This is a genomic window from Methanosarcina baltica (assembly GCF_055394095.1).
Genome location: NZ_AP042463.1, coordinates 346028 through 403698 on the forward strand (window position 1 = coordinate 346028; position 57671 = coordinate 403698).

At 44.2% G+C, this 57671-nt stretch carries 45 protein-coding genes (2 of these 45 running past the window's edge); 19 read left to right on the top strand and 26 right to left on the bottom strand.

What is annotated here, in order from left to right:
- A protein-coding gene (locus ACZ5QV_RS01670; RefSeq protein WP_464600935.1) for a DNA methyltransferase crosses the window boundary here: on the top strand, nt 1-2297 show its 3' portion. Its footprint begins 517 nt before the window's first position; 2297 of the gene's 2814 nt are visible here — the last part of the coding sequence; its start codon lies beyond the left edge, outside the window; its stop codon occupies nt 2295-2297.
- A gap of 1 nt (nt 2298) precedes the next feature.
- Complete coding sequence (locus ACZ5QV_RS01675) at nt 2299-3606, top strand: ATP-binding protein (RefSeq protein WP_464600936.1); 1308 nt, start codon at nt 2299-2301, stop codon at nt 3604-3606.
- Here ACZ5QV_RS01675 and tnpC (ACZ5QV_RS01680) read toward each other — a convergent pair.
- Complete coding sequence (gene tnpC, locus ACZ5QV_RS01680; protein ID WP_464599444.1) at nt 3557-5119, bottom strand: IS66 family transposase; 1563 nt, start codon at nt 5117-5119, stop codon at nt 3557-3559. The two genes, ACZ5QV_RS01675 and tnpC (ACZ5QV_RS01680), sit on opposite strands and share 50 nt — an antisense overlap.
- 137 nt (nt 5120-5256) lie before the next feature.
- Between tnpC (ACZ5QV_RS01680) and ACZ5QV_RS01685 the strand changes: the two genes are divergently transcribed.
- From ACZ5QV_RS01685 to ACZ5QV_RS01700, 4 genes are read left to right on the top strand one after another with little or no spacing between them, the layout of a single operon-like run.
- The gene (locus tag ACZ5QV_RS01685) at nt 5257-5817 is read left to right on the top strand and encodes a hypothetical protein (RefSeq protein WP_464600937.1); all 561 of its coding nucleotides are present in this window, start codon (nt 5257-5259) and stop codon (nt 5815-5817) included.
- A 2-nt stretch (nt 5818-5819) separates the two neighbouring features.
- On the top strand, nt 5820-8702 hold the full coding sequence (locus tag ACZ5QV_RS01690; protein ID WP_464600938.1) for a DEAD/DEAH box helicase: 2883 nt from the start codon (nt 5820-5822) through the stop codon (nt 8700-8702).
- A complete protein-coding gene (pglZ, locus tag ACZ5QV_RS01695) occupies nt 8689-10695 on the top strand; it encodes a BREX-3 system phosphatase PglZ (protein WP_464600939.1) in 2007 nt (668 codons plus the stop codon). Before ACZ5QV_RS01690 ends, pglZ begins: the two co-directional genes overlap by 14 nt.
- Nucleotides 10695-11453, top strand: a complete 759-nt coding sequence (locus ACZ5QV_RS01700) for a hypothetical protein (protein WP_464600940.1) — start codon at nt 10695-10697, stop codon at nt 11451-11453. Before pglZ ends, ACZ5QV_RS01700 begins: the two co-directional genes overlap by 1 nt.
- 179 nt (nt 11454-11632) lie before the next feature.
- On the opposite strand, the gene ACZ5QV_RS01705 is transcribed toward ACZ5QV_RS01700, so the two are convergent.
- The 7 genes from ACZ5QV_RS01705 to ACZ5QV_RS01735 form a co-directional block, all read right to left on the bottom strand.
- Nucleotides 11633-11965 (bottom strand): hypothetical protein, encoded by a 333-nt coding sequence (locus ACZ5QV_RS01705; protein WP_464600941.1) that lies wholly within the window; start codon nt 11963-11965, stop codon nt 11633-11635.
- Nucleotides 11966-12037: 72 nt separating this feature from the next.
- Complete coding sequence (locus tag ACZ5QV_RS01710; protein ID WP_464600942.1) at nt 12038-12814, bottom strand: hypothetical protein; 777 nt, start codon at nt 12812-12814, stop codon at nt 12038-12040.
- A 416-nt stretch (nt 12815-13230) separates the two neighbouring features.
- Nucleotides 13231-13653, bottom strand: coding sequence for a hypothetical protein (locus tag ACZ5QV_RS01715; RefSeq protein WP_464600943.1), 423 nt, complete (start codon nt 13651-13653; stop codon nt 13231-13233).
- Nucleotides 13654-13936: 283 nt separating this feature from the next.
- Nucleotides 13937-16657: a DEAD/DEAH box helicase gene (locus tag ACZ5QV_RS01720; RefSeq protein ID WP_464600944.1), complete on the bottom strand. Its 2721-nt coding sequence runs from the start codon at nt 16655-16657 to the stop codon at nt 13937-13939.
- 128 nt (nt 16658-16785) lie between these two features.
- Nucleotides 16786-17055 (bottom strand): nucleoside triphosphate pyrophosphohydrolase family protein, encoded by a 270-nt coding sequence (locus ACZ5QV_RS01725; RefSeq protein WP_464600945.1) that lies wholly within the window; start codon nt 17053-17055, stop codon nt 16786-16788.
- Nucleotides 17056-17205: 150 nt separating this feature from the next.
- Nucleotides 17206-17529: a MarR family transcriptional regulator gene (locus tag ACZ5QV_RS01730; RefSeq protein ID WP_464602143.1), complete on the bottom strand. Its 324-nt coding sequence runs from the start codon at nt 17527-17529 to the stop codon at nt 17206-17208.
- Nucleotides 17530-17538: 9 nt separating this feature from the next.
- A complete protein-coding gene (locus ACZ5QV_RS01735) occupies nt 17539-17883 on the bottom strand; it encodes a hypothetical protein (RefSeq protein WP_464600946.1) in 345 nt (114 codons plus the stop codon).
- 198 nt (nt 17884-18081) lie between these two features.
- Between ACZ5QV_RS01735 and ACZ5QV_RS01740 the strand changes: the two genes are divergently transcribed.
- Together ACZ5QV_RS01740 and ACZ5QV_RS01745 are read left to right on the top strand one after the other, a co-directional pair.
- Nucleotides 18082-18402 carry a DUF4258 domain-containing protein gene (locus tag ACZ5QV_RS01740; RefSeq protein WP_464600947.1) on the top strand — a complete coding sequence of 107 codons (321 nt, stop codon included), beginning with the start codon at nt 18082-18084 and terminating at the stop codon, nt 18400-18402.
- Complete coding sequence (locus ACZ5QV_RS01745; RefSeq protein WP_464600948.1) at nt 18392-18646, top strand: type II toxin-antitoxin system MqsA family antitoxin; 255 nt, start codon at nt 18392-18394, stop codon at nt 18644-18646. The genes ACZ5QV_RS01740 and ACZ5QV_RS01745 overlap by 11 nt, the downstream gene beginning before the upstream one ends.
- Nucleotides 18647-18905: 259 nt before the next feature.
- Here the strand turns inward: ACZ5QV_RS01745 and ACZ5QV_RS01750 are convergent, their stop codons facing one another.
- Entirely contained in the window at nt 18906-21404 is a 2499-nt protein-coding gene (locus ACZ5QV_RS01750) for a tetratricopeptide repeat protein (RefSeq protein ID WP_464600949.1), read from the bottom strand.
- 314 nt (nt 21405-21718) lie between these two features.
- Here ACZ5QV_RS01750 and ACZ5QV_RS01755 point away from each other — a divergent pair, with 314 nt between their 5' ends.
- Nucleotides 21719-22756: a class I SAM-dependent methyltransferase gene (locus tag ACZ5QV_RS01755; RefSeq protein ID WP_464600950.1), complete on the top strand. Its 1038-nt coding sequence runs from the start codon at nt 21719-21721 to the stop codon at nt 22754-22756.
- 19 nt (nt 22757-22775) lie between these two features.
- On the opposite strand, the gene ACZ5QV_RS01760 is transcribed toward ACZ5QV_RS01755, so the two are convergent.
- Nucleotides 22776-23360 carry a DUF6141 family protein gene (locus ACZ5QV_RS01760; protein ID WP_464602144.1) on the bottom strand — a complete coding sequence of 195 codons (585 nt, stop codon included), beginning with the start codon at nt 23358-23360 and terminating at the stop codon, nt 22776-22778.
- Nucleotides 23361-24231: 871 nt separating this feature from the next.
- The gene (locus tag ACZ5QV_RS01765; RefSeq protein ID WP_464600951.1) at nt 24232-24591 is read right to left on the bottom strand and encodes a carboxymuconolactone decarboxylase family protein; all 360 of its coding nucleotides are present in this window, start codon (nt 24589-24591) and stop codon (nt 24232-24234) included.
- Between the two features lie 195 nt (nt 24592-24786).
- Between ACZ5QV_RS01765 and ACZ5QV_RS01770 the strand changes: the two genes are divergently transcribed.
- Nucleotides 24787-25344, top strand: a complete 558-nt coding sequence (locus tag ACZ5QV_RS01770; RefSeq protein WP_464600952.1) for a DUF4013 domain-containing protein — start codon at nt 24787-24789, stop codon at nt 25342-25344.
- 117 nt (nt 25345-25461) lie between these two features.
- Here the strand turns inward: ACZ5QV_RS01770 and ACZ5QV_RS01775 are convergent, their stop codons facing one another.
- The 4 genes from ACZ5QV_RS01775 to ACZ5QV_RS01790 form a co-directional block, all read right to left on the bottom strand.
- Nucleotides 25462-25929: a DUF2124 family protein gene (locus ACZ5QV_RS01775; protein WP_464600953.1), complete on the bottom strand. Its 468-nt coding sequence runs from the start codon at nt 25927-25929 to the stop codon at nt 25462-25464.
- Between the two features lie 538 nt (nt 25930-26467).
- Nucleotides 26468-27433, bottom strand: coding sequence for a methenyltetrahydromethanopterin cyclohydrolase (gene mch / locus ACZ5QV_RS01780; RefSeq protein ID WP_464600954.1), 966 nt, complete (start codon nt 27431-27433; stop codon nt 26468-26470).
- 188 nt (nt 27434-27621) lie between these two features.
- Nucleotides 27622-28818: a peptidase U32 family protein gene (locus tag ACZ5QV_RS01785; RefSeq protein WP_464600955.1), complete on the bottom strand. Its 1197-nt coding sequence runs from the start codon at nt 28816-28818 to the stop codon at nt 27622-27624.
- Nucleotides 28819-29276: 458 nt separating this feature from the next.
- A complete protein-coding gene (locus ACZ5QV_RS01790; protein WP_464600956.1) occupies nt 29277-29567 on the bottom strand; it encodes a hypothetical protein in 291 nt (96 codons plus the stop codon).
- Nucleotides 29568-29822: 255 nt separating this feature from the next.
- Between ACZ5QV_RS01790 and ACZ5QV_RS01795 the strand changes: the two genes are divergently transcribed.
- Nucleotides 29823-30008 (top strand): hypothetical protein, encoded by a 186-nt coding sequence (locus ACZ5QV_RS01795; RefSeq protein WP_464600957.1) that lies wholly within the window; start codon nt 29823-29825, stop codon nt 30006-30008.
- A gap of 101 nt (nt 30009-30109) precedes the next feature.
- On the opposite strand, the gene ACZ5QV_RS01800 is transcribed toward ACZ5QV_RS01795, so the two are convergent.
- The 3 genes from ACZ5QV_RS01800 to ACZ5QV_RS01810 form a co-directional block, all read right to left on the bottom strand.
- On the bottom strand, nt 30110-31729 hold the full coding sequence (locus ACZ5QV_RS01800) for a LamG-like jellyroll fold domain-containing protein (RefSeq protein ID WP_464600958.1): 1620 nt from the start codon (nt 31727-31729) through the stop codon (nt 30110-30112).
- Nucleotides 31730-31895: 166 nt separating this feature from the next.
- A complete protein-coding gene (locus ACZ5QV_RS01805) occupies nt 31896-33500 on the bottom strand; it encodes a LamG-like jellyroll fold domain-containing protein (RefSeq protein WP_464600959.1) in 1605 nt (534 codons plus the stop codon).
- 280 nt (nt 33501-33780) lie between these two features.
- Complete coding sequence (locus ACZ5QV_RS01810; RefSeq protein WP_464600960.1) at nt 33781-34467, bottom strand: PGF-CTERM sorting domain-containing protein; 687 nt, start codon at nt 34465-34467, stop codon at nt 33781-33783.
- 249 nt (nt 34468-34716) lie between these two features.
- Here ACZ5QV_RS01810 and ACZ5QV_RS01815 point away from each other — a divergent pair, with 249 nt between their 5' ends.
- On the top strand, nt 34717-34902 hold the full coding sequence (locus ACZ5QV_RS01815) for a hypothetical protein (RefSeq protein WP_464600961.1): 186 nt from the start codon (nt 34717-34719) through the stop codon (nt 34900-34902).
- 567 nt (nt 34903-35469) lie between these two features.
- Here ACZ5QV_RS01815 and ACZ5QV_RS01820 read toward each other — a convergent pair.
- The 5 genes from ACZ5QV_RS01820 to ACZ5QV_RS01840 all read right to left on the bottom strand — a co-directional run bounded on the left by ACZ5QV_RS01820 (nt 35470) and on the right by ACZ5QV_RS01840 (nt 41155).
- Nucleotides 35470-36573, bottom strand: a complete 1104-nt coding sequence (locus ACZ5QV_RS01820; protein WP_464600962.1) for an HRDC domain-containing protein — start codon at nt 36571-36573, stop codon at nt 35470-35472.
- Nucleotides 36574-36698: 125 nt separating this feature from the next.
- Nucleotides 36699-38078 (bottom strand): hypothetical protein, encoded by a 1380-nt coding sequence (locus ACZ5QV_RS01825; protein ID WP_464600963.1) that lies wholly within the window; start codon nt 38076-38078, stop codon nt 36699-36701.
- Nucleotides 38075-38971 carry an McrB family protein gene (locus tag ACZ5QV_RS01830; protein ID WP_464600964.1) on the bottom strand — a complete coding sequence of 299 codons (897 nt, stop codon included), beginning with the start codon at nt 38969-38971 and terminating at the stop codon, nt 38075-38077. The genes ACZ5QV_RS01825 and ACZ5QV_RS01830 overlap by 4 nt, the downstream gene beginning before the upstream one ends.
- A gap of 44 nt (nt 38972-39015) precedes the next feature.
- Nucleotides 39016-40578 carry an IS66 family transposase gene (gene tnpC / locus ACZ5QV_RS01835; RefSeq protein ID WP_464599444.1) on the bottom strand — a complete coding sequence of 521 codons (1563 nt, stop codon included), beginning with the start codon at nt 40576-40578 and terminating at the stop codon, nt 39016-39018.
- 79 nt (nt 40579-40657) lie between these two features.
- The gene (locus tag ACZ5QV_RS01840; protein WP_464600965.1) at nt 40658-41155 is read right to left on the bottom strand and encodes a hypothetical protein; all 498 of its coding nucleotides are present in this window, start codon (nt 41153-41155) and stop codon (nt 40658-40660) included.
- Between the two features lie 228 nt (nt 41156-41383).
- Between ACZ5QV_RS01840 and ACZ5QV_RS01845 the strand changes: the two genes are divergently transcribed.
- The 6 genes from ACZ5QV_RS01845 to leuS all read left to right on the top strand — a co-directional run bounded on the left by ACZ5QV_RS01845 (nt 41384) and on the right by leuS (nt 53046).
- Nucleotides 41384-44332, top strand: coding sequence for a DUF3458 domain-containing protein (locus ACZ5QV_RS01845; protein WP_464600966.1), 2949 nt, complete (start codon nt 41384-41386; stop codon nt 44330-44332).
- Between the two features lie 744 nt (nt 44333-45076).
- Nucleotides 45077-45409, top strand: a complete 333-nt coding sequence (locus ACZ5QV_RS01850) for a DUF1622 domain-containing protein (RefSeq protein ID WP_464600967.1) — start codon at nt 45077-45079, stop codon at nt 45407-45409.
- Nucleotides 45410-45468: 59 nt separating this feature from the next.
- Complete coding sequence (locus ACZ5QV_RS01855) at nt 45469-46488, top strand: inorganic phosphate transporter (protein WP_464600968.1); 1020 nt, start codon at nt 45469-45471, stop codon at nt 46486-46488.
- Nucleotides 46489-46597: 109 nt separating this feature from the next.
- Entirely contained in the window at nt 46598-47320 is a 723-nt protein-coding gene (locus tag ACZ5QV_RS01860; protein WP_464600969.1) for a DUF47 family protein, read from the top strand.
- Nucleotides 47321-48672: 1352 nt separating this feature from the next.
- Entirely contained in the window at nt 48673-49884 is a 1212-nt protein-coding gene (thrC, locus tag ACZ5QV_RS01865) for a threonine synthase (RefSeq protein ID WP_464600970.1), read from the top strand.
- A gap of 261 nt (nt 49885-50145) precedes the next feature.
- Nucleotides 50146-53046 (top strand): leucine--tRNA ligase, encoded by a 2901-nt coding sequence (leuS, locus tag ACZ5QV_RS01870; protein WP_464600971.1) that lies wholly within the window; start codon nt 50146-50148, stop codon nt 53044-53046.
- 181 nt (nt 53047-53227) lie between these two features.
- On the opposite strand, the gene ACZ5QV_RS01875 is transcribed toward leuS, so the two are convergent.
- Nucleotides 53228-54604, bottom strand: a complete 1377-nt coding sequence (locus ACZ5QV_RS01875; RefSeq protein WP_464600972.1) for a PGF-pre-PGF domain-containing protein — start codon at nt 54602-54604, stop codon at nt 53228-53230.
- Entirely contained in the window at nt 54537-55889 is a 1353-nt protein-coding gene (locus ACZ5QV_RS01880; protein WP_464602145.1) for an S-layer protein domain-containing protein, read from the bottom strand. Before ACZ5QV_RS01880 ends, ACZ5QV_RS01875 begins: the two co-directional genes overlap by 68 nt.
- A 95-nt stretch (nt 55890-55984) precedes the next feature.
- On the opposite strand from ACZ5QV_RS01880, the gene tnpC (ACZ5QV_RS01885) reads away from it, so the two are divergent.
- Nucleotides 55985-57547 carry an IS66 family transposase gene (gene tnpC, locus ACZ5QV_RS01885; protein ID WP_464599444.1) on the top strand — a complete coding sequence of 521 codons (1563 nt, stop codon included), beginning with the start codon at nt 55985-55987 and terminating at the stop codon, nt 57545-57547.
- Here tnpC (ACZ5QV_RS01885) and ACZ5QV_RS01890 read toward each other — a convergent pair.
- Nucleotides 57498-57671: the end of an S-layer protein domain-containing protein gene (locus ACZ5QV_RS01890; protein ID WP_464600973.1), read on the bottom strand. The gene runs 909 nt beyond the window's last position; 174 of the gene's 1083 nt are visible here — the last part of the coding sequence; its start codon lies beyond the right edge, outside the window; it ends in the stop codon at nt 57498-57500. The two genes, tnpC (ACZ5QV_RS01885) and ACZ5QV_RS01890, sit on opposite strands and share 50 nt — an antisense overlap.

Below are 57671 nucleotides of genomic sequence, written 5' to 3' on the forward strand. Positions count from 1 at the left end.
AATCCCTCGGCTATCAGGTCCAGCCCGATGGCAGCATCCTCCAGCAAGAAACCGACGACGACGGAAAAACCCGCTGGATGCCTTTCTCAAAACTCGGCGTGCGCCGGGCCGTTTTAAATGATCTCTCTCCGGCAGCGACCTTCATAGCCTACAATTATAACACCCCCGTGGACGTGAAGGCCTTTGAGAAGGAAGCAAAACGCATCCTGAAAGAAGTCGAGGAAGAATGCGGCTGGATGTACGAGACCAGACATACCGACGGCCAGATTGGAAAGATCAATTATACCGTCTGGTCGGACGTGTTTGTCTGTCCTGAATGTGCGAGAGAAGTAGTGTTCTGGGAAGCAGCTGTCGATAAGGAAGCCGGAAAAGTACTTGATGAATTTCCCTGTCCACACTGCTCGGCAAAACTTACTAAAAGGAATATAGACCGAGCCTGGGTAACGAAGTATGATTCAGCTATCAAGGAAACAATTAGACAGGCCAAGCAGATTCCTGTGCTGATTAATTATTCTATAGGTGGGAAGCGGTTTGAAAAAAGGCCTGATGAATTTGATTTTGCTCTGATTGAGAAGATTGAAAATAGCGAGATTCCTTACTGGTTTCCAACTGATCGTCTGATGGAAGGTAAAGAGACACGCCGAAACGATCCAATTGGCATTACCCATATACATCACTTCTATACTAAGCGAAATTTATGGGTACTCAGTAAGACATTTCAATCATCAAAAAATAATTCAAAGTTAAAATATTTATTCACGGGATTTTTAAATCGTGCCACGAAGTTAAATCAACTTCATTTAAAGAATTATTTCTTTGGTGGTGGAGGTTGTAATGCAGGGCATCGAAAAGGTACTCTTTATGCACCATCTATCAGCATGGAAACTCCAATAACTGAGTTGCTGGAAAATAGGCTGAAAACCCAGTCTCGTAGTTTCAGTTCCTATCCATCATTTTCAATTAACCTACTATCAACAGTTTCAGTGGACAGCTTTAGCGCAACAACTCTTAAAGATTGTATAGACTACGTTTTTATTGATCCACCATTTGGATCCAATCTCAATTATTCTGAATTGAGTTTTCCATGGGAAAGTTGGCTGGAAGTAGCTACGAATAATATTCCTGAAGCGATTGAAAATTCAGTTCAAGGGAAAGGGCCTGAAGAATACCGAAAATTGATGGAAAGGGGATTCAGAGTTATTTATGCAGCCTTAAAGCCTGGAAAATGGATAACGATTGAGTTTTCGAATACCAATGCTTATGTTTGGAATATTATTCAAACTTCTATTGAAAACTCAGGTTTTATTATCGGCAATGTTTCATCTTTGGATAAAAAACAAGGTGGAATGGCAACAATAAGGAGTCGAATCGCCGTTAAACAGGACCTCGTTATTTCAGCCTACAAACCCAACGGCGGATTCGAAAAGCGTTTTCAAGAAGAGGCCACCACCGAAGAAGGGGTCTGGGATTTTGTCAGGACGCACCTTGATTATTTGCCGGTCACAAAAAGTAAGGGGGCTCTTTTGCAGATGGTGCCTGAGCGTGATCCGCGTATTCTTTTTGACCAGATGGTTGCCTACTATATCAGGAAAGGCTATCCGGTGCCTATATCAAGCCCGGAATTCCAGATCGGGCTTTCTCAGCGTTTTATTGAACGGGACGGGATGTACTTTTTACCGGAACAGGCTGCTGAGTATGACCGCAAAAAGATGACGAAACAGTTCTTCCAGGTAAAGTTTTTTGTCTCGGACGAGGCTTCGGCTATCCAGTGGATGCGCCAGCTTATCAAGGAAAAGCCGCAGACATTTCAGGATATAAATCCCCTGTTCATGCAGGAACTCAGTGGCTGGAACAAAAACGAGCAGCAGCTGGATTTACGGGAACTTTTGAATCAGAACTTCCTCTCTTACGACGGAAAAGGTGAGGTGCCGGGCCAGATTCACAGTTACCTTTCGAGCAACTGGCCTGAAATGCGGAACCTTTCCAAGGATGATCCGAAGCTGGTTACCAAAGCAAAAGACCGCTGGTATGTGCCAGATCCGAATAAGGCGGGGGATCTGGAAAAACTGAGGGAAAAGGCTCTGCTTAAGGAATTTGGGGAGTACAGGCAGGCCCAGAAGAAGTTAAAGGTTTTCAGGCTTGAGGCTGTTCGGGCCGGATTTAAAAAGGCCTGGCAGGAGAGGGACTATTCCACTATAATTGGTGTTGCGGAGAAGATTCCTAATAAAGTGCTTGAGGAAGACCCGAAACTGCTCATGTGGTATGATCAGGCAGTGACAAGGATGGGAAGTGTGTAAAATGCTTTTAAAAGAAGTTGTGTTAAAAAACTTTAGAGGTTACCAGAATGAACACCGAATACCAATTGATCAACTAACAGCTTTTATTGGCAGAAATGATGCTGGTAAATCAACTATTTTCGATGCATTGGCGGTTTTCTTTGATAATCCATTAGTAAAGATTGATGTAAGCGATGTATGCGTACATGCGGGCTGTTCATGCGAGGTTCAGATTGGTTGTGTATTTACGGACTTACCAGAAAAAATCACGATTGATACAAATTCATCAACTTCGCTATCTGAAGAATACCTTCTGAATCAGAATGGATATCTCGAAATTCACAAGATATTTGAGTATTCAGACGGAAAACTAAAGAAGCAAAAGATAATTGCAATTGCTAACCATCCGACTTCTGACAATGTTAATAATTTAATTTGTCAAAAAAATGCCGAACTAAAAAAAATTGGTGACTCAACCGGTATTGATTCATCAGTTGATAGGCGGTCAAACGTAGCTTTGAGAAGAGCAATTTGGGAAAAGTGTGATGATTTACAGCTTAAACCCTCTAAGATACAATTGGATAAAGAGGATTCAAAAAAGATATGGGATCAATTGTATAAATATCTCCCTGAATATGCTTTGTTTAGAGCAGATCGGCCTTCTACCGATGAAGATGCCGAGGTACAAGACCCTCTTAAAGTAGCTGTGATGCAGGCTATTAAAGAAGTTCAACCAGAGCTCGATAAAGTCAAAGAAAAAGTCAGAGAACATACAATTGAAGTGGCTGAAAGAACAATTGTCAAACTTGCGGACTTTGATAAAACACTTGCTTCCGAGCTCACTCCAATTTTTAAATCTGACCCAAAATGGGATAGTCTATTCAAGCTTTCGTTAACAGGAGATTATGAGATTCCCATTAATAAACGTGGAAGTGGTGTTCGAAGGCTTGTTCTTTTTAGTTTTTTCCGGGCTGAAGCGGAGCGTTTAAAAGAACAATCTTGTAAAAGTAATTTGATTTATGCAATTGAAGAACCTGAAACAGCTCAGCACCCAAACTACCAACGAAAAATCATTGAATCATTGCAAGCCATTGCAGAGACCGACGGTTGTCAAGTCATGCTAACAACACATGTTCCTGCTTTGGCTTCTTTGCTTCCTGTTGATTCTATTCGTTACATTTCACTTGATGATAATAACGTAAGATCCATAAAAACAGGATCAGAAGATATTTTTGAACAGGTGGCATCTGATTTAGGAGTACTTCCAGATAGGTATCTATTCAGGGTAAGGGTGGCACATTTTCAATCGCCGCATGAAGTGAACTTATAGTAGGTATATTATTCTTTATTAGTGTAGATATGTATCCCCTAATTCTAAAGAAAACATCTGCTCCATGGGGTTTCCTAAAATCTCCCGATATTTTTTGCTGAACTGTTATCATTCTGAGATCTCTTTCTGCTTGGTTGTTACTGAAAGGAACTCTTAGATCCGTAGCAAACCTCAAGATTTCTTTTTCATACTTTGAAAGTCTATCAAGGAGATTTTTTGCATCGCTCTGCGCTTTTCTTCCTCTTTTAACCCCATTGTCTTTCGAGATTTCAGGTGGAGGATTGTCCTCAAATCCTTTCATTAGTATTGACTGATACTTTTCTTTAAAGGTCTTGAGCGTATCTTCATCTATTTGTATGCCCTGTTTTCTGGCAAAGTCTGCGCATTTTTTAATTTCATATAGGAGATCAGACATCTCCTCAGCCCACACTTGCTTGAATATGTTATAAATGTCTTTAAGTTCTCTTTGAATGTGGACATTACATGCCGCATGTTCACATTTGTATTTAAAATAGGGTTTCCAGAAATCGTGGACTATAATTCCTCTATATTTAGGCAACACTCCCATTTTATTCATTGCTTTTGATCCTCGACTCCTATTATGGAAATAGTATGTATATTTTTTTGTAGAGATTAAATGGCAGTATTCCCCTTGACCACCAACGTCGATTCCAGTTTCATCACCATGGATGACATTTTCTTTTATCAGTTGCTTCTTGATGTGGTTTGTAGCACCTTTCAACTTGTGAAATAACTTATTTTCTGCCCTAATTATTGTACCAACGCTTATATCAAATCCAAAGGCATCTTTAAATAATTTCTTGATTCGGTCATAGGGAATCAATTGGTAGTTTCGGAGGTAAATTGCAATTGTTAAAACCATATTGCCATATTGGACAGGTTTTGTAATTGATTTCGGAAAAGCAGCTTTGTTTTTGCGGTTACAATAAGGACATTTTTTGATCTCAGCACGATGTTCGGTCACTTTACGCCTTACAATTATTTCAAATTCTTGTCTCTTCTCGTAATTTATAACTTCAATCTTCTCAATGTTACAACCACAATGTTCACATTTATGTAGCTTATAAATGATTGTTTTATCAGGATTTTTAATCATCCTTAATGTAGAACCAGGATGCCCTTTTTGGCCGCCAGGACGTCTAAAACTTCCTTTTTGTGAACCTTTTGATTGAGGTATTTTATCAGTAGAATTGTTAGTAGAGGGAAGTCGATTTCTTTTTTGGTTTTGGTTATTCTTTTTTAGGCGAGATTCTAACTCATTAAGTCTTTCTCGAAGTTCGGTGTTTTCGGATTCAAGATTTTCATATCGAGATTCAAGCTCTTCGTGTCGAGATCCAAGATCTTCATACCGAGATTCAAGCTCTTCGTGTCGAGATCCAAGATCTTCATACCGAGATCCAAGATCTTCATACCGAGACTCAAGATCCTCAATATATGAAACAATGGATTCAGGGTCTGAACGGCATTGAGTAAGAATCTCTTCACATTTCATAAACCTCATTCCAAAATCCGATGATTTTTATATTAATCTATATGAAAAAAGTAATTGTTGAGTTTATACGAAATATAAGTTAGAAACAGAGGTAGCTGAATAGATACCCAGATAGGAGAGTTAAAGTAATTTTTTGTGTGGAAGGTCCCCATGATTTACGATTCTTCAGACACATTAATCCACTCCTCAAGTCCGAAGATCCATCTATCATAGATATATTTAATGATCCTCGTATTGCTTTGGTCGTTCTTGGGGGAAGCAACCTTCAGGAATGGGTAAATCAACATTACTTGAAGGAATTTAGATTACCAGAAGTGCATATATATGACCGTGATCTGCTGAATAAAGGGAAATACAAATATCAAGATGCAAGAGATGCTGTTAATAGTAGAAATGATGGGTCAATCGCATTTCTTACTGAAAAAAGAGAACTAGAAAATTATCTTCATTTTGATGCAATAAATGAAGCATTCCAGAAAGTTATCCCCACTCCTTTTACTTTCAATTTGACAGACGATTGTGATGTAGAGGGTGAGATAAAAAAAGCTCTTAATCAAAAGAGGATTAATGGACGATCTCTCAAGCACTGGCTAAATGATGATGCTGCAAATAAAATGTCTTTAGAGCATTTAAAAGATAGAGAGGGGTATGAGGAAATTCGAAATTGGTTCCTCGAAATAGGTAAGAGAGTAAATTAAAAATGATAGATACATGGCAATACTCCACCCTCCACAACACCCCCTGCAAAATAATCGAAGAACAAACCCTCTGGGGCCAGCCCGTCTGCCGGATCTGGTTGCCTGATAAGGATGCGGTTGTTCGAATCCCCAGGTCTACCCTGCGACCCTTAAGCTCCGAAATTCAGCCGGAAATTGAGGCCAGCCGAATCGCTTATATCTCGGCGGCCGCAAAAGTTGCAGAGGTGCTGGAAGGAGGCACAAACGGGGCCGAAGGCCATGTACTTCTGGCTCCCATGGAGTCAAACGTCATCCCGCTTCCGCATCAGATTCAGGCTCTGTCCCGGGCCATTTCGGGAGAAAGGGTCCGTTATCTGCTGGCCGACGAGGTGGGGCTGGGAAAGACTATCGAGGCCGGGCTTGTGATACGGGAGCTGAAGCTTCGGGGGCTCGTCCGGCGCACGCTTGTTGTGGCTCCGAAGGGGATTGCTACTCAATGGGTGGCGGAAATGCAGACCCACTTTTCTGAGGAGTTCAGGCTCATTCTGGGGGAGGACATCGGGACATTGCAGCGTCTTGCTCCGGGAGCGGGGGCTGAGCGGTCTCCCTGGGGGCTTTTTGATCAGGTGGTCGTATCTCTCGATTCCGTAAAGCCATTGGATAAGCGGAAAGGCTGGTCTGCGGAAAGGGTTTCGGAATACAACCGCAGCCGGTTTGAAGGGCTTATCACGGCCGGGTGGGACCTGGTAATCGTGGACGAGGCCCACAGGCTGGGAGGAAGTACCGATCAGGTGGCCCGCTACAAACTCGGGCGGGGGCTTGCAGAGGCTGCTCCTTACATGCTGCTGCTCTCGGCAACCCCGCACCAGGGCAAGACCGACGCCTTTCACAGGCTCATAAACCTGCTTGACAGGAAGGCTTTCCCGGATCTGGAGAGTGTCTCGCGGGACCGGGTGGCTCCTTACGTTATCCGGACCGAAAAACGAAAGGCCGTTGATTCCGAAGGCAGGGCCCTATTCAAGCCCCGGCAGACCCGGACGATTCCCGTTAAATGGGAAAGCCGACACCGCTTGCAGGAGTCGCTTTACGGAGCCGTTACCGACTACGTGCGCGAGGGGTATAACCAGGCCCTTCGGGAAAAGAAGCAGCACATCGGCTTTTTGATGATCCTCATGCAGAGACTGGTCGTCTCCAGCACCCGGGCTATTCGGACCACTTTGGAACGGCGGCTGGAGGCTTTGAAGACCGGGGAAGGCCTGGCATCCCGGCGGCTGGAGGAGAAGGAAAACAGCTCAGAAAATCCGGATGAACTTTATGAAATGGACGGGCAGGAACTGCTTGACGAGCTTCTGAGGTCCCGGGTCTCAGCCCTTAAAAATGAAAGCAGCCAAGTCGAGAGCCTGCTTGATGCTGCTCGCAGGTGTGAACAGGCCGGGCCTGACGCAAAGGCAGAAGCCCTGATCGACCGGATTTATCAGCTCCAGGCCGAGGAAAACGAGCCTGACCTGAAGGTCCTTATTTTTACCGAATTCATCCCGACCCAGGCAATGCTTAAGGAATTTTTAGAGGGCCGCGGGATTTCAGTGACCACACTCAACGGTTCCATGGGCATGGACGAGCGCAAACAGGCCCAAGACACTTTCCGGGACAGGGTCCGGGTCCTGGTCTCCACCGATGCAGGAGGGGAGGGCCTGAACCTTCAGTTCTGCCACATCATCATCAATTACGATATTCCCTGGAACCCCATGCGACTGGAGCAGCGGATTGGCCGCGTGGACCGTATAGGGCAGGAAAAGCCGGTCCGGGCCCTCAACTTTGTATTTGAGGAGTCAGTCGAGTTTCGGGTCAGAGAGGTCCTGGAGCAAAAGCTTGCGGTCATCTTCAAGGAGTTTGGAATCGACAAAACCGGAGACGTCCTTGACTCAGCTCAGGCAGGCGAACTCTTTGAGGATGTCTTTACCTCCGCCTTCCTGGACCCTGAGAAGCTTGAAACCTCGGTGGACCAGACAGTCTCCCGGCTTCGCGAGGAGCTGCTTGAACTCAGGGAGTCCTCGGTCATCTACGGGATCTCGGATGAGCCGGACGTCCGGGCCGCAGAACGCCTGCGTTCACATCCCCTGCCTCACTGGGTCGAAAGGATGACCGTCGGATACCTGAACTCTCACGGGGGAGAGGCAGACCGTAAACGTTCCTGGTGGGAACTTACCTGGCCCGACGGGCAGGTCTTCAAAAAGTGTGTTTTCAGTTCGAAAGAGGCCGAGCACTACACTAACGCAACGCTGCTCAACCTTGAAAATTCCCGGGTCCGGGGGCTGGCGCTCAATCTTCCCAGGATAGCCGCCGGGCAGCCCCTGCCCTGTGTTTTCATAGAAGGGCTACCTCCGAACCTCTCCGGCCTCTGGGGACTCTTTGAAGTGCGCCTCCAGGCAGGACTGCAAAAACACAGCCAGATACGGATTCCCCTCCTGAGAAAACGGTATCTCAGCGTCTTTGTAAGTGACGAAGGCAGGGTCTTCCTGCCCACAGCCCGGCACATCTGGGACGCCATGCAGACGGCAGAGCCGGAACTTTTGCACTCTCTCGGGCCCGAAGAGTCTCTTACAGCTTACGGCCAGCTCCTTGAAGCCGCCGAGCAAACAGGCCAGGAGCTCTTCGAGGCCCTGCAACAGGAGCACCGTTTATCCATAGCTTGCGAAGAAGACCGGGGCCAGTATGCCTTCAAAGCCAGACGAAAAGCCATAGAGCATGTCGGGCTTCCCGAAGTTCGCCAGTACAGAGAAGCCCACTGTGCCGCCGAAGAAAAGGAATGGTGGGAAGAACTGGAAATGGCAAAACAGGTTGTGCCGGAGCTCAAACCGCTTCTCCTTATGCGGATAGTAAAAGGAGGCACTCATGGTCAAGACTAACTGGCGGGATGCCATACTGAATGAATTTATACCCCAGGTCAGCAGGCTCATCCTCGTAGCCGACCCGGATGCTTTGCTGACCGAAGAAAAACTGGCTCTTGAGCTCAAGAACCATGGGTATGACCTGATTGAATTCAATGACCCGATTGAGTTCCGATACGCATACGAATCAAAGTACAGGACCAGACAGGCCCGAAAAAAACATAGTGAGGGGGCAGTCGTCCTCCGCCTGGAAGCCTCCGAACCTGACAGCCTGCCCTATGACCTTCTGAAAGCCGGAAGAAAACTGGCCTTCAGCCTCGGAGAACTTTTCCCCAATCTCAGTTATCCTGTTATCGAGAAACTGGACCGAAGCCTGCTGGACGCCTTATTTGAGGCCCAGCAGAAATTCGCCCCGGAGCGTCTGGGAGACAACGCCACACGGGACTTCATTCTCCGCCATGTGTTCGGCATTGAGGCGGAACTCGTCACCGAGGAGGTTGGGCTGCTCCGGGCCCTGCTCCGGCTTCACTACAACAAAACCAAAATTCCAAAACTGCTCTCTGCCCGCCTGACCGATGTCCTGAAAACTCGTGACTCTTTCCGGAACTGGCCCCTGGAAGAGATTGTTCCGGACGAAGAGGCATTCTTTTCATTCCTGCAAGAACGCTGGCCCATTTTCCTTGAGAGGCAGTTCTCCGAAACCGAAACCGAAGTTTACGGGAAATCTTCAGGAAAAGGGTTCAAATATCCGGGTCCGGATCTCCTGCCCTTCGGCCATGAGGACATCCGCGTCTATATTGACAATCTCTTTGTTGAAGGAAAACTCACCCCGGTCAAGCAGGCCGGGCTCAATGTCGAGGCAAATTCCTGGATTCGGAGCGGAATCGCGGAAACAGGAGTTGAATTTAATGACATCCGCATAACCCGCCTTCTCGAACTCGTAGAGAAAGAAGTTCCGGGGGCTAAAGCACGGTATTCAGACTGGCTGACATTCGCCGGGAAATGGGCTGAACTCGGGGCTCTTATTCATACAGGCTGTCAGGACCGTGAAAGGGAACGTTTCCGAGAGTTTGGCACTGGCCTCAACCAGACCTTCAGCAGCTGGCTGAGTGAGCACTATGCAGGCTTGATAAACCTTCCTTCCACAAACCCGCCCATGCTTCACCATGTCTCACGGAAACTGGCACGGGAACTGGAAGATGCGAAAAATGCCCGGATAGCTCTGGTGGTGGTGGACGGCCTCTCCCTTGACCAGTGGGTCACAATCCGCCAGGTCCTTCAGGAACAGGACAACAGCCTTCTAATCAGGGATGGCGCAACCTTTGCGTGGATTCCCACCCTCACCTCAGTCTCAAGACAGTCTATTTTCGCCGGGAAGCCTCCCCTCTACTTCCCCTCCTCGATCAACACAACAAACAGGGAAAGCGCCCTCTGGACTCAGTTCTGGAAAGACACAGGTCTGTTAAATTCGGATATCGCTTACCTGAGAGGGTTGAAAAGCGGCAACCCTGCTGAGATCCTTGAAGCCAGCCTGAACCCGGACCAGACAAAAGTAGTCGGCCTGGTCGTGGATATGGTGGACAAAATTATGCACGGGATGCAGCAGGGTGCGGCCGGGATGCACACCCAGCTCAAACAGTGGGTCCAGAGTGGATTCCTCAGCACCCTTCTCAGCTACCTGCTGGACCATGATTATCAGGTCTGGCTGACATCAGACCACGGCAATATCGAGTGCTATGGAAAAGGTCGCCCTTCGGAAGGCGCTATTGCAGAAACTCGTGGAGAAAGGGTCCGGACCTATCCGACCCCTGAACTCCGGGCCTCGGTCGCCAGTTCATTTTTATTTGCCCGTGAATGGGAGCCGGTTGGCCTGCCACCTGACTACTTCCCCCTTGTGATCGAGGGAAGCGAAGCCTTCATCAGGGAAGGCGAGATGATTGTTGGCCATGGTGGGATCTCCATCGAAGAGGTCATCGTGCCACTGGTGAAAATTGAGAGGAGAACTCGGTGATGGGTAAAAGGCATGAAAAAATCGGGATAAAGCAGGTAATCCGACCTGAATGGATGGACCACGTACTCAGTATGCTTCTTGCTGGCATGGATCCTGAATCCATCAGAGCCGAGTTAAAAAGCTACCTTGCCGATAAAAAACAGAGTGGTGGCACAGGTGAGCGAGGCGAAAAAACCTATCGCATGGCAATAGCTCCCTTATCAGCCTGGTTTGACCCTGAAGAGGAGCTTCTTGATTTTCGCGACCGTGCACTTACAATGGCATCCAAAATCCCGCCGAAGCAGTGGCTGCCCCTACACTGGGCCATTCTATCTGCTGCATATCCCTTCTGGTTTAATGCTGCCACTCAGACCGGCCGCTTGCTGAACCTGCAAGAACAGATTACCCAGCGTCAGATATTCAACCGACTTAAAGAGCAGTACGGAGATCGTGAAACAGTTTCCCGAAATGCACGTTATACAATTCGCTCATTTGTTGCCTGGAGAGTACTGAAAGACTCGGATTCCAGGGGTTGTTATGAAAAATCCGATACTCTGATGGTTCAGGACAGGGACCTGGCCATTTTGCTCCTGGAAGCAGCATTACATGCTAATCCTGAAGGAAAAGGAAGTTTGGAACTACTGGTAAACGCTCCGGGCTTCTTCCCTTTCAAGCTCCCCACATTGACAGGGGACATCGTTGCTAGGAGAGTACCAATTATTGATGTTGTTCGTCATGGGTTAGATGATGAGCTTCTGAAATTAGGCAAAAGAAAATAATTCACTTCGACGATTTGTCCACATTTCAACCCTCTGCCAATATGGGAATAATAATTCCCGTATATAGGGCATTTTGTTAATGTGAACTCAACAAAATGATACTTCCGTACTGTGAACTGATAGAAACATACTTTGTTTGGAATGTGAGGGTAACTTCATATAAAAATGTAATTCCTTAATTATTCCACTTCAAAAACCCCAGTAAGCAAAACTCTCGCCTCAAATCCCCCTCTTTCCTCCCTCTTTTTAATCTGTATACTCTCAACATTTTCAAACGCCCGGATTGAGGAAAGGGTCTCAACAACTTCCCGGACGTCGGCCAGTTCTTCAACAGAGGGGTCTTCCAGAAATTCCAGGACTTCCTCCTGAAGCTTTTTTATTAAATATTCCACGTATTCCCGGTCCTCATCGAGAGTTCTGTATTCCGGCGTCCTGTTTGAGTTTTTTATGATTTCGGGAATCCTGTCGCGGACAAGTTTATCGTAGGGGATGTGCCTGGGGGTTTCTGTCATATTGAAGTCCTTCGGTTTTGGGGGTTTTTATTTGGATTTTGGGGAGATCGATTATTTAAAGTTCCGGTGTACTCACGTTTCCATTTCTGTAGAATTGTCTACTATTTCAAGCACTGTATCAATGAGGTTTGCAGGAAAATCCGGATTATCGATGATGTCCGAAACAATGTGCAGGTTTTCAAAAACAGTTATGCCCTTTGAACGGTGGAAGTTATTGGTTACAAGAATGCCCCTCTCAATATTCAACAAGCGCGTCACACCGTGGAGTTTCAAAACGTCATACATATTTGCTACGGTGTTTTTGCACTCAATGATACAGACGGGCCTGTTGTTTTTTGTTATGAGGACGTCAAGTTCGGTGATTTCCGAGATTGTGGACCTTAAGAGGTTGCTTTCGATCAAGGCTTCCAGGGCTTCGGGCTGTTTTCTTGCACCCCTGTTATATACCTGAACACTGTGAAAAACTTCAACATCATCACGGCCCCTGAAATGCTCATTCAGGACGTGGTAGACCCATACTTCCAGGAAAAGGCCCGTGTTTTCAGGTTTAATCCAGATTTCATAAAGGGCCTCGGAGATTTTATAGAAACAAAATTTTTCCGGGACCGAGAGAGGAAAATCATCATTAACAGGCCCTTTCCCTGCCGGAGTAATCTTATCGAATTCCCTTCCATTGTGGCGCACGGAATCAATGAAGATATCAGGGCTTATAATTCCAATTTCTTCGGCTTTCTCACAGACGTGGGCCAGCGATCTGTTTATTGATTTTAGAAAGACCTGGTCCGCTATGCTGGAGAGGTTTAAAAGGTATGTATAATATTTTGAATTTGACTTTCCCGGCATAGCCATTGGAAGCAGGCGGGATTCCCGAATGAAATCAAAAAAGTACTGATAGGTGCGGCTTTCTTTAGCCCCGGCTCCATCTCCTGAAGAAAGGCCGGAAAAAGTCTGTTTTATGAAAAAGTTTCGTAAAGTCAGGTCGTCTTCAAAAGCGAAGATTAACTGTAACTATTCAGCGTAAGAAAAACAATATCAATAGGCATCTTCTTAAATATGAAACGACCAAAATCATCATATCTCATATTATGAAATTGTTGGCTATTGATTGCGTTTTTCGGTTTTACGTAAGTTGGTAATTCGATACCTTTGAAACATGATAATCAGTATCAATCGGCTGCTTTTTGGTACGCTGAATAGATACGATTAACTTTTTAATCTCTTCGGACTCCACATAATCAAGGGGTTTTATGACCAGGGGGAAACCATTATGCAGTAAGTCTTTCGGGGGGATATTTCCGGTAGACGTATTCAATTATTGCACTCCTGGGAAGCTCAGATATTTTTTTAAGTGTCTCAATTTTCTTTTCGGAAATATACCGGGCCGAAAGATCCACATCTGTTAATGCAAAATCTGCCGGACTATATACATAGGATACATAATCTCCACGTTTTTCATTATCTTCTATGATATAGCCGGTAGCAATAAGGTCTTCAAGAATTTCGGTAAGACCCCAGGAATAGGGGCCATAATGATATTTATCGAATTTGAATAACTCAGGGAGCCCCAGCTCCATTTGCCCGAGAAACACAATTTTTTGAAATTTGGTCCTGCCTTCTATTTTACCCAGTCCTGAAAGCAATTCGAGAATAAACTCCTTTTGAGAACCGGAATGATCCTTTTCTGGCATGTGATCTCCTTCACAATTAAATAATTCATAAAAAGCTCTGAATTAATACTTTCGAATGTGTGAACTCTGTCCTTCAGGCATGTTCCCATAATATTGCGGAACTATTAGTATTTGTTGTCTGGGCCCTGCTGTCAACTACCCTGAGCTAAAAAGATAAACCTACAACTGCCGAAAGTAATATAGATATTTATTGGTGATTTTAGTATTAATATCTCTGCCCCACAAAAACCGCATTATTCTGGGCCCTGCCTAAATCATCGGGTCATAACACAATGAATATATATCACAGGTATTTTTCCTTTATATATTCCATGTTCGGAATCCCGCCAAGATTTTCGTAATAGGTTTCGAGGTCTTTTATCATTTTATTCCGGATTTTTCGATGGCCTTCTTCATTGTTTATTTTTTGCCAGAGAATCGATGAGAAAGCTATGCGGTTCAGGTCCTTGCAGTGGTACATGAAACGTTTTCTCTCGAACTTTTCGAAGGGGTTTGCGAGTATGCTTTTTTTAACAATGTTTTCGTCTCTGACTGTTTCGGGGGAGTTGAGGGGGCATTTCGGCCTGTCAACGGGCAGGCTTTTTTCAAGCCTGTCCAGATAAAAAGCCGAATACAGCTTTACAAGCTCGTCAAGGTTACACTCTCCGGTGTGGTCCGCACACTTCAGGAAGGAGAGCATGAAGATGATCTTATAGGAAAAGGAATAGTCTCCTTTCTCAAGGAACTCGAAAAAGTCCTCATAAAGGGTTTCTTCATCGTGTTTTTTCAGGCCCTTTTTCTCCCGGAGCTCGGCCACGCATTCCGGCCTGAAATACTGGAGGGGTTTTCTGCCGAAGGGGATTTCTACATCCGGTTTTACATCTCCTTTCCTGATCCAGTTCTTGAGAGTGCTGGTCGATATGAAAAGTTCTCTTGCGAGCTGTTCGAGGTTCAGGTAGTCCGGGTATTCCTTTTCGAAGGTGAAGATATCGATTTTTTCGATCCTTCTTTCTTCCTCGTAGAGGCCGGCCAGTATCAGTTCTTCAGGACCTGCTTCGTATTTTTCCGAGGGGTCTTTCAGGACACTGGCCCAGGGGATGTATCTGTCAAGGTTGAAAATCCCGTGGCAGCTCCAGGGCCTGTTTAAGGGGCCGTAGTTGTCAACCACGTCTAGCACATAAAGGGCCTCTTTTCCGGGAAACTTTCTCGTGCCCCTGCCTATCTGCTGGAGGTAAAGGGCTTTTGACATCGTGGGCCTTGCCATTACTATAATAGAAGTCCGGGGGGAATCCCAGCCTTCCGAGATCAAAGAGCAGGTACAAAGGAACTGTATTTGCTCCTTTTCGTATTCCCGGATATACTCCATTGATCTACGGTCTTTTCCACTCACTGCTTTTGCGCTGATCCCGTGCTCTCTCAGCCTCCTGGCCAGGGACTCGGCGTGAGACACCGAGACGCAGAAGACCAGGCCTGATTTGAAGGGAAGTTTCTCCCGGGAAACTTCAGGATCCGAATTTATGAAATATTTCTTCAGCACGTCAACGATCAGTTGATCTCTTGAAGGTAGAATGAGCCTGTTCTGGATGTCCGAGGCGACATAGTCCTTTCCGTTATAGCGGATCTCGCTGAGGTCAAGATTACTTTTTACCCTGAAAGCTTTTATGGGAGCAAGAACCCCTTTTTCAATAGCTTCCCTCAGGGTCAGCCTGGTCTCATACTTTCCGAAAATCTCCTCAAGTTTTTGCCGGTCAAGCCTTTCAGGGGTTGCCGTCATTCCAAGCAGGGTGTCAGGGTCAAAATATTGTATTACTTTTTTAAGGGTAGGTGCAGCAGAATGGTGGGCCTCGTCAATTGCAATATAGTTGAACTGATCCGGCCTGAACTTTTGATATTTCCTGATCATCCACAAATAAGTCTGAACCATAACCTTTGATGTTTCTTCCTCTCCGATGCTAATCGAGTAGATTTCCTTTTCCTCAGCTGATATCATTCCACTGGCTGGATTTTTCCCGATAAATATCGGAATGCTTGACTCCTGTTTTATGAGGTCCTGCTTTTTCCACCTGATATACCCTTCTGAAAAATCCTCTATTGTCTGCTCTTTTAAATTCCTTGTAGGGACAAGTACAAGAGCCTTTATGGAGGGGTTCTTTTCATATTCCCTGAAAAAGTCCGAAATAAGAATATGCGTTTTTCCGGCCCCTGTAGGCAGGTGTACAAGAAAAGCTTTTTTTCCTTCCTGCCTCCCCCTCTCGATTGCTTCGAGCATATCTTCCTGGTGCTCAAAAAGCTCAAACCCCCTTTTGGCAAGCACAGGGTGGCCGTCCAGTATCTTTTCAGGGGGTGGAAAGTACTTTTTAATCTCCTCGCAGAAAACGTCTTTGAACTGCATTGACCCGAGAGACCATCTGTAAATTTTTCCACCCTGAGATACAAGGGAGTTCTGCTTCAAAAGCTGGTCTTTGTATCGTTCTTTCCCGATAAGAACCGGGTGGTGGAACCTTTCCCCATTTTTTTCAATCCCTATAGACCCTTCTTCTGTGTGGATTACGTAATCTATCCACCTTGTGCTGCCTTTTATGTCGAGCAGGGGATATTCCCTGCTGACCCTGTTGAGGACCTCCCGGCCGAAAACCTCACAGAATGCGTCCTCAAAATAGGCCTCCGGAACAGTCGGGTCTATACAGTGAAGCTCCCGATCCTGGCCTTTCAAGGCCGGGACTATGTCATCAAATTCCCCTGTAAGTAAGCGGGGGAGAAGCTCCTGCATTTCTAAAAAATCAGGTTCATTATCAACGGCAAACCTGAAAACCCGGCCGCAGGAAAAAACAATATCGTTCTGCTCTTTTGTGTATTCGCTGTAGTTGAAGGGGTTTTCTTTATCACATATATTCCGGTCAACTATCACGGCAAGGTCTCGTTCAGAATTTGAGTAGAGAAATCCCCTGAGAAGAGCTTTTCTTTTTGTAAGCCTGAAGTTTGAAAGGAAGCTTTGTATTTCTTTTTCACAGGGGAACTGGTTCATATATATCTTATTTAGATTTTTTATAGATTAAAAGGTCTTCGAATGAAAGAGAATCATAAAGAATAAGAAGAGCTGGGGGCAGTTCACACTTCATAAATATGTGCCACCATTACAAAAAATAATAATGATTATATAAAATCAAACTCCCTCTTTTTCTTCTGGACGCTTTCAACATGCGCAAACGCCCGGATTAAGGAGAGGACCTCAACAACTTCCCGGACGTCGGCCAGTTCTTCAAGAGAGGGGTCTTCAAGAAATTCCAGGACGGTTACTCTGACGTTTTTAGTCCGCTTGAGCTCGCGCAGCGAGCGAAACGGACCTCGTGCTCCCGAAGCGAAACTCGGGAAGCGGAACTCGGGAAGCGGAACTCGGGAAGCGGAACTCGGGTGCCGAAACATGTTTTTAAGATTGATCTGGGGAGAGGATGATGTCCGGTTTTTTGGGAGAAGTAAGTTTTGAAAGGGGTTGCGGGGAAGTGAGGGAATAACCCGCCGCGAAATATAATAATGAAGTTATATTGGGCAGCTCCACAGACAGTTACCATAACTTTATTTTTCAATAATTTCCCAGTGTCCACCTCTGGCAGGCCCGACTCTTTTGAGGAAACCTTTTTTCTTTAAGGTGTTAAGATTCTTCTGGACAGCAGATGGATTTATGCCAAGTTTGTAGGCAAATTCTGTTTTTGAAATTGCCGGATTGTTTTGTACTAAAAACAGGATCTTGCTCTGGCTTTCGTTGATTTCAGACCACCTTTCAGACCACCTTTCAGACCACCTTTCTACCTCCCTTTCTACCTCCTTTTTTACCTCCTTTTCTACCTCCTTTTCTTCACTTTCTTCAAAGTACTTTCTCTTGAAAGTAATAATAAATATATAATTTTTTTAATTGCGTTTTTCATCCCCCTCAAAAACCCCGGTAAGCAAAACTTTCCCCTCAAATCCCCCTCTTTCCTCCCTCTTTTTTTTCTGTACACTCTCAACATCCGCAAACGCCTGGATTGAGGAAAGAGCCTCAACAACTTCCCGGACGTCGGCCAGTTCTTCAAGGGAGGGATCTTCCATGAATTCCAGGACTTCCTCCTGAAGCTTTTTTATGAGGTACTTCATGTATTCCTCGTCTTTGTCGAGAGTTCTGTATTCCGGCGTCCTGTTTGAGTTTTTTATGATCTCGGGAATCTTGTCACGGACAAGTTTGTCGTAGGGGGTGTGCCTGGGGGTTTCTGTCATATTGAAGGCCTTCGGTTGTGGGGTTTTTTATTTGGATTGGAGGATTGATTATATTCATTTCGAGCTGGCAGACTTCTCAAAAAGGTGGATTCATAACTCAAAAAAAAGATATTACCAGCTTTCAGTCTGAGCATACCTTAATTAATTGTTGATTCAATACCACATTAAGTTCACTTTCGTAATCAAGGTCGAGTAACAATGAGTGTTGACCAGAATCATTTGAAGCATTTTCTCACTGAAGACGCTTTCATAATCTCAAATCATGCCAGAGTCCGCATGTTTCAGAGGGATATCTCAACTGAGGACATAATCGAGGTTATATTTCATGGGCAAATTATCGAAAATTACCCTGAGGATGAACCATGCCCCTCAGCTTTGTTTTTTGCATATTCTGAGAGCAGGCCCTGTCATGTGGTGGCCGCCGAATGTGAAGACCATGTGAGGATAATTACAGTTTATATCCCGGAAAGGGATAAATGGATAGACTACATAATTAGGAAGGAGCAAAATGAAACCTGACAGGTGCAGTTTCTGTAAAGGCAAACTCGTGGAAGGCAAGACTGAGTTTGTGGTAAAAGTAGAAGAGCAAATCATCGCCATTAAAGATGTTTCGGCTTATATCTGTGAAAACTGCGGAGAGGCATACTATACTCCGGAAGTTTCCAGAAAAATAGATATAGTTATGAAAAAGTTTCACGAATCAAAACTGCTTTTACACCCTCTGGCTGCCGGAGAACTGAGTTTTGACGAAATCGTTGCCTGAGTCAAGTTCTCACACTAAAAACAGAAGCAGTTAATTTTCACTTTTTTCGATCCAAAAAAACGTTGCTCTGGCACCCGCCTGAAGCGACGAGAAAATAACACAAAAAAGATATTTAACCAGCCCCAGCCTCACGGGAAATATCAAAAAAGACCGGCTGCCGGAAGTTTGAATTTTACTTTTTTCAGCAGGATGCCCCCTCCTCAAAAACCTGAGCCGTCAGGCGAAGGTTTTAGGAAGGGGGAGTTAACAGATCCGAAGATCAGAACTTTTCTTCCGGAATTTCGGCTCCTCCAAACTCTTCAGCTTCTTCAAACTCTCCGGATTCTTCAAACTCTTCGGCTTCTTCAAACTCTTCAGCTTCTTCAAACTCTTCAGCTTCTTCAAACTCTCCGGCTTCTTCAGGCTCTCCAAAAATCCTGGATTTTTGATATTCAATTTTTTGGTCCAGTTTCCGGGCCTCTGCATAACATGCATCAGCTTCTTCTTCCCGACCTGTTTCCCGGAGGAAGACTGCATATTCTTCAAGGGCTATGACCCTGTCTTCGAGCTGAAGGATATGCTCCGGATTCTTTTCTAGGAATTTTGCGTTTAGAGCCAGGGCCTTTTCAAAGGCCTGTTCGGATTCTTCGTACTCTTTAAGAGCAGCATGGGCCATGCCAAGTCCTGTATAGAGGCGCACGGACTTTGCCCTGATATAGGATGTTTCAGAATAAAGCTCGATAAACCTGTCCTGGACCAAAGCTGCGGCGTTGTAGCGTTCCAGAGCTGCTTCGAAGTTTTCAGTTCCGTAATTCCAGCTTCCAAACTGGTAAAGGGCATTATAAAGGCCCAGGAGATTATCAGAGTTGTTTGCGTCCTCTTCGCATGCATATTCATAAAAATTCAGGAGAAAATCCAGATAGGGTTTTGCACTTATATACCATTTATCGCGCAGGTAGGTAGAGCTTCGCATGTTTAAACCGGTAAGTACCGGGCGTTTTATTTCAGGGTTTTCTTCAGGACCCAGAAATTCAGAAAAGGTTTCTATAGCTTTAGAGTGAAGAAGCTCTGCCTGCTCTGTGTTCCCTACCATTTCGAAAAGAAGGCCCAGTTCACTAAAGACGTTGGCGAGGTCCCGGCTGTGAATCCAGCTCCGGGGCAGGTCCTTTGAGTTCATGTCCTTTAAGAGTTCGGACTGGAGTTCAACTGCACGCTGCTGAAAAGAAATTGCGGCCTCATAATGTCCCAGGGCTTTGTAGACATATTCAAAGTTTGTCAGGGTCTTGACAAAGACCTCACGCGGCAAAAAAGCTTTAGGGGCCTGGTTCATTGCCTTTCGGGCAATTTCAAGGGCTTTTTCGTAGTACTGCAAAGAAAGCTGGGCTTCGGCTTCGGATTCGACCTCTGCATAGAGGTCCCCAAGAATGTTGAGGGTTTCTACGATGTAGCATTTATATTCTACTTCCTCGGGGGCTCCTGAGGATAACTTTTCATATATCGCCATTTCTTTTTCGTAGTACTCTCTTGCACCTTCTATGTCATCAGAATCAAGATTGATTTCCGCAATCATTCCGAAAAGCTCTGCGATGATCAGCTGGTTTCCAATATCTTCAGGCTCGGATTTGAGCAGACCTTCGTACAGTTCAATTTCATGAAAGTGACATTCTTTTGCCGTTTCCGAGCTTAAAACCTCCAGGAAAAGCTCTGCAAGGTCCCTGAATCTCCTGATAAGCCCATACTGAAACTCCGGCTCATCCAGACGTTCTCCGAGCACTCCCTCATAAGTCTCAAGAGCTTTTTCATAGCAGTGCTCTGCTTCATCGTCCTCACCCACATCAATGAAATGCTCTCCGAGATTCCGGTAAATTTGACCCTTGATCAGGTTGAAGGAAAGCTCTTTCGGGGCTTTACTGAGCTGTTTGTCCAGAATTCCAAGAGCCTCCAGATAAGCCCCTTCGACCCTGTCCATTTCAAGCATTTCAGCATAGAGGTCCCCGAAGAAATCATAGGAAAAGATCATTAAACGGAGAACAAAATCATTTTCCGGATTTTTTTCAAGGACCGCTCTGTAAACGGCCTGCAACATTTCGTAAACCTGCTCTGCCTCTTCAAACCTCTGGGAATCCAGACAGGCTTTCCCGTAATTTTTTACAATATTTTCCAGTCTCAGGAAAAGCTCGGGTTCGTTAGCCCTGGATTCAAGGATTTTTCCGTAATTTTGCACAATTTCCGGAACTAACGGAATTTGCTTATCAAGCTCTTCCGCCACATTATAACAGGACCAGATGTTTTCCATTGCTTTTATGTAATTGAAGAAATACTCGTCATTATCCGGCTCCTCGGAAATTACTTCTCTGAAGACAGTGAGTATTTTATCAAAATGTATTCCCGCCCTCTCACAGGCCTGTTTTGCCTCCAAGACACTGTCCAGACTCTCAAGAAGATTTCCAACCCGGCCGGCCGAACTGTACACAAGTTCCTGAAACGAGCTGTTTGTTGCCACATTAGGAAAAATTTCGGCGGTAAAAGAGAGGACATTTTCATAGGCTTCCAGAGCTTCAGATGGCCGATCTGAAGCCTCCAGAGCCTCCGCCCTCATCAGCAGGGACCAGTGAATAAGGCCAGGATCATCAATTATCTTTGCAAGTTTTTCTGCCTTTTCCACCTTTTCGAGAACCTTATCATATTTACCTCTTTTAAGCAGGTTAGACATAGTAAGCAACATTCGGGTAACTGAATCAATTGCCTGTTTAGACATAAAGAGTAAATTGGAATTCATATAATAAAACCGCACTCCTAAATATATTCAATTTCATATAAATTTATATATTTAAGTAAAAAAGTATAATCTTTCTCGTTTAATTTTTTAGCACATTAATTTGGGATTTATTAAAGGCTCTTCACTATTTTGTGTGTGTAGCCATCACAAAAACAGCCCCTTCTTTGAGTTAAGATTCGTTATACCCATAGGAAATGGCGAAGAGCCAAAATATTTTATATAGCATTTCTTATGAAAATATTTTTCACTCACAGTCCTGAACAAAATTCCGAACAAAAAACATTAATCTCTTGTCTTCTATTCTTTCAATTCCAATGTACTGTGCAATCCGTATTCCCCCAAAAAAAGGAGAAGAAATAAGGGCCATTCTACTGGCAGAGGGACTTCTCGACCAAACCCGAAAAATTCAAAAACTAAAGACCGATGAAGGCCTTTTTCTGGAAATTCCCGTAAAAGAGGCAGCTGGAGATAAAATAGGCTCCTTTCCGGTCTTTGAACAGGAAACCCCTGTATTTTCCGAAAAAACAAAATCCCTGAAGGAATACCTGAAAAACTCCCTCTCAAAAGAAGAACTGGCAGAAGGGGGGGTCCCCACCGGCTGGCAGGTCCTGGGCGACATCGTTATTGTCAGCATCCCCGAGGTTCTCGAAAGCCGGAAGGCTCTGATAGCAGAGGCGCTGCTCGCCATGTACCCGAAGTGCAAAAGCGTGGTCCGGGACTTCGGGATTGAAGGGCAGTTCCGCCTTCCGAAAAGGGAACTTCTGGCAGGGACAAAGACCGAAACCGTCAACAAAGAACACGGCTGCCTTTTTAAGGTGGACGTTATGAAGGTCATGTACTCGAAGGGCAACCTGTTTGAAAAGAAAAGGATGAGCCAGGTGGGTCAGGGGGAAATAGTGGTGGACATGTTTGCAGGAATTGGCTATTTTTCAATCCCCATGGCCGTGCATTCCCGCCCTCAAAAAATCTACTCTATCGAACTTAACCCCGAATCTTTTGCCTTCCTCCGGGAAAATATCAAACTTAACCATGTGGAGGATATCATCGTTCCGTTAAACGGAGACTGCGCGGAAGTGACCCCCAAAGGCGTTGCGGACCGGGTCCTCATGGGTTATGTGGGAACCACCCACCATTACCTGGAAGCTGCCTTGAGGGCTTTTAAAAAAAGCGGCGGAATTTTGCATTACCATGAAACCGTGCCTGAAAAGCTTGCAGAGAGCAGGCCCTCTGCAAGGATAAAGGAAGTTGCAGAAGCTCTTGGGAAAAAAGTGGAAATTCTGAAGTACAGACGGATTAAGAAATATTCACCAGGGGTCCTGCATGTTGTCGTGGACGCTCGGATCTTTGAGTGATGTGCAGGGCTTTTCCGGTTCAGGCCCGACCCGCCGCCTCCTGGATCGCTTTGCAAAGTTTCTCAGGCTGCCTGGAGCTGATTAGCATTTTTTTTCCGGAGATTAGCTGCAGGATAACCACAGGAGCCCCTCCTGCTTTTCGGAGAGGGGCCTTCACTTTTTCGTTTCCTTTTCCTTCTTCTTTTTCGACTTCTTCGTTGGTTTCGATTTCTGAATTTTGTCCGGCGGTCTTTCCTTTAAAGAACTCATACTGCTGGATTTTGCATTCTTGCACGATATAAAAAGGGATTTTCTTAAATGAACGGTTCAGGGGGATGAAACGGATGTAGATCCCGTCTTTTCGGACTTCTGTTATATGCTTTGTATAGTAAAGCATGAAGGGAAAAAAGACTCCGAACGTGATCCAGAAAGCGAGCAGGGCCTGGTCTGGAATGACCAGGTTGCTCACCTGTTTATTGAAGACAAAGCGCTGGATTGCAAAATACCAGAAAAGCAGGGCGGGATAAAGGATAAAGATCCAGAACATATTTTTGCGTAAGTCCTGTACTTCGCGAAAGATAACATCCTTTTCCGGGGTTTTCGTGAGAATCCCTTCCTCAAATATTTCTACTTGTCTTTATGAAAGCCGAATTTTATAAACATTTCGAAAATGTACGGTCGATCTCAATGTGTATCATACAGGCCTGAGCAGGAAACGAAGACAGGAGCAGGAATCGAAGACAAGAGCAGGAACCGAAGACAAGAGCAGGAACCGAAGGCCGGAACTATAGTCAAAATTCGACTCTAAAACCCTGCAGTGGTCCAAAAAGCCTGTGGAACTTCCGGCAGGAAAACCGGTTTTTCCATGGTAAAAAATAGGAAGTTAAGGAATGATGAAAATATAACTTCAGGTTTTATTTATGGAATTGCTTCATACTCATACATATTGTGTTTTTGTGTGAGAGGGTGTTTGGTGTGTGCATTCAAACCACGGAACACACGGAATACACGGAAAAAAGAATGCAGGAAGACGATAATTACGGGTTCTCTGGCATTTTTTAGTCCTCTTGAGGGAGCGTAGCTCCCGAAAAGGATCTCGTGCTCCCGAAGCGAAACTCGGGTGCCGAAGCGAAACTCGGGTGCCGAAGCGAAACTCGGGGAAGACGACAAGTACGGTTTTTTCGGCATTTTTTAGTCATCTTTAATGAATCCAGGGTCGTTTTTGAATCTTATTGCATAAAGATCCAACTTACTCACCGGCCGCAGGCCGGTTTCCGTGTCTTCCGTGTTTTCCGTGGTTAATAAATAGTAAACAAAAATACTTGATATTATAATATTTGACCCATTCCTAAGAAAAAAGAAGGCAGAACGGCCAGGGTCATTTCCTGAAACTCGGTAATAGGCGTCGCCTGTGGAAACAAAACGAGGATTTTTGAAAAAGTGAGGAAAATTAAAGCGAAAAAAATTTAAAAAAATATTGATGAGAAAAATGAGCTTTAAATGCCCAGCCTCTCCATTTCCTTGAGCACCACCCGACTGAAATCCGTGAAGTTCTGGATTCCACCTGTCCAGGCCGCGATCATCATGGCGTCTGTTATCTCTGTCCTGGTTGCCCCGTATTTTTTAAGGCGTTCCAGGATCTTGGCAGCGCTTTCTGTGTTGTTGTTGGAGCAGGCCACGGTAAAGACAAGGATATGCTTTTCCTTCATGGAAAGGCCGCCTTCCCTCTCGGCCCATACGGCTTTGTAAAAACCTGCAATTCCTTCAGCAAAGTCCTTGTCCATTTCTCCGGCGAGTTTAATAGACTTGGGCAAAAAGCCCTTTACTTCCTTAATTTCGTCGATGTTGTTTCCCATGATTATCAGTATGTTATTGGACTGGATAAGATATAATCATATCTTCTAAAAAAAGAAAAATATTGATATTTAATGTTAAAAAAACAATTTTAAAATTAATAATATGTTTGTAGTTAAGTTTTTCTTCCCAAGGTTCGCTGAATCATTGTCAATAAATTAATATGCTTATTCATCCCTATTATTCAGGGGAATGATATGGAAACAATTAGCTTTTCAGAAGCTTTTAAATACCCTTTCAAGAGGCCTAAAAGGCTCCTGTATATTCTTTTGATTCTTTTACCTATTATCGGGTGGTTTGCACTCTTTGGTTACATAGTTAGGCTCGTCAACGAATTTATTGAGGGCAAATATGAGGGCTTGCCACCTCTTTCCTTCATGGAGGACCTGAAGCTCGGCTTCGTGATGTTCCTGAAGGTACTGCCTTTTGCCCTGTTTTATGTTATCCTTTTTATGGGAATTACTTTTGCTAATGAAACCTTAGGGAGCGTCCTGAACCTGCTATTCGCAATTTTTGTGCTGCCGATACTGAAGATCAATTTCTTAAGGAAACAGACAGTAGGCTCGTATTTCGAGTTTGGAATGCTCAAATACGTAACGGAGAACATAGGAGACTATGTGCTTACACTTCTAAAACAATATGCACTTATCATCATCTTTGCAATGCTTTTCTTTGTCCTTATAGGCATACCTGCGTTGTATTTTACGACCTTTATCTTCTTTGCGAACTTCTATGGAAGAGTAGTTAAGGAGTAAACTACCTCTCTAAACCCCTTACCTAGTGTCTCAGGTTTTTGAGGAAGGGGGCTTCTGCTGTCGTAGATAAAAAGGCCTGGGGGGTCCCCGGAAATTTACCGGGGTTCTCGGAATTTTTCAGGCCTCCATAACCTCAATTGCCAGGTCAGCGTTGATAATGTAATTGAAATCAATTATTTCATCCCACTTTTGCTGTGTGAACATGGACTGGAAACAGATTCCGATTACTTTTCCATTTTCCGAACCTTCAAGCACCTTTCCCGCAAGTTCCTTTGCGGCTTCTACTTCCACCCCGATCTTCGGCATGGCAAGCCCCCCTAAAAGAACCACTACATCGGCATGAGCATCAACGGAATCTCCGAGCTGCATACCCTCTTTGGTCATGGAAAGCGATTTCGCACCTTCAAAGTCCAGGTTCGGAATAAAAGCAAGCTTCTTTTTCCGGACCACAAAACCGATGAGTGCGGCAAAAGGAGTGCAAAAACCGGGTGTGCCTACAAAGGTAATCTTTTCCGAATCCTCTACAAGGAGCCTGAAACCGTTCAGGATGCCGCCTACGCCCTGGGCGCTGTTTATAACTTTCATGATAACCACCTGTTAAACCCGGATCTGCATCTTTACAACCGGATTTTTAAGTATTTTCTGCATACTGCGTAGATTTTGAAGTGAAATTGCAGCCCTATCTTTAAATAAGTGCTGTTAACGGCGTTATACAGAAAAAAAGGCCAGAAGAGGGAGAAAATTGAGAAGTAAGAAATGAATCCATTGGTCATCGGTTAAGGAATTTTCTTGCCTGTATGCTATCGATTTTGGAACCGAAATTAATTCATAATTTGGACTCCAAACCTAAAATCGATACCTTGTTCCACCCCCGCATCAACGTATATTATACACAATTGTTGCAAAGATGGATGCAATTTATCACGATTCCTCACTTAACCGAAGACGCATGGAAATGAATCTGAGTAATGAAAAAAAAAAATCAGTAAAAAACCACAAAATAAAAAAATAAAATTAGTAAAAAAAGAAAAAATAAGAAAAGAAAAGAAAAGAAAAGTAACAAAGTAACAAACCGACAAAAAAGTAAGGAAAAAAAGAAAAAAAGAAATTTAAGGAACTATCCTTAAACGTGCCTGATCCCGAAGGACTCAAGCAGGACTTCAGGATAAAGGCCGCCGCTTGTGATGGTCTTTGTGCTGTTCAGGTCGTTTACGGTGATCCTTGCGGGGGCGAACATGCCGGCGTCAACCTTGAAGAAGTCAAAGTTAGCTTCTTTGAAGGTCTGGTAGAAAGGCTTTCCGAAGTCACTTGAGGTTTTGGAGGGGGCCTTCTTTACGAATTCTGCGAGTTCTTCGAGTTCGCCTTCGAACTTCACGGTGTAGTTTGTATCTCCACAGTAGATCACACAGTCGTTGGTGGAACCCATGCACTGGACATCGTTTCCGACGATCGGGGCAATCGGGGCTACTCCGTAACCGTTCTTGATGCAGTTGATGTCAAAGCCGATGGATTCGAGTTTGTGAATCCCGGTTTCCACGACCCTGGCTGAGATCTGGACCGAGCCTGCGATGGAGGCTGTGGGGGCTACGGCAATTGTTACGTTTTCCGGGTCTACGTTGCAGTGCTTGGCAATGTATTCCGCGACCTTTTCATCCGGGATTTTGTCGGATTCCAGGACGATGACTGCTGCATCAAAATCGTCTTCGTAGCCGATTTCCTTGTAAAGCTCCTTGGGCTTGAGCCCGAGCGCCCGGGCAGGGCCTGAACCCATTCCGAAAAAGTCTCCCACGGCAATTCTCCAGCCCGCGTACTGGGAGCCCATGCAAGCGATAACCGGTTCGTCCGAGGAGACCTGGATTGCAGGCCACTTCATACCTTCCAGGTCGAAGGTGGTGTAGTTAATGTCGGCCAGGTCGGCCAGGCAGAGCCTTGCAAGGTACATCCCGGCTTCGTATCCGCCGTCTGCTTTTACTCCACAGTCAATGACGGTGGCCCCGTTTTTGAGCTTTATAACATCTGCTTCGATGTCTTCGCTCCAGTCGAGCATCTCTTCAACTATATATGATCCCATTTCGTTAACACTAATCAAGATATCACCTTTGTAAAATTAAATACCCGGAAAGCTTCCGGCTGAATCACTTATGAATGTATCTGTCCTCTGAAAATCCCTTTCCAGAACTCTTCAGATCCCGGATATTCTTTTTTTGGTCCCTTTCTCAAATTAAGTAAACCTGATAAGGGGAAATCCGATATATAAATACTGCTCTAATATTTTATTCAAACAATATAAACGCGGTCGTTCTTCCGGACCTTTGCGTCCACGGAAAGTCCCACGTCTTCTCCTTTTCCGGCTGAATCAAGGGCTTTTCCGTCCTTCAGCAAAGATTCTACCTTCTGCCTGAGATAGGTCGTGTTGCCTTCGATTATGATTTCGTCCCCGAGTTTGATTCCTCTTTCGAGCAGCCTGATTGCTGCCGCCTGCTGTCCGGGGTAGTAGTTCGTAACAACGCCTACGGCTTTTTTCTTCTGCTCCGAGGCGTTCATTCCCTTTTCGGGAGAAAAGCCTTCAAGGCCAGGGGCTCCGAAGTAAAAGCCCGTGGAAAAGCCCCTGTTATAGACGGAGGCAAGTTCTTTTTTCCAGCCCTCCGCCAGTTCCGGAGAATAGCTCCCGTCCCGGCAGGCTTCTATCGCTTCCCTGTAGCAGCGAGCCACGGTTTCAAGGTAGGCCGGGTCCCTGAGTCTGCCTTCGACCTTGAAGGAATCGATTCCTGCCTCGATCAGTTCCGGGACGTGTTCTATCATGCAGAGGTCCTTTGCACTCAGGAGGTACTTACCCCGGCTTTCGGCCACTATCCCGTTTTCCCCGTGGAGCGTCCATTCCCAGCGGCAGGGCTGGGCGCATTCTCCGCAGTTCCCGGACTTGCCGAGCACATAGGCCGAGAGGTGGCAGCGGCCTGAGATGGCCATGCACATGGCTCCGTGGACAAAGGCCTCGATTTCAACTCCGGTTTTCTTTTTTATATCCCTGATTTCCGCAAGGGAGAGTTCTCTTGAGAGCACGATCCGCTTTGCTCCGAGCTCCCGGTAAAATTCGGCGCTTTCGTGGTTCGTGATGTTTGCCTGGGTGGAGATATGAATGGAAAGCCCGGCCGCCTTTGCCCTGAGGATGACCGCCGGGTCCCAGGCAATAACGGCATCAACTCCGGCTTTTGCGGCCGCCTCGATGACAGCGGAAGCGTCGCCCAGCCGGTTTTCGTTTACGGTGGAATTTACGGCCAGATAAGCCCCGAGACCTCTGGCATGGACCTCCGCAACAAAAGCCCCAAGCCCCTCAAGGCTAATCTCCTTTGCCCGGGCCCGGAGGCTCAGGAGCTCAGTGGAAAAATAAACGGCATCTGCATAAGGTGCACAGGCCTCAAGCCCGGCCAGGTTCCGAATGCCCATTATCAGTTCCGGTTTTCTTTTTTTTTGCATATAAACCCCAGAAAGGTCGACCTTTAATTTAAAAATATCTTTGTGGCCGCCCCCTGTTGAAAATATTTATATAAGCTCTGGAAAACTTTTTATAGCATAGCTTCATTTTCCCAAAATGAAAGGCGTTTCCTTTTTAGAACGTTGTTTTAGAATTCATAACATTTTATTAAAAAATACATCATGGGGATCAATATGGAACAGGAACAGGAATCTAAAGATATCAAAAAAATCGAAGAAGTGGAAGATGATTTTCTTAAGTTCAGAGAAGAAATGGGTGAATAATGAAAACCGGCTCCGGCAGGAGCTTCAATTTTAAAATTCAACTTTTTTCTTTTTTGTCCTGAAATTTAAAGTTTTTTTCGTATGCCTGGATATCTTTAAATGTTCTCCGGTAGCACAGAATTTCTTCATTTTTAAAAAATTCTACTGCGTCTTCTCCTTCAAGGACCGGGCCAGGTTCAAAGGCGAATTTCTGACAAAATTTTTAATTTTTTACTTAAAATATCAAGCCCCTTCTTCGAAGCATACCAGTCAAAGAAATCATCTTCATCCCCCAGTTCTCCGGCTCCGAATTTTTTCATAAAACAATCCGAGGACATGCCGTATTTTTCCTCAAAATCTCCACAGATCCCGACATGCCGTTCTATTTTGTATTTTACCATTTCTTCGTCATGTTTGACGGCTGAGTTAATTGTCTCAACTACGTCCTGATGCGGGAAATCGTCTTCTATATTTAAGGTGAGATTCATTATAATCACTGAGGTAGAGATTACCTTTTCTTATATATTAGGATGATACCCGAAACCATTTTTCAGATTTTCGAAAATCCGAACTTTGGGTCGCAGGCCAGACTAAAAAAAGTCGGAAGAAAAACGGGCCTGGTTTCTGGAAGGGTAGTTTACATTTCAGAATTCCTACAAACCCAAATCCATATAAATAAATATCATCAGTTTTAGAAGTAAAAGAAAGATTAAAAAATAAACAAAAAGGAGAATAAGAGAAACATGACAGAGGATGAAAAAAAAGTTGTGAGATGTCAGATTTGCGGGGCCCCAATCCCCGAAGGCGAAAGTATGCAGGAAAACGACCAGATCCTTTGCGAGGACTGTTACATAAATTTAAAAGAGAATAATAACGAGTGCAAAACTTGTATAATGAAGAAATCAAAAAACAAAGAGAAAAAGTATTGAAGAGAGGAGATTTTAAACCGGGCCTCGGATCTGGATAGAAAATTAAAAAAAGAAAGGGGCCTGGTTTTTATACTGTTTTTAAAAAGTGTAATCTCGGATATTTACCTCTTTCTACTGTTTACTAGACATGCACCAAATAACCCAAAGGCTGAGACAAACAATCCAAACCCTGGACTTTTATTACCATTGTTCTCTTGTGCATCGTTTTCAACATAATCATTTGTATTTGAAGTAGGCAAATATTCTGGATTATCTCTAACCGTGATAGGAAGGTTAAGCGTATGACTCTCTCGTGTCGAAACATCATCTCCAAAATAATAGACTATTCTTCCTTCCACCTTAAAATCGTCACCGATCTGATTAGGTGATATCCGTATCTCGATATCTCTCACCCCTTCGTCTGATTCCAGATCATAGGTGTTAACATACTGTCCAGCTCCGGATTTTGCAAATTCTGATGAGGTCACACTCCATCCTGATGGTGGAATGATTATGACCTGCACATGCATCACGGGATTTCCAATGATGTTCACAGCGGAGAGCTTCAGAAGCACGTCTTCACCGAGTGCCACATCGGTCTTTTCACCATGGAGATTGACGCTAGCCGATTGTATATTGGCATTTGAATTAGTGGATGATTTCTGGGAAGAGTCACTGATAAGAGATGGAATTACTTCTACAGAAGCAGGTTCTGATTGAACCGTTTTGTAATTTCCTTCATCATCTGCATAGCTTGCAGTCACTGGTTCTAAATTGAAAATCCCGGCTTCATCCATTTGCACAACATATTGAAACTGTCGGGAGTCTTTTGGCGATAAAGAATCGTATGATTTTGAAGTTTCGCCATCAATGATAATTAGAGATGCTGGGATTGTGTCTGCTATTTCAATTTCTCTTATATCAGTTGAACCGCTGTTTTTTACGGTTAAAGTTACTGTTGTGGTTTGACCCTGTTTTATGGATTGAGGTATGCATATTTTTGTTAAAGATAGGGCAGTTGGGCCCTGTTTATAACGTGATTCGATTTCTTCTGCAGTTAAGGCGCGGTTGTATATGCGGACTTCGTCGATAATGCCGTTAAAATTATCTTGATAAACATTAGGAGAATTTGTACGTAACCCCATTGTTAGAATATGAGAAATTGAAGGAGGTTTCTTATTTGTTGAAGTGCTTCCTTCAATCTTGCCATTCAGATACAGTATAATATTACCATCTAATGTTTGTACAATCGCTCCTTGATACCACTTATTCGTGGCTAATGTGGCTGATCCCTTCACCTTACAATCATTATCACCATTTTCCTCAAACCATGATTTTAATATTCCTGATTCAATGTAAAGCGAATATTGAAATTTATCAGTATCAAAAGATTCTCCATGTGATAATATAAATGAATTGCCCGACACGTCAATTGCTCTGAACCATGCTTCAATCGTAATCGCATCAGTAATATCCAAACTTGGCGAATCCGGGACCTCTACATAATCATCCACTCCGTCAAAACTCAGTGCCTTTCCATATTTCCCATCGACCCAGGTGGCACCATAAATCATCCCATCGTTCCCGTTGCCTGAACTGTCCTTCAAAATATTTCCTTCTCCTTCATCAAAATGCCATTCTGCCACAAGCTTTTCATCATCCTGAGCTTGAGCAACAGAAAGAGTCCCAATCAATACCCCACATAAGATTAATGTCAAAATAACAGATCTTAATTTCCGCATATTCCCACCTTGAAAATTCATTATCATTTAAGGAAAAAGAATAGTTATACTCATACAGGTTTGGTTTTTAGAATTATATTGGGTTATTGCTTTGCGTTTAGAGGGCAATAATTTCAAATTTTAAAGCTGGATAAGTATAACAGAGAACCCTAACCTCGCTTTCAATTCATTTCCTTCTTCTTAAAGAAAATACCACTCCCAATCCCATCAGTGCAGCAAACAATCCAAACCCTGGACTTTTATTACCATTGTTCTCTTGTGCATCGTTTTCAACATAATCATTTGTTGTGTTTGAAGTAGGCAAAGGTTCTGGATTATCTCTAACCGTGATAGGAAGGTTAAGCGTATGATCCTCTCTTGTCGAAACATCGTCTCCGAAATAATAGATTATCCTACCTCCCACTTGAAAATCGTCACCTATCTGATTCGGAAGTATCCTTACTTCGATGTCTTTTCCCCCTCCAGATTCCAACTTATAAGTGGTAGTGTACTGTCCAGCTCCAGATTTTGCAAATTCTGATGAAGTCACACTCCATCCTGATGGTGGAATGATTATGACCTGCACATGCATAACTGGATTTCCGAGGATGTTCACGGCCGAGAGTTTCAGGAGTACTTCCTCACCGAGTACCACATCGGTCTTTTCACCATGGAGATTGACGCTAGCCGATTGTATATTGGTATTTGAATTCGTGGGTGATTTTTGAGAAGAGTCACTGATAAGAGATGGAATTACTTCTACAGAAGCAGGTTCTGATTGAACCGTTTTGTAATTTCCTTCATCATCTGCATAGCTTGCAGTCACTGGTTCTAAATTGAAAGTTCCGGCTTCATCTATTTGAATAACATATTGGAACTGTCGTGAGTCCTTTGGCGATAATGAATCGTATGATTTTGAGGTTTCGCCATCAATGAAAATTAGAGATTCTGGGATTGTGTCTGCTATTTCGATATCTCTTATATCAGTTGAACCGCTGTTTTTTACGGTTAGAGTTACTGTTGTGGTTTGACCCTGTTTTATGGATTGAGGAGTACATGTTTTTGTTAAAGATAAGGCAATTGGGCCCTGTTCATAATGTGTTTTTATTTCTTCTGCGGTTAGAGCGCGGTCATAGATGCAGAGTTCGTCGATTATACCATTTAATTGCTGATCTGCTTCCCAACCTCCACCAACTGAATCTTGATCCCCTCCTAACCATAAGCCATTTGGATCTATAGTAAAAGTTCCGGCAGGTGCATTTGTCCATGCTCCTTCAAATTTTCCATCTATATAAACGACTACTTCCGAAACAGCCCTTACGATAGCAATATGATGCCACTCATCATTAGTTATAGTGTTTACTGGAATTGTGTAGTATTTCCCTTTTAGATGCATCTTTATTTCGTTTTCATTTCCCCAATAAATTAAATATTCATTGTCTTTAGCAGAATTTGCACCTGTTACTATTCCGGCAACGTTGTCAGTAGTTTTAATCCAAAATTCAGATGTTACCTCTGTTTGACCACTGATGACAGAATTTGAGATTTTAACTTTATCGTCTACCCCATCAAAACTCAATGCTTTTCCATATTTCCCATCGACCCAGGTGGCACCATAAATCACTCCATCGTTCCCGTTCCCGGAACTGTCCTTCAAAATATTTCCTTCCCCTTCATCAAAATGCCATTCTGCCATAAGCTTTTCATCATCCTGAGCTTGAGCAACAGAAAGATTTCCAATCAATACCCCACATAAGATTAATGTCAAAATAACAGATCTTAATTTCTGCATATTCCCACCTTGAAAATTCATTATCATTTAAGTAAAATTTTGAACCTTAGCCGGAAAAGGGTCATTTTCTAGCTCTATCAAAACTAGGGAATCCTCCAGGTCCTTTCCAAAATTATCTTTTATCAAGATTTTCCGATAATATTCCTATATACTACCAACGTCATTCGAAAGCGCGGATGTTGTCCCACAAATTAACAAAAACAGCAAAAAAAAGAAGGTGAGTAATTTCATAAATTTTCACCCTTTAAAATCGCACTTACTTATCGGTTTTTAAACTAATTTACTTTCTTTTGGCAATGAATACAGCCAACAATCCAAGAACTGAAATCAATACCCCGAATCCGGGTGCACTGAATGATCCTCCTGCTTTGGCATCTACCCCTGAATCTTCTGAAGATTTGTCAAGGTCTTTGGGAGGTTTTTCAGGGTCTTTGGAAGGCTCCTCTACTGTAAAGGGATGGGTGAGAGATATAGGGTTGTAGTTATCCTTGTTGTCTCCGGGCCAGTAGAGGCCGCTGAAGTGCACGGTAAAGGTTCCGGTCTTATCTCCTTTGATGTTTAGGGAGATTGTCCTGGCACTTCCAGGCGGCACTGTGAAAGTTCCATAAACAGTGCCTGCCGCACCCGCCTGTCCGAAACCCTGCCCGTAGACATGAAGTCCGGAAGGTACACTGATCCTTGCGTCCACATTCAGCGTCACGTCGTTCAGGGACGGGTTATCCATATAAAGTTCGACAAGTCCATCTCCATCTTTGGTTATTACATCGTTGACCGGGCGCAGGACTACAGTCGGGCCTACCCTGAATTTTTGTTCCCCTAATGGAATTTCTTCTACGGGTTCACTTTCAGTGGTAGATGCAGTTTCAGTTTCTGCTATGGATTTTGTGGTCTCAGCCTGCGGGCTGGTTTCATTTGCCGTTGTATTTTCTTCTGCTCCTACAATAGAGCTTGATAAAACGAATCCCAAAACAAAAATCGATATCAATATTGTCGATAAATATTTGTTCAATTTTATTACCCCCTCAAGAAGATACCCCTACGCATTTAATAACTTTTTGAAAGATGTTATGAAATTATGGGCACGTTTAAAAAAATGGAAACTGTGTCAATTTTCACAGCACTTATAAGAGTGAATTTTAAAAACTCTATAAATCCAAATTAATATAAATAAATGTAATCAGTTTTAACAATAAAAAGAAAGGGGAATAACAGAAATATGACTGAAAATGACAAAAAATCTGTAACATGTCAAATTTGCGGGGCTGTAATCCCCGAAGACGAAAGTATGCAGGAAAACGACCAAGTCCTGTGCGAGGACTGCTATATAAATATAAAAGAGAATAATAACGAATGTAAAACTTGTAAAATGAGGAAACCAGAAAACAAAGAGAAAAAGTATTGAAGAGAAGAAATTTAAGCTGGGCCTCGGATCTGGATAGAAAAGCGGGTAGAAAAACGGGGCCTGGTTTTTATACTGTTTTTAGAAAGCAAACCCAATCTCGGGGAATGTAAGGCGAGATTGGGGATACCGGTATTTTTTTGAAGATATCTCGGTTTTTCTGTTTTGCGGATTGGCCTTTGTTCTCAAGCGTGGGAACATTCCACATTTAACTAATGTATGTCAACCAAATAATGTCATATTAAATAGATTACAATTGTTTGTAATCATTCAATACCTGACGGTTGACGTGATACAATTTTTAACCTTAACTCTGCCACAATAGGGGATAAGTTTTGTCTACAATCCCCGATTTGTTTCATTCTACATTTTCGACATCATAAGACTAGTGTCGCGTCAATCCTCGAAGATTGAACGATTCTGAATAAACGTAATTGGTTTTATACGACATTTTGCCGTTGACGCGACACTAGATAAAACTGAATATAAAAAAAATATCTGATGAAATTGAACGTAACAGAAAAAGCGAAAATGCATAATTCTGATAGAGAACGACATCATAAGAACGAATCATTGAATTGTTTTATACCCTAAGCGAGGCGGAGTTAAGGTTTTAAAACATGAATAACAAAGTGGTTTATTTTTTGAAGAATCAGTGTGCTTTCCACATTTGTGACAGAATTTTTCTGAATAATCAGGGTTTTTGAAGCAAGCCCATGTACTATAACAACTTTTACAAAATGATCTGTCAGGGTCATAATTAATTTTAGTTCCACAACGAATGCAAAAACCATCATTATTTTTTCCATTGCTTTGTATGGAATATTTCTCTTCACAATAGGCATTTATTTCCTGTAAAAAGACTGAACCATATTCTTTAAGTTTGTGTTTTCCAACACCTACTATCTTAAGAAAATCATCGGTGTTCTTTGGAACCTCAATTGCCATCTGTTCAAGACTTCTATTCTCGAACACAACGTATGCACGAACACCTTTTTCCACAGAAATATTATATCTAAGTTGTCTAAGTTTTTCAAAAAGGTCCATGTCTATGTTTACTGATTCTTCATTATTCCCATTTTCTTTTACAACGTTTTCTATGTGTTCCTGTGAAGTAACTAATTTACTTTCTGAATATTGTGTTACTTCTGAAGAAGATATGATCGATGATGTTTCATCATTCCCATTCTCTTTTACAACGTTTTCTATGTGTTCCTGTGAAGTAACTAATTCACTTTCTGAATATTGCGTTACTTCTGAAGAAGATATGATCGATGATGTTTCATCATAGCCTTCCTTGAAGAGTTCTTCATCTTCATTCTTTATTATGAGAACTCCCATTTCCCTATTATTTTTTTCAGAGAATTCATACATATTCATAGATGAAATTACCATCATATCTTCATTAAAGTAACATTTAGCATGCAAATTCTTTTTGAAATATATATTTAAATTATTCAACTCTGAAAGTAGTTTCCGCTGATCTTTATGAAGATCATCTTTACCATAGATTAAATTAATTTTTATATTCTTCATATCTGCATCTTTTAATCTTTCATACAGATTTGTTGAAAGTTTTAGATATGGTGATACGAGGAAAATTTCCGACTTGGCTCCTACAATAATTTCCTCTATGTGATATGAAATCCCACTCGTCGTTAAAAATTTAGCCATAAAAATTCCTCCAAGGTTGCATCTTTAAAGTTGAAAATGATAACTTACCCTTTTTTTTGATATATTCTGATTTAAATTTATTGTTTTTTTACGTGAAATTTAAAGAATTTTCATAATCAAACATTTCACATAACCTGAACTGAACGCTCTTTTTCAAGCTTCGAGATGAAATTGATGATTAACTGCCTCAATTCAAAAAGTTCCGATTTTTTCAAGGGAATTCCTAAAAGAACGACCTTACTTTCAACATTAGAGTGTGGAAATACATAATCCAACTCCAAAAGAATTTGTTTATTAGAAGGATAACATAGAATCCCAACTTTATTCTTGTTTTTGCTGAAAGCAGTATAGGCAAGTAATTGATGCAAATCTCTTCTATGTTCCTCTTTTAATCCTTCTGTGCTACTTTTCAGGTTGAACAAATGAGATTTGTATTTTGCATCCACTATAATGTCCAAGCTGTTTTTTACCAGGATTAGGTCTGGTTCCAGATAATTAAGGGCCCAAGGGGGGTTGAAACGGGAAAATTGCCTTATTTTATAATTATTCAGTTGCTTTGCTCCAATCTCTAAGGATATTTGCTTGAATATGAATTGTACATATCTTTCAAATAGAAGGGATAAATCGATTCTCCAGGCAGTGATTTCTTCAAAATTACCGATTAAAATTTTGTTACCCTGAGTTGTCAATTTCTTAATGATAATGGGATCTGAATTATGAATCTGAAGCTCTTTTGTGAATTTTTCAGGAAATTCATACAAAGCATTGTCCAAATAAGTTAAAGTGTCCTGAAATTGATATTTGATCTGTTTAGGAGTTTTAAATGAGTAAATTTCCTTTTTCGCAATGTTGTAGACGTATTTCAACTCGAAAATTTTTCGGTGAAATTTGCTTAGAGTATTATTACGGCAGGGAAAAAGTAACCTCTTCGCAGGATCGAACTCTTTTTCAACGTAGCTTTTCCAGTTCACTTCAGAGTTTGGATAAGGGTGTATTTTCTCAATATTCTGAAATTTATTCCAATTTGTTTTTACCGCTGTTTCGAACAATTTTATGAACTTTATTGCCTCCAAATAGAGAGGTGGTCTGATATTTCTATGTGATAAAAGTGGAATTGAATGTTTGAATTCAGGAAGTATTTCAGATTCAAGGAGATTCACGATTTCAACATACTCTGAAAATTGGTCATTTGTAGAAGTGTAACGGGGTCTAACGACAAAATCCCCTATTTGTTTTCCCGTAATTGGGGATCTTAATGGAATCGCTCCAATAAAGTTTTCAGATTTAAAACTCATGAAAGCATCTTTGCCGCTACCTTCAATTTTTGGAGTTGCTTTCAGAAATTCTAATAAATCTTTATTGTACACAACAAATTTTAGAAGGGAATCTGAGAGATACCTTTTATCTTTAACTTTTAATTTTTTTGCAAGAGCTTCTCCTTGGATCAATTTTGATTTTTCAGTTAAACAAGGCATCTCAAAAAAGACATTTTCTGATGATCTCATTCAAACAAAACCTCGCCCAGTCTGTCATAGAAATATTTAGAGAACTCGTTCCTTGCACTTGTTAAAAAACCTTCGTCCAAGTATTCTTTTATTAAGGGCATTAATTCGTATTTTACTCGATCTTTCATCTCAGCTTCATCTGTGGCTATGAAATAGGCTTGTCCAGGTTGCAAATTCAACTCTTCACTACTTGCATACCAAGTGAAAATATCATCAAATGCTAAGAAGTCTGTTTTGAAAAAATTCAAACCAATAGCTGCTTTGATAAGCTGAGGCTTCAATTTGTACCAGGCAAAACGCCTTCGAAGAGCAAAATCAACTACTGCAAGACTTCTATCGGCGGTGTTCATCGTGCCAATAACGTAATAATTGGAAGGGATTTTGCTTATTTCGTAGCCGCCGCCAATATCAATCTTTACAGTGTCTTCTTCTAGCTGATATTCAAATAGATAAAAAATAGGCCCCAGAATATTGGATAAGTTTGCTCTGTTAATTTCATCAAGAATTAGCACAACATTTTTTTCAGGGTTTTCTTCTGCTTTTTTCAAAGACTTGTAAAATATGCCTTCTTGTTCCACATAAGCTACCTGTCCAGCATTGAGATCAGGTTTTATCCCATAAATAAAATCACTGTAACTGGTTTCTGCATGGAACTGAGTAAAGAAAGTTTCTGATTTAAGATTCCTAGCAACAATTCTTGCTAATCTGGTTTTTCCAGTTCCTGGCGCTCCTTGAAGGATCAAAAATTTTCTTTTTTGCACTAAGTTTAATACTTCCTCTGCCTCGTCTACTTCTTTCTGATTTTTAACATCTGAAAGTACCCTTCTTATACTCTCTTTTTGTTTTTTAGTTCCAATATTTCTCATCCTTGCGTATGCTGCAAGAAACTTCAAAATGGTCTTATGTCCCTCATCTGATAAAGGATTATTGTATCTATTCAGGGTAAGGGTGGCACATTTTCAATCGCCGCATGAAGTGAACTTATAGTAGGTATATTATTCTTTATTAGTGTAGATATGTATCCCCTAATTCTAAAGAAAACATCTGCTCCATGGGGTTTCCTAAAATCTCCCGATATTTTTTGCTGAACTGTTATCATTCTGAGATCTCTTTCTGCTTGGTTGTTACTGAAAGGAACTCTTAGATCCGTAGCAAACCTCAAGATTTCTTTTTCATACTTTGAAAGTCTATCAAGGAGATTTTTTGCATCGCTCTGCGCTTTTCTTCCTCTTTTAACCCCATTGTCTTTCGAGATTTCAGGAGGAGGATTGTCCTCAAATCCTTTCATTAGTATTGACTGATACTTTTCTTTAAAGGTCTTGAGCGTATCTTCATCTATTTGTATGCCCTGTTTTCTGGCAAAGTCTGCGCATTTTTTAATTTCATATAGGAGATCAGACATCTCCTCAGCCCACACTTGCTTGAATATGTTATAAATGTCTTTAAGTTCTCTTTGAATGTGGACATTACATGCCGCATGTTCACATTTGTATTTAAAATAGGGTTTCCAGAAATCGTGGACTATAATTCCTCTATATTTAGGCAACACTCCCATTTTATTCATTGCTTTTGATCCTCGACTCCTATTATGGAAATAGTATGTATATTTTTTTGTAGAGATTAAATGGCAGTATTCCCCTTGACCACCAACGTCGATTCCAGTTTCATCACCATGGATGACATTTTCTTTTATCAGTTGCTTCTTGATGTGGTTTGTAGCACCTTTCAACTTGTGAAATAACTTATTTTCTGCCCTAATTATTGTACCAACGCTTATATCAAATCCAAAGGCATCTTTAAATAATTTCTTGATTCGGTCATAGGGAATCAATTGGTAGTTTCGGAGGTAAATTGCAATTGTTAAAACCATATTGCCATATTGGACAGGTTTTGTAATTGATTTCGGAAAAGCAGCTTTGTTTTTGCGGTTACAATAAGGACATTTTTTGATCTCAGCACGATGTTCGGTCACTTTACGCCTTACAATTATTTCAAATTCTTGTCTCTTCTCGTAATTTATAACTTCAATCTTCTCAATGTTACAACCACAATGTTCACATTTATGTAGCTTATAAATGATTGTTTTATCAGGATTTTTAATCATCCTTAATGTAGAACCAGGATGCCCTTTTTGGCCGCCAGGACGTCTAAAACTTCCTTTTTGTGAACCTTTTGATTGAGGTATTTTATCAGTAGAATTGTTAGTAGAGGGAAGTCGATTTCTTTTTTGGTTTTGGTTATTCTTTTTTAGGCGAGATTCTAACTCATTAAGTCTTTCTCGAAGTTCGGTGTTTTCGGATTCAAGATTTTCATATCGAGATTCAAGCTCTTCGTGTCGAGATCCAAGATCTTCATACCGAGATTCAAGCTCTTCGTGTCGAGATCCAAGATCTTCATACCGAGATCCAAGATCTTCATACCGAGACTCAAGATCCTCAATATATGAAACAATGGATTCAGGGTCTGAACGGCATTGAGTAAGAATCTCTTCACATTTCATAAACCTCATTCCAAAATCCGATGATTTTTATATTAATCTATATGAAAAAAGTAATTGTTGAGTTTATACGAAATATAAGTTAGAAACAGAGGTAGCTGAATAGATACGGATTATTAATGATTTCACATGCAAGCAAAGACTTTGAATAATGATTCAATGTACCGTGGAGATGGGTAATTTTGGACTCAAAATCCTTTGGTAATATTGTATCTATGTCTAAAAAGGATGTTTTGCAGAATCCTTCTTTACTAATTATATAAGTGAACAATCTTCTAGCACCGGGCATGCTAGCTAAATCATAATCATTTTTAAATCCCAGAGTTCCTACACACAAAGCAATTAACCAGCTTTCGTCGCTTTTATCTGGAAAAACAACTACAGATAAATCGTGATATCCACCAGAAACTTCTTCTTCAGGAGATATGAATCCAAAATATGCTTTCCCTTTTTCTAGAGAATCTTTTCCTGTGTCATTTCGAAAAATATAATTTTTCTTCGACGGTTTTTCATCGCCAACAAATCCAAATTGTTGGACTTCATCTATTATAAATTTAATAGTATCGTTTATTTTATCCATAGGCATCATCTGAGAATAGGAACATGCTAAAAAATAATCAATCTGCGTTATTTTTAATCAATATGATAATAAACTCTTATACATTATTTATTTTGTTGCCCATTTATATCTATAAAAATATTTGAATAATAAATATACTTCATTTTACCCCAAACTACACCTTTAAATCCTATTGTTTCCTTTTCTATCCCATAAATGACGTTCATGACTTCTATCGGTGGCTATTTTATGAAACCCAGACTCTATAAGTATTATCCTGAGGATTTCGGGGAATTGACAGTTGAGGTCCTGCATATGGACCTTGTTTTTGATGTTTATGATGACCGGACGAATGTGAAGTCCATACTCAGGGCCCGGACACTCGCGGAGCCGGTTGAGAACTTTGAGTTAAATTGTAAGGATCTCGAAGTCAGGGCCGTAAGCTGTTTTCAGTTTGAGTGTAATTACAGGTACCGGAAGGCCGATTCCATACTGGAGGTTAATTTTAGGAATCCTGTGCCCCCGGGGACTGAATTTGCAATCGTTACCGATACGGTGTGCAGGCCCACGAAGAATATCCTGGAGGGGCTGTACTATGACGAGACGCCTGCGGGAGCTCCTCCGCAGCAGATTACGCAGTGCCAGCAGTGGGGCTTTCAGAGGATCGTGCCCTGTATTGATGATATGAGTGCAAAGTGCACTTACAGGACTACCATCATAGCGGACGCGAGGTACACCAACCTGATCACCAACGGAGACGTTGTCAGGGAGAGGGAATCCCTCGGGAACGGGCGGGACAAAATCGTTTATGAAAACACCGTGACTCCCATGGCGACCTATCTCTTTTTCCTGGGCGTTGGGACCTACGAGACTTTCAGGCAGGAATTTGAGTATCCGGATGGCGATACCTTCATGCTGGAACTCCTTGTTCCCCCGAAATCTCCGGAAGGGCCTGCCTGGCGGGCGCTTGATATCCTTAATGATGCGGTCATGTGGGTCTACCTCTTTACCGGACCCGAGCAGTACGACGGGGAAAAACTCGCCGTCCGGCAGAAACTCCGGGGGCTTATCCGGGACCGGGACAGGTTGAAGAGGACCGAGGCCGGAAACGGAAACGGAAACGGAAACGGAGCCGGGAATGGAGCCGGGAACGGGAACGGAAACGGGCCGGAAGGCAGAGAGGACAGAGAAAACGCAAGCGAACGTCTCCAGGAACTGAGGCGGGAAATTGCAGAACTTGCCGCAGGCCTTTCTCCGGGCTACAAATACACCGGGACCGTCTACCGGGAAATCGGGATGCAGAACTCGGACTTCGGAGGGATGGAAAACGTCGGGAACACCACAATTACCACTAACCGCATAATGCCCTTCTCGCAGATCACGGACTCGGCCTTCGAATACATGGTTCAGGTCAAGGTACACGAATACTACCACAACCAGAACGGCTCCGAAGTAACCGGGAAAAGCCCCTTCGAGATCTGGCTAAACGAAGCCGTGACCGTGCTCGTCGAAGAGCAGTACCACGCTTTCCTCTTCGGAAAAGATTACTGCCGGCTCCAGCGGGTGCTTGACCTCCTGGCCCCCGGCTCCGGGACTTTTGCCCTCGATTCAGGAGCAGCCTCCATGCCAATCATCCCGGACGGCTTCAACGACCCGAACGACCTCATAACCGCAGTTACCTACGTAAAAGCCCCCGAATACGTGCACATGGTCGAGGCCCTTATCGGGAAAGAAGCCTTCGTCCGGGGCCTGGATAATTACTTCAAAAAATTCAAGCACTCAAACGCCAGCACCGAAGACTGGATTCAGGCCATGGAAGAGGAAAGCGGACAGCCCCTCCGGGAAATGGCCGACATCTGGCTGAAACAGACAAAATTCCCTGTCGTGGACGTCAAAACCGAATACGATGTAAACGCCCGGAAATTTACCCTCTACCTCCGCCAGCAGGTGCCGGAAGGCGGCAAGCCCTGGGATTTCCCGTTCCGGGCAGCGCTTGTTGACGAAAACGGCAAAGACCTGGCCGAGGTCCTTGAAAGGATCTCGGGAGAAGCGGCAAAAATTGTAATTGAAAACGTGGACCGGCCCGCCTTCCTCTCCCTCAACCGTGGCTACGCTTTCTACGGGAAACTTGTTTACGAAGCAAGCGAAGCCGAACTTCTCCTCCAGGTCAAAAAAGACAGCGACATAACAGGCAGGTTCACAGCCTTCTACACCCTCACGGACCGGGAAAAGCTCAGGCTCCTGAAAGACCCGAAAGTAAAACCCTCCCTGACCTTCGTCGAACTCTATTACAAACTGCTCAACGATAGGGAACTTCTCGAAAAGGCCGGAGGCCAGTTCCTTGCCATCTTCGAATCCGTGGAAGACGAAAAACTCGCCCACCGCTACCAGGGCCTCTACGACGTAAAACAGAGACTTATGAGGGCTGTTGCCGAAAAATACACAAACTCCATAACATCCCTCTACCACTACTTCGAGGAAGAATCGACCGTAAGGGACAGGACCCTTGAAGAAGAGGCAAAGGCCATCAAGAACCGGCAGGCCAAAAACGTCTGTCTCGGAGTCCTGGCAACCCTTGACACCCCGGAGATCCACGGCCTCATAATACAGCAGTTCGAAACCGCCACCTGTGCAAGCGACAGGCTCGCCGCCTTTGCGGCCTACATGAACAGTTCCGCCCCGGACAAAATGGAGCTCCTGGCAGCCTTCGAGGCCAAATCCCGGCAGAACCTGGTCACCTGGGAAGCCTTCCTGGGAGTCACAGGAAGCAACAGCAGTCCCGAAGTCGTCGAACTTGTCCGGAGAGCCGAAAGCTCAAAAGCCTTCAGGATCGAACAGGCCAACGACCAGAGAGCCCTTTATGGCAGCTTTGCCCGCAACCGGAAAAAAGCCCTCCAGACCGAAGAAGGCAGGGCCTTTATGGAAGAAGCTCTCCTGAAACTGGCAGCTGTAAACGAATACAGCACCGTGAACATGCTCAACGCCTTTGCGGACATCGACCGGATGGAAGAAAAGTACCACGAGCCGCTCGTGAAAATCCTGGCCAGCCTCCTGGAAAAGCTCGACTCCGAAAAGTATCCGAGCGTCTACAACAGGAGCAAGAAACTCCTCCTGGGGGCCCCGGTGGCCCTTAAAGCCTACGAAGCCAGGCACGGGAAGGTCCAGGCCCTTAAAGCTAAAATCCCGAAATTTAAATAAATTATCAGGCAGAGGAAGGGGGCAGCCAGGCCCGCAATATATTTTTTCTTTTTCAAGGCTGCCCCTCCCCCTCAATTTTTTTTCGTTTTTTTGAGTTCAGGAACGCAATGTTCTAATTATAGGAATGATTCAAATATAATATCAAGGATTTTTGTAACAAGAATGATTATTTAGGGAAATGGAACTATACTCATCCAGCTTTATTGTTTGAAGTTCTCGATCAAAAATCACTAGCAAGAGGACTTTCAACCACGGAAGACACGGAAGGACACGGAAACCGGCCTTCGGCCGGTGAGTAAGTTGGATCTTTATATAATCGGATTCAAAAACATTTCTGGATTCTTGAAAGAGGACAAAAAATGCCAGCACAACCTTAAATATCATCTTCCAGCCGTTCTTTTTCCGTGTGTTCCATGCCCGAGTTCCGCTTCGGGATCGCAGTAAATCGTAGATTTACTGGGAGTTGCACTGCAAGTGCAACAGCACGGGTCTGTTTCACTCGTTTCACTCGCTCAAGCAGACTAAAATATTTTCCGTGTGTTCCGTGTGTTCCGTGTGTTCCGTGGTTTGAGTGCACACACCAAACATCTCTACCAACAAAAACACAACCTGTATGAGTATAGAGCAATTCCTGAAATAAAATATGGAGTTATATTTTAACAATTCCACAATATCTTGGAAGAAAAATATTATAGAAAATGGGAGGCCCGGCTTTTTAAGGGAAGGCCTCACAGGGGGGAAGTTTTGCTCTACTATCTGGAAGGACTGATTCTGGGCTCGTTTTCGTTCTTTTTCAGCATAGTGGGTTCGGCTCTTATCATCTACGGAGGGCTCAGGTCAACCACCGAGATCCTGCTCCTGGAGCTGTTCAAAAAACCCTATAATTACCAGCAAATAAGAAAAGAACTGACGAACAAGATCGTCTTCGGGCTGGAATTTTATATCGCTGCGGACATCCTGGAAACGGTTCTGGACCCATCCCGGGAAGAACTTCTCCTGCTCGGAATAGTAGTGCTTATTCGGACGGTGCTCGGCTATTTCCTGAGCAAAGAGGTAACAGAATACCGGCTTGACTGAAACGGCTAAAACTGCAAAATTTTCCGAAGGGAGAGGAAAACCTGACAGAAATCTACCTTGTGGCAGCCCTGGGCCTTGCGGGCCTGTACATGGCCTGGAACATAGGCGCAAACGACCTGGCAAACGCCATGGGCACGGTCGTCGGGACCGGGGCCCTTAGCATCAGGCAGGTCATCGTCCTTGCGGCCGGCTTTGAGTTTCTGGGGGCCGTCTTTTTCGGGAGCAGGGTTACTAAAACCATAGCAAAAGGAATCGTTCCCATAGACCGGCTCGGAGACTTCGGAGCCACCGACTTCCACATGATAGCCTTCGGGATGCTGGCCGCAGTCCTGGCCGCCGGGTTCTGGGTCACCTTCGCGACCTTTTACAACCTGCCAGTCTCCACAAGCCACGCAAGCGTCGGGGGCGTGCTGGGCTTTGGCCTGGCCCTGGCCTACAGGGGAGTTATCCCCTATTCTCTGATCCAGTGGTCTGTGCTGGGCCGAATTGTTGCAAGCTGGTTAATTTCTCCCGTAATGGGGGCCGTTCTGGCTTTTATCCTCTTTGTCCTTATCCGGGCCCTGGTCCTGCACAGGACCGAGGAAGATACGGAAAAATACTTTGTGGGCCTCCAGGTCATAACCGCCTGCTACCTCTCCTTTGCCCACGGCTCAAACGATGTTGCAGGAGCCATCGGTCCCCTTTCCGTGGCCTTTGAGGAGCTCGGGTTGATTGGGGGCGAGATCCCGATCCGGCTCTTTATGCTGGGGGGTTTAGGGATGGTCCTGGGCCTTGCCACCTGGGGCTACCGGGTAATCGAGACCGTGGGCTCCAAAATTACGGAACTTACCCCCTCCCGGGGTTTTGCGGCCCAGTTTGCGACAGCTTCAGTCGTGCTCCTGCACAGCTACGTTTCCCTTCCCATTTCGACCACGCATATCCTTGTGGGCTCGATCATAGGGGTGGGCCTGGCCGGCGGACTTTCAGCAGTAGATTTAAGTGTCATATGGAAAATCGTTTTTTCCTGGATAGTAACCGTACCGGTGGCGGCCCTCACGTCCGCTTTGCTTTTTTTGGGCTTTGAGACGCTGGGGGTTTGAGGTAATGGGAAAATTAAACTGGAAAATTTGTGTAATTTATGTGGACTGTGGCAAGGAAATGATGGCTGCAAAGTTTGTACAATTTATATGGGCTGTAGCGGAGGAATAAATGGCTGCAAAATATGTGCGTTCGGTAATCGAGGTCTTTGGAAAACCTCCCTTTCTTCCTTTAGAGGAGCATTCCAGAAAAGCCGTGCTTGCGACAGGAAAACTGACAGAGGCTCTTAAAGCCTACTTTGCAGGGAACCTGGAAACCGTGGAACGGTTGAGCATCGAGATAAACGGGATCGAGCAGGAAGCCGACTATATCAAGCAACAGATCCGGGCTGGGCTTTCTTCCTCCGTGAAAACCCCTGTTGACCCTAAACTCCTGCTGGACTTTCTCACGGAGCAGGACCGCATAGTCAACGGGGCCCGGAATGCCGCTTACTGGATGAAACTTCGGGAGTACGGGACTTCTGCGGAGAGAGAGGAGGGAGTCCCACCCCTTTCCTCTGAAATAAAGAAAGGCTTTCTGGAACTGGTCGCAAAGGTGGAAGAAACCGTTAAAATCTACCATACCCTCATAGAAAAGCTCTACAAACTGATCAGCACCTCTTTTAGCAAACCCCAGCTCAAAGCCACCTTTGCCCTCGTGCCCGAAGTGGACAGGCTGGAACACGAAGTGGACGTTATCGAGTCCCGGCTCATGAAACTCATTTTCAGGGAACAGGAAACCCTCCGGGGCTCAGGAGTCAGGCACCTGACTGAACTTGTGGAACTTATCGGAGACCTCGCGGACAGAGCCGTAAGCGCCGCAGACGCTCTTCAGACCATGGTTATCCGACGCTGAGGTCTTGAGGCCGGCGATAAGCGGGGATTTGCTCCAAGATCAGAAAACCGGCCATCTTATTGAATCTGATTATATAAAGGCCCGGCTTACTCAACGGCCGCAGGCCGGGCTTTTCGTGACTGAAATGGAAAAGAATTTGAAATCAGAGATACGGACAGGCTTTTGAAGAACGTGGCATCAGAACAAACAGGCGGGAATGCAGTGTAATGATGCGTTTTTGTTCTTTCAGCCCCGCGGTTTTTAACGTGTTTTTTTTCTTCAGTTTCATTTTGTCCCGCCCGGCCTCCTGCGTCGGCCGTTGAGAGCGCCGGTTTCAAAGATCGATTCAATCAAAGTTGCGCTGGCGCACCCCGCTGCAAGCAACGGGGTATGTTCGCGCCACCGCTTCAAATTCCGTAAAAGGAGATATTAAACATAATACGGTTTAGTTTGAGCAGAAGTTAACAAACAAAAAATGGATTTAAGAAATCATATTATTATCAACGGTTCTCGGGGAAGTGTCCATCCCCGCAGCAAGCTGCGGGGTATTCGACTGAAATAAAAATACCCTGGGTCCATTCCATGGAATTCCTTTTCAAAAATCCAGGGCGGAGTTTGAATCTGGTTATATAAAAGCCCGGCATACTCACCGGCCACAGGCCGGGTTTTTCGTGACTGAAGCGGAAAAAACGATTTCAAAAACACAGACCAGTTTTTTGAAATGATTATTCCCAGGCTAAAAAACGGGTGCGATTCAGTGATGTGTTTTCATTTGTTCACAGCCCCACGGTTTTTAGCGTGTGCTCCATCTTCATTTTCATTTCGAACCGCCCGGCCTCCTGCGTCGGCCGTTGAGAGCGCCGGTATCGAAAATCGATTCAATAAAAAGGCTCAGGTCCCCTGAAAATTTGGATTTCTAATATTTCTTATCTGGATCAACAAAAAGAAAGAAAACCGAATTAGTCCACTTCTGGATCAACAAAAGAAAGAAAACCGAATTAGTCCACTTGAGCTCGCGCAGCGAGCGAAAAGGACCTCGTGCTGTTGCACTTGCAGTGCAACTCCCAGGAAATCTTCGATTTCCTGTGATCCCGAAGCGAAACTCGGGAAACGGACACCGTGCTGTTGCGATTGCATCGCAACTCCCAGGAAATCTTTGATTTCCTGTGATCCCGAAACGAAATACGGGATATTCGAAATCCGGCCCATACCTTTAAAATATATCGTATAATTTAAGAGTCAGTAGCGTATTTTAGATACAATATCTTATTATACTCAATAATTATACTAACCCCAAAATTCATTAACGAAAAACGCGATTTGTAAAAACTTCAAAATTCCATTTATTTAATCATAAACACAGGAGCAATTTAATGTATCATCTTAAGTGTATTGAATGCGGTGCGGAATATCCGAAAGACGAATTGATATACACCTGCAGCAAGTGTGACGGGCTGCTAGATGTCATTTACGACTATTCCTCCATCGAACTCGACATGGAAAAATTAAAAACAGAGTGTCCTTCCGTCTGGAAGTACGCAAAACTCCTGCCGATTGAGAGGGAACCTGTGACCATCATGGAAGGCGGGACTCCTCTTTATAAATGCGACAGGCTCGCAGAAAAAATCGGCATCAAAGAACTCTACGTTAAGCATGAAGGCATGAACCCAACAGGCTCTTTTAAGGACAGGGGCATGACCGTTGGGGTCTCAAAGGCTCTTGAACTCGGGATGAAGACCGTGGCCTGTGCCTCTACTGGAAACACCTCGGCAGCCCTTGCAATCTACGGAGCAAAAGCCGGAATTCCTGTGGTCGTTTTGCTCCCTGCGGGAAAAGTCGCCCTCGGAAAAATCGCCCAGGCCCTCATGCACGGAGCAAAGGTCCTCAGCGTCCGTGGAAACTTTGATGATGCCCTTTCTCTCGTGAGGACGCTCTGCTCTCAGGAAAAGATCTACCTCCTCAACTCAATCAACCCCTTCAGACTTGAAGGCCAGAAAACCATCGGGTTTGAAATCGCAGACCAGCTCGGCTTCAAGGTGCCTGACAGAGTGGTCCTGCCCGTAGGAAACGCAGGCAACATTACAGCCATCTACAAAGGCTTCAAGGAATTCAAAATGTTCGGGGTAACGGATGCAATCCCGAAAATGACCGGGATCCAGGCCGAAGGCGCCTCTCCAATTGTAAAAGCTATCAAGAGCGGGGCCGAAAACATCACCCCCGAAATGAACCCCGAAACCATCGCAACTGCCATCAGGATCGGAAACCCTGTTAACGCAAGAAAAGCCCTCATTGCAATTCGGGAATCCGGCGGGACCGCAGAGTCCGTGACCGACGAGGAAATCATCGAGGCCCAGAAGGACCTTGCCCGGCTTGAAGGGATAGGAGTCGAGCCCGCAAGTGCGACCTCAGTCGCTGGCCTGAAGAAACTTGTCGATGCCGGAATTATCAGCAGGGACGAAACCGTGGTCTGTATCACCACCGGACATCTCCTGAAGGACCCGGAAGAGGTAATTGATATCTGCGTGTCTCCAACCGTGGTGGACGCCAATATCGAAGCCATCCGGGAAGCTATCTTCGGGAAGTAATACTGCGATTCCAAATCACAGTCATAGACCCGGATTTTAAAACCGATCCATTGGTAAACAAATATCCCATTAAAGAACCACAGATGGACACTAATTAACACGGATTTACACGGATTAATACGGATTAATACGGATTGAAGTCATCCGTGTTTATCTGTGTTTATCCGTGGTTTATTCTCTAATTTTAGAAGATACAGCTAATTAATTTATATTAATCTATTAATTTTTTTTGAAACCCCAGGCAAAAGCGGGCGTGAGTTAATGGAGCAGGACTATAAACCCCAGGAAATCGAAGCGAAATGGCAGAAAAAGTGGCGTGAGAGCGGGATATTCGAAGCCGAACCTGACGAGCGGGAGAAGTATTTCATAACCATCCCCTACCCCTACCTTAACGGGAACCTGCACGCAGGGCACACCCGAACCTTTACCATAGGAGATGTTGTGGCCCGGTACAAGCGGATGCTCGGGTACAACGTGCTCTACCCCATGGGCTTCCACGTAACAGGTACTCCTATCGTAGGCCTGGCAGAACAAATCGGGAACCGGGACCCTGAGACCATGGACGTCTACGAGCGGCTCCATGGGATTCCCGGAGACATCCTCCCGACCCTCGAAACCCCTGAAAAAATCGTGGACTACTTCAAAGTGGAAGCCGAAAAGGCCATGCGCCTGATAGGCTACTCCATTGACTGGAGGCGCAAGTTCACAACCACGGACCCTACTTACAAAAAGTTCATCGATTGGCAGTATACCCGCCTTTATGAAAAAGACCTGATCGTGAAAGGCTCCCACCCCGTAAAATGGTGCCCGAACGATCAAAACCCTGTTGAGGACCACGACATCCTGCACGGGGAAGAGGCAACCATTGTAGATTACACCCTTGTAAAGTTCACCTGCGGGGACCTGATCCTGCCCTGCGCCACCCTCAGACCCGAGACCACTTTCGGAGTGACCAATCTCTGGATCAACCCTGCCGTGGACTATGTGAAAGTCAGGGTTGAAAAGGAAGACCGGGTCGAGTACTGGGTCGTCAGCAAAGAGGCTTACCGGAAACTCACCTTCACGGACCGGGAAGTTGAATACATCGAGGACGTACCCGCAAAGGACATTATAGGGATCATGCTCAAAAACCCGGTTACCGGAAACGAGATTATCTCCCTTCCGGCGTCCTTCGTCAAACCCGGAAACGGGAGTGGTGTCGTCATGAGTGTGCCGGCCCACGCCCCGTTCGACTACCTGGCCCTGCGTGACCTTTATGACGCGGACCTGAGCGAGTTCGGGATTTCCATGGACCTGCGGGAAATCAAGCTGATCTCCCTGATCGAGGTCCCGGAATTTGGGGAGTTCCCGGCTAAAGAAATCGTGGAAGCCAATGGGATTAAGTCTCAGACCGACCCGAAAGCCCAGGAAGTCACAAAGATCGTTTACAGGCGGGAATTCCACGGAGGAAAACTCAAAGCCCTCACCGGAAAATACGAAGGTTACGCCGTCTCGAAAATCAAGGACGTCCTTACTCGGGACTTCATCGAGGAAAACATCGGCGAAATCTTCTATGAGCTCAGTGAGCCTGTGGTCTGCCGCTGCGGGACTCCCTGTGTCGTGAACATGGTAAAAGGCCAGTGGTTCCTGAACTATTCGAACCCCGAATGGAAGGACAAAGTTTACAAATGCCTGAGCCAGATGCGGATCATTCCCCCGGAGTACAGGGTCGAGTTCGAGAACAAGATCGACTGGCTCAAGGATAAGGCCTGCGCCCGCAGAAAAGGACTCGGGACCCTGTTGCCTTTCGATAAGGAATGGCTCATCGAGTCCCTGGGGGACTCCACCATCTACATGAGTTACTATATTATCGCCAGTTTCATTGAAAAGGGAGACCTCAAGCTTGAGCAGCTTTCCCATTCTTTCTTTGATTATGCCTTCCTCGGAAAAGGAGACTCCACGGCAGTCGCTGCCGAGACCGGTATTCCCCTTGAAACCCTGGAGCAGATCAGGCGGGACCATGCCTACTGGTATCCTGTGGACCTCCGCTCTTCCGGAAAGGACCTGGTCCCGAACCACCTGCTCTTCTTCCTCTTCCACCATGTGGCCCTCTTCGAGGAAGAACAGTGGCCTCGCTGCCTTGCAGTAAACGGTTTTGTCTCGCTTGAAGGAAAGAAGATGAGCAAGTCCAAAGGCCCTCTCCTTACCCTGGTAAGCGCGGTCGAGGGCTACGGAGCCGACATCACCAGAATGTACATCCTCTCCTCCGCCGAGCAGACCCAGGATGCGGACTGGCAGATGTCCGGGGTTGACTCGGCCCGGAAGCAGGTGGACCGCTTCTACTATTTCGCAAGGGACATAATCGAGAACGGAGAACGTGCGACCCTCGATGTCGAACTCAAACAGATCGACCGCTGGATGCTTTCCCGCCTGCAGTACCATATAAGAGAGACAAACACAGCTCTCAACTCCATACAGACCCGAAACGCCATACAGAACTCTTTCTTCCTGCTCTATAACGATGTCAGGTGGTACCAGAGAAGAGGTGGAAAGGTCCTCCTCTACACCGTGCTGGACAACTGGGTCAGGCTTATGTCCCCCTTCACCCCTCACCTCTGCGAGGAAGTCTGGGAAGCCATGGGCCATGAGGACTCCATATCCTTTGCCCCCTACCCCCTTTACAATGAGGATCTTCTGGATGCAGGAGCCGAACTTGCCGAAGAACTGGTCAAGGGTACCCTCAATGATGTGGAGGAAATCATCAGGGTTACGAAGATGACCCCGCAGAAGGTCTACCTTTACACCTCCCCTACCTGGAAGAATGAGGCCGTAAAACGTGCCTGTGAACTACATGCCGAGGATTCGCTGGAAGTGGGCACCCTTATCAAGAGCCTCATGGCAAACCCCGAAATGAAGCGCTTCGGAAAGGAGATCCCAAAATTTGTCCAGAAAATCATCCCTGAATTCAAGGGCGGAGGGGCCGAACGCTATGGAGCCGTGGCAAGTTCTGGTCTTGATGAACAGGCCCTCCTGAAAGAAGCCGCAACCTTCCTGGAAAAAGAAATCGGTTGCCCGGTGGAAATCTTCAGCGCCGACAGCCCTGAATACGACCCCGAGAAAAAGTCCAGGTTTGCGGAACCTCTGAGGCCTGCGATTTATATTGAAGCGACAAAAGAAGAGTAAGGTAAGAAGAGAAAAAGTAAGAAGAGTAAGGTAAGAAGGGAAAAAGTAAGAAGAGTAAGGTAAGAAGGGAAAAAGTAAGAAGAGTAAGGTAAGAAGAGATAAAGTAAAAACAGAATAAATTGGTAAAATAATTATCGGTGTCTGTCTGATTTAATGATTATAGACAGACCCGAGCTCTTTTTTAATATTTTTTACGGATTGAATAAGCACATACAAGCAATCCTAAAGCAGTAACCATACCTGGGCCGGGCATTTTCTCATCTTCGCGCTTCTCGGCACTATTTGATGTATTTCCGTCAGCAGAAGAAATTTTAGAATTTTCTGAATTTATCCCATCAGAAACGTTCTGTGTTTCCGAATCCTCCTGTATGCCTGATATAGCAAAGGGTGAAAAACCAGGTGTTTCAGCCTCAAAGCGGACGTAAACATCATCTTCACTGACTATCTTCACGGAAAGCGGAGTCCATATATCATCATGACATCTCCACAGCCTGACAGATGACTCTAAAATATTATTTTTCTCCAGCCAGGCTTTTTCCACCTTAAAGCCAATAACAGGGCTGTTTATGTTTTCCGGAGTTGCCAGCCCCCCGCTTCCTACCCAGATATTAAGGTATTTGTAGACTTTTCCGTCAGGTTCGTCCGGGGTAAGTGTTGACCGATCTTTTAAAACCTCAACAAGGGTCGTGACCTTTCCAAAACATTTCCTGGCATCGAACTCCACATAATCTATATCGGTAGCCCCCCTGGTGAATTCAAACTTCACATGCTTCCCGTTTGCAACGAACTGCTGGGACAGTTCTTTAGTATCAACATTACTCTGGGGTTCAGGGGACCCCCCTCCACCTCCTCCTCCATTTCCGCCTCCACTACTACCGGTTGGTCTGGAATTTTCGCTTACTTTATTTGCGGTGACGGACAGGGAATATGTTCCGCTTTCAAATGTGGTGAAGCCCTGACTCTTCATATCGATGTCCTTATTTCCACAGGTCATTTTCAGAGTCCTGTCGGAGGGGACATCCATTGTGTTCCAGCTTACATAAACCGTAGAGTCTGCGGGAACGCTAAGCTTCAGGTTCCAGTTTATGCTGCTGGAATCCGGCCTGATGTCGGTCTTAAGGCGAGTCACAACTTCGTGACAGCAGGGATAATATACATCAAGAGCCTCTACCAGGGGCAGAGGGGGCGCCGTCACATCAATACCCCGGTCAAATCCATCCGTGGCATTTTCAGAGACCCCGAAAGTACGGATATAATTAGAAGGCGGAGGGGGTGGAGTACTGGTGCTATCTGAAGTTGGAAGTGATGTTACATAAACCGAAGAAGACCACAGAAACTTATCTATAAGTTCTCCACCTCCTGCACCTCCTCCACTTCCTCCACTTCCTGCACCTCCTGCACTTCCTCCACTTTCAGCACTGACTGTACCAGCGCAGAGGAGCATTAACAATAAAAGCACAACTTTTATTCGGGAAATTATACCACACCCATTACATGCTGTACGAAGTTCCTTTGAAAGTAACTTCGGTATCATCCAGTGCCAGTACCCAGTACCCATTTCCAATCCCGATTATATCTGCACTGTAATACTGCCTGTTTTCAGGGCTCCACGCATATATGGGCAGGATAACATCCTCATTATATCCGAAAACTGAGTTTACATCGGGATTAGTCGGTATAATAGGTGTGGAGATAAGGTTCCAACCTTTCTGGAGATGCATTGTATATGTTCCGGAGGGGCTTCCCGTCTTAATAACTCCGTTCGCATAGAGGTCATTAACGTCGTAGCCGGAGACTGTAATCTCTACCATGACACCCGGAAGCACGCTTCCCTCATGTACGTATATCAGGTGCATCCGGACTTTTCCGTCTCCTTCGAAGTCAAATTCCATACTTTCACCTGCATCCAGTAATCCTGTTTTTATTTTCTCGTTCCCTTTAAGTACGTAGTAAGAGGCGGTATTAGCTTCCACAAAAACGTCCGTGATTTCAATCACGTAGTTGTTTAACCGGTACCCTCCTCCTTCCTCAATGCAACCTCTGTAAACAACTTCAGTTCCATCGGGGCCTGCTTCCACAAAGGGGTAAAACCTGAGAGTATCGGAATCCGCAATCCTGAGTTTTATTCCAGATAAAATATTTTGCACGGAATCTTTGTCCAGATGAATGGAGTCTTTGTTCCTGAGTTCCAGATGAGCAAACTTCGGATTTTCACCTGTTACACCTCCTTCTATCTCCGTTACTTCGAACTCACCGAATTCATCATCAATATCAATGGTGAAAGCGTTATCGTAATCGATTAACCAGAGCCCATCGATCTGAGCGATGCTGTTAACAGCGCCCTGGAAGACCTCATTTACATGGACCCTCAGGACAACAACGTGGTATTCATTCTCAATGTCGTCGAGATCAAGGATCCAGTCGCTGCTCTGACCGTAGGAAAACCCAACTATTTCGTCGTCGACAAATTCTCCGTTCCTGGTGAACTCGAGCCAGACCTTTCTACCATCGACATCGACCTGCTTGGCTTCAAGGGCATAGCCGGAACCAAGAGAAAGTACCTCTCCGGGACTGAGGTCGTAATTATCTTCACTATCCATGACCAGCTTTGCAAACTTGTCAGGTCTGGCCTGATGAACATCCTCTCCTTCGCTCAGGAGCGGGACAAATTCATCTCCAAACAACCCCATGACCGGGAAGTTTCCCCATTCTTCATACTCAAAGCCCACTGTGTGAACCGTAGAGGTGTAGACCAGTTTATCTTCAAGAATTTCCCTATCTTCAATGTTTTCTATTTTAAGCTCTTCGGTTCCGACCCCTTTGTCGAAATTGTATCTATTCAGCTACCTCTGTTTCTAACTTATATTTCGTATAAACTCAACAATTACTTTTTTCATATAGATTAATATAAAAATCATCGGATTTTGGAATGAGGTTTATGAAATGTGAAGAGATTCTTACTCAATGCCGTTCAGACCCTGAATCCATTGTTTCATATATTGAGGATCTTGAGTCTCGGTATGAAGATCTTGGATCTCGGTATGAAGATCTTGGATCTCGACACGAAGAGCTTGAATCTCGGTATGAAGATCTTGGATCTCGACACGAAGAGCTTGAATCTCGATATGAAAATCTTGAATCCGAAAACACCGAACTTCGAGAAAGACTTAATGAGTTAGAATCTCGCCTAAAAAAGAATAACCAAAACCAAAAAAGAAATCGACTTCCCTCTACTAACAATTCTACTGATAAAATACCTCAATCAAAAGGTTCACAAAAAGGAAGTTTTAGACGTCCTGGCGGCCAAAAAGGGCATCCTGGTTCTACATTAAGGATGATTAAAAATCCTGATAAAACAATCATTTATAAGCTACATAAATGTGAACATTGTGGTTGTAACATTGAGAAGATTGAAGTTATAAATTACGAGAAGAGACAAGAATTTGAAATAATTGTAAGGCGTAAAGTGACCGAACATCGTGCTGAGATCAAAAAATGTCCTTATTGTAACCGCAAAAACAAAGCTGCTTTTCCGAAATCAATTACAAAACCTGTCCAATATGGCAATATGGTTTTAACAATTGCAATTTACCTCCGAAACTACCAATTGATTCCCTATGACCGAATCAAGAAATTATTTAAAGATGCCTTTGGATTTGATATAAGCGTTGGTACAATAATTAGGGCAGAAAATAAGTTATTTCACAAGTTGAAAGGTGCTACAAACCACATCAAGAAGCAACTGATAAAAGAAAATGTCATCCATGGTGATGAAACTGGAATCGACGTTGGTGGTCAAGGGGAATACTGCCATTTAATCTCTACAAAAAAATATACATACTATTTCCATAATAGGAGTCGAGGATCAAAAGCAATGAATAAAATGGGAGTGTTGCCTAAATATAGAGGAATTATAGTCCACGATTTCTGGAAACCCTATTTTAAATACAAATGTGAACATGCGGCATGTAATGTCCACATTCAAAGAGAACTTAAAGACATTTATAACATATTCAAGCAAGTGTGGGCTGAGGAGATGTCTGATCTCCTATATGAAATTAAAAAATGCGCAGACTTTGCCAGAAAACAGGGCATACAAATAGATGAAGATACGCTCAAGACCTTTAAAGAAAAGTATCAGTCAATACTAATGAAAGGATTTGAGGACAATCCTCCACCTGAAATCTCGAAAGACAATGGGGTTAAAAGAGGAAGAAAAGCGCAGAGCGATGCAAAAAATCTCCTTGATAGACTTTCAAAGTATGAAAAAGAAATCTTGAGGTTTGCTACGGATCTAAGAGTTCCTTTCAGTAACAACCAAGCAGAAAGAGATCTCAGAATGATAACAGTTCAGCAAAAAATATCGGGAGATTTTAGGAAACCCCATGGAGCAGATGTTTTCTTTAGAATTAGGGGATACATATCTACACTAATAAAGAATAATATACCTACTATAAGTTCACTTCATGCGGCGATTGAAAATGTGCCACCCTTACCCTGAATAGATACTCGAAATTATAATAAAAACCTTCAAAGTTCAGGGGTGTCCAGCTAAAGGGTATGATGTTATTATCCTCATCATACACCGTTCCCCGAAACTCCCCGTTTTCCGATTCGGATATGTC

Bases quoted from the DNA above. Each gene is read 5' to 3' on its own strand.
- ACZ5QV_RS01675 (WP_464600936.1), top strand. From the start codon at position 2,299: ATGCTTTTAAAAGAAGTTGTGTTAAAAAACTTTAGAGGTTACCAGAAT.
- tnpC (WP_464599444.1), bottom strand. From the start codon at position 5,119: ATGAAATGTGAAGAGATTCTTACTCAATGCCGTTCAGACCCTGAATCC.
- ACZ5QV_RS01690 (WP_464600938.1), top strand. From the start codon at position 5,820: ATGATAGATACATGGCAATACTCCACCCTCCACAACACCCCCTGCAAA.
- pglZ (WP_464600939.1), top strand. From the start codon at position 8,689: ATGGTCAAGACTAACTGGCGGGATGCCATACTGAATGAATTTATACCC.
- ACZ5QV_RS01700 (WP_464600940.1), top strand. From the start codon at position 10,695: ATGGGTAAAAGGCATGAAAAAATCGGGATAAAGCAGGTAATCCGACCT.
- ACZ5QV_RS01705 (WP_464600941.1), bottom strand. From the start codon at position 11,965: ATGACAGAAACCCCCAGGCACATCCCCTACGATAAACTTGTCCGCGAC.
- ACZ5QV_RS01710 (WP_464600942.1), bottom strand. From the start codon at position 12,814: ATGGCTATGCCGGGAAAGTCAAATTCAAAATATTATACATACCTTTTA.
- ACZ5QV_RS01715 (WP_464600943.1), bottom strand. From the start codon at position 13,653: ATGCCAGAAAAGGATCATTCCGGTTCTCAAAAGGAGTTTATTCTCGAA.
- ACZ5QV_RS01720 (WP_464600944.1), bottom strand. From the start codon at position 16,657: ATGAACCAGTTCCCCTGTGAAAAAGAAATACAAAGCTTCCTTTCAAAC.
- ACZ5QV_RS01725 (WP_464600945.1), bottom strand. From the start codon at position 17,055: ATGTTTCGGCACCCGAGTTCCGCTTCCCGAGTTCCGCTTCCCGAGTTC.
- ACZ5QV_RS01735 (WP_464600946.1), bottom strand. From the start codon at position 17,883: ATGACAGAAACCCCCAGGCACACCCCCTACGACAAACTTGTCCGTGAC.
- ACZ5QV_RS01740 (WP_464600947.1), top strand. From the start codon at position 18,082: ATGAGTGTTGACCAGAATCATTTGAAGCATTTTCTCACTGAAGACGCT.
- ACZ5QV_RS01745 (WP_464600948.1), top strand. From the start codon at position 18,392: ATGAAACCTGACAGGTGCAGTTTCTGTAAAGGCAAACTCGTGGAAGGC.
- ACZ5QV_RS01750 (WP_464600949.1), bottom strand. From the start codon at position 21,404: ATGAATTCCAATTTACTCTTTATGTCTAAACAGGCAATTGATTCAGTT.
- ACZ5QV_RS01755 (WP_464600950.1), top strand. From the start codon at position 21,719: ATGTACTGTGCAATCCGTATTCCCCCAAAAAAAGGAGAAGAAATAAGG.
- ACZ5QV_RS01765 (WP_464600951.1), bottom strand. From the start codon at position 24,591: ATGGGAAACAACATCGACGAAATTAAGGAAGTAAAGGGCTTTTTGCCC.
- ACZ5QV_RS01770 (WP_464600952.1), top strand. From the start codon at position 24,787: ATGGAAACAATTAGCTTTTCAGAAGCTTTTAAATACCCTTTCAAGAGG.
- ACZ5QV_RS01775 (WP_464600953.1), bottom strand. From the start codon at position 25,929: ATGAAAGTTATAAACAGCGCCCAGGGCGTAGGCGGCATCCTGAACGGT.
- ACZ5QV_RS01785 (WP_464600955.1), bottom strand. From the start codon at position 28,818: ATGCAAAAAAAAAGAAAACCGGAACTGATAATGGGCATTCGGAACCTG.
- ACZ5QV_RS01790 (WP_464600956.1), bottom strand. From the start codon at position 29,567: ATGAATCTCACCTTAAATATAGAAGACGATTTCCCGCATCAGGACGTA.
- ACZ5QV_RS01795 (WP_464600957.1), top strand. From the start codon at position 29,823: ATGACAGAGGATGAAAAAAAAGTTGTGAGATGTCAGATTTGCGGGGCC.
- ACZ5QV_RS01800 (WP_464600958.1), bottom strand. From the start codon at position 31,729: ATGCGGAAATTAAGATCTGTTATTTTGACATTAATCTTATGTGGGGTA.
- ACZ5QV_RS01805 (WP_464600959.1), bottom strand. From the start codon at position 33,500: ATGCAGAAATTAAGATCTGTTATTTTGACATTAATCTTATGTGGGGTA.
- ACZ5QV_RS01815 (WP_464600961.1), top strand. From the start codon at position 34,717: ATGACTGAAAATGACAAAAAATCTGTAACATGTCAAATTTGCGGGGCT.
- ACZ5QV_RS01820 (WP_464600962.1), bottom strand. From the start codon at position 36,573: ATGGCTAAATTTTTAACGACGAGTGGGATTTCATATCACATAGAGGAA.
- ACZ5QV_RS01825 (WP_464600963.1), bottom strand. From the start codon at position 38,078: ATGAGATCATCAGAAAATGTCTTTTTTGAGATGCCTTGTTTAACTGAA.
- tnpC (WP_464599444.1), bottom strand. From the start codon at position 40,578: ATGAAATGTGAAGAGATTCTTACTCAATGCCGTTCAGACCCTGAATCC.
- ACZ5QV_RS01840 (WP_464600965.1), bottom strand. From the start codon at position 41,155: ATGGATAAAATAAACGATACTATTAAATTTATAATAGATGAAGTCCAA.
- ACZ5QV_RS01845 (WP_464600966.1), top strand. From the start codon at position 41,384: ATGAAACCCAGACTCTATAAGTATTATCCTGAGGATTTCGGGGAATTG.
- ACZ5QV_RS01860 (WP_464600969.1), top strand. From the start codon at position 46,598: ATGGCTGCAAAATATGTGCGTTCGGTAATCGAGGTCTTTGGAAAACCT.
- thrC (WP_464600970.1), top strand. From the start codon at position 48,673: ATGTATCATCTTAAGTGTATTGAATGCGGTGCGGAATATCCGAAAGAC.
- leuS (WP_464600971.1), top strand. From the start codon at position 50,146: ATGGAGCAGGACTATAAACCCCAGGAAATCGAAGCGAAATGGCAGAAA.
- ACZ5QV_RS01875 (WP_464600972.1), bottom strand. From the start codon at position 54,604: ATGGGTACTGGGTACTGGCACTGGATGATACCGAAGTTACTTTCAAAG.
- tnpC (WP_464599444.1), top strand. From the start codon at position 55,985: ATGAAATGTGAAGAGATTCTTACTCAATGCCGTTCAGACCCTGAATCC.